The following is a 56708-nucleotide window of genomic DNA, read 5'->3' on the forward strand; positions in this document are numbered from 1 at the left end:
CATCACCAAATTGACGCCGATGCAGGGTTTTTGCGCCGAAACCGGTGGCGCCGCGACCCTGTTCATGGCGACCTATCTCGGGGTTCCCGTCTCGACCACGCACACGATCACCGGCGCCATCGTCGGCGTTGGCGCCGCCCGTCGCCTCTCGGCGGTGCGCTGGAACGTCGCCAGCTCGATCGTCTATGCCTGGGTCATCACGATGCCGGCGTCCGCGATCGTCGCGGCGCTGACCTGGTGGGCGGTCAAGATCTTCGTCAAGTAACCAGCTTCAGCCCGACGATCCCAGCGATGATCAGGGCGATGCTGGCAAGACGCAGGGCCGTGGCCGGCTCGCCGAACAGGACGATGCCCAGCGTCGCGGTGCCGACCGCGCCGATCCCGGTCCACACCGCATAGGCGGTTCCGACGGGCAGCGATTTGAGGGCGAGGCCGAGCAGGACGATGCTGCCGGCCATGGCCGCGAGCGTGACGACGGACGGAACAAGCCTGCTAAAACCCTCGGTGTATTTCAGGCCGATCGCCCAGGTGATCTCGAGAAGCCCGGCGACGAACAGGATGCTCCAGGCCATGACGACCCTCCATTCAAGGCAGGGTCGTCCCCGCGGCTGATATGCTGACGATCGGGAAGGCCGTCCTTCCCCATGATCGATCCGGTCAAGCCGATATGGGGCTGGCCGAAGGGCTCCGCAATCGCCAATTGAGGCTTGATCAGGCCCATTTTCCCTGCCAAACGCTGCCGCTATGTCCGACATCGCCACCACCACGGCCGAATCGCCGGCCCGTTCCCCGCTTGCCGCTGAAGTGGCGCGGCGGCGCACCTTTGCGATCATCTCGCATCCTGACGCCGGCAAGACCACGCTGACCGAGAAGCTGCTGCTGTTCGGCGGCGCCATCAACCTCGCCGGCCAGGTCAAGGCCAAGGGCGAGCGGCGCAACACGCGCTCGGACTGGATGAAGATCGAGCGCGAGCGCGGCATCTCGGTCGTAACTTCGGTGATGACCTTCGAGTTCGAGGGCCTCGTCTTCAACCTCCTGGACACGCCGGGCCACGAGGACTTTTCGGAAGACACCTATCGCACGCTCACCGCGGTCGATTCCGCAGTCATGGTGATCGACGCCGCCAAGGGCATCGAGGCGCGCACCCGCAAGCTGTTCGAGGTGTGCCGTCTTCGGGATATCCCGATCATCACCTTCATCAACAAGATGGACCGCGAGAGCCGCGACGTCTTCGAGCTGCTCGACGAGATCGAGAAGACGCTGGCGCTCGACACCACGCCCATGACCTGGCCGGTCGGCCGCGGCCGCGACTTTCTCGGCACCTACGACGTCGTCAATGGTGGCGTGCGCCTGCTCGAAGGCGGCGGCGCCAAGACCGGCGCGGCGCAGCAGATTGAGATCGAGGAACTGGCCAAGCTCAGCGCCAATCTCGACGTGTCTGCCGTAAAGGACGAGCTCGAACTCGTCACCGCGGCGTCCAAGCCGTTCGAACTCGCGGCGTTCCGCGAGGGCCATCTGACGCCGGTCTATTTCGGCAGCGCGCTGCGCAATTTCGGCGTCGGCGATCTCCTGGAAGGCCTCGGCAAGTTCGCACCCGAGCCGCGCGCGCAGGACAGTGACCAGCGCAAGGTCGAGGCCACTGATCCGCGCATGAGCGCCTTCGTGTTCAAGATCCAGGCCAACATGGATCCGAACCACCGCGACCGCATCGCGTTTGCGCGCCTCTGCTCGGGCAAGCTCAGTCGCGGCATGAAGGCAAAGCTGGTGCGCACCGGCAAGAGCATGCCGCTGTCGAGCCCGCAATTCTTCTTCGCGCAGGACCGCTCTGTCGCGGACGAAGCCTTCGCCGGCGACGTCGTCGGCATTCCCAATCACGGCACGCTGCGCATCGGCGATACGCTGACCGAAGGCGAGGATTTCAACTTCGTGGGCGTGCCGAGCTTCGCGCCGGAAATCGTCCGCCGCGTGCGGCTCACCGACGCAATGAAGGCGAAAAAGTTGAAGGAAGCGCTGCAGCAGATGTCCGAAGAGGGCGTGGTGCAGGTGTTCCGGCCGCGCGATGGCGCACCGGCGCTGGTCGGCGTCGTCGGCGCGCTGCAGCTCGACGTGCTGAAGGCGCGGCTCGATGCCGAATATTCGCTGCCGGTCGAGTTCGAGGTCAGCGAATTCCAGCTGGCGCGCTGGGTCTCCTCGGAGGACCGCAAGAAGCTCGACACCTTCATCGCCGCCAACACCTCCAGCATCGCCGACGACGTCGATGGCGATCCCGTGTATCTGGCGCGAAACGAGTTCTATCTCGGCTACACCAAGGAGCGCGCCGAGGGCATCGAGTTCACCAACGTCAAGGACGTGAAGAAGAAAGGGTAGGTGGCGACGTCCTCGACCAAGCGGATACGTTCTCCGCTCGCAGCCACCCCCACCGCTGTCATGCCCCGGCTTGTCCGGGGCATCCAGTACGCCGCGGCCCCTCGGCTCAATCACTGTCGTCTCTGGAATACTGGGTCGCCCGGTCAAGCCGGGCGACGACAGCGTGCCTGAACGCGGGCATGTGAACGCGCACGGAGTTGACGCGTTCAGGGATAATGCCACATCTCCCTGAGTGGCATCGCGAGCTCGCATCATGTGGCGCGGCATTTTCTTTTTCACGTTGTTGGCGCTATCAATCGTCGCCGCCGACGCGCGGCCACGCCAGATCAATCCGATCCCGTTTGCGCACGAGCCGTGCAGCGTGCTCGACTACAGGCCCTGCACGCCGTCCTATTGCAGCCCGCTCGAACCCGGCCCCTGCATTCCCGAGATCGACTACCCCTACGGCCAGAACCTCCAGCTCATCATCCAGAGCGTTCCATCAGAGGCCGACCGCGCCAAGTATCAAAAGCCCGATCACGATCTCGATACGATCGGCGACCTCTTCGCCGAGCTGCGCAGCTGCTGGTCGCCGCCATCGGACAATGCGCGCGCGGGCATGCAGATGTCGGTGCGCTTCAGCTTCAACAAGGCGGGCGGCCTGATCGGCCCGCCGCGCCTGACATATGCGACCACGGGCGTGCCCGCAGAGACCCGAACCAGCTATCTCAATGCGATCAATTCGTCGCTGAAAGCCTGCCTGCCGCTGAAATTCACTGGCGGTCTCGGCGGCGCGCTGGCCGGGCGGCCGATCGCGATCCGCTATGTCGACAATCGCGAGCTCGGTAAGTAGCTCTATCCCCTCATCCTGAGGAGCGTGTTCTTCACGCGCGTCTCGAAGGATGAAAGGCCCAAATGTCGCAACAGCCGGGCCTGCATGGTTCGCCCGGCGATGCGCAGCGCCGTCCGTTAGCGGCGCTTTCGCGCCTCCTCACCACGAGGAGGAAGAGTTGCGAGCTGCGGCCGATCGATGATACGCCATTGGGGCGGGGCTGCTTTGCGGGGAGGATGTCGTGGGTCTGTTGGTCATGATCCTGGGGCTGGTGCTGTTCTTCGCCACCCATGTTTTCACGACGAAACGTGAGGCGCGTGCGCAGGCAATCGCGAGGCTGGGCGAGGGGACCTACAAGATCCTCTATGCGCTGGTCTCGCTTGCGGGGCTCGCGCTGATCATCTGGGGCTTTGCCCATTACCGCAGCTCCGGCTGGATCGACGTCTGGTATCCGCCGAAGGCGATGAAGCACATCACGGTCGCGCTGATGCTGCCTGCGGTGATCCTGGTGGTCGCCTCCTATTTGCGCGGCCGCATCTACGCGACGCTGAAGCATCCGATGCTGGCCGGCGTCAAGCTGTGGGCGGCGGCGCATCTGTTGGCCAACGGCGATCTCGGCTCCATCATCCTGTTCGGCTCGTTCCTGGGCTGGGCGGTCTATGACCGCATTTCGCTTAAAGCTCGCACCGACGCCGGCGGCCCGCCTATCCCGGTCGGCGGCGTCACCAATGACCTGATCGCGGTCGCGGTCGGTGTCGTCGCCTATCTTGCTCTCGCGTTCGCGTTCCATCCGGTCGTGATCGGCGTGCCGGTCATAGGCGTGTAGCGCATGATCCGGAAAAGTGCGGGCGGTTTTCCGACAAGATCATGCGCCAAAATTAGCCAGCCGCTCAGCGCAAGACCGTTCCGCGCAGCCGTGCGCGGAAGGTGGCAAAGCAACAGGCCGAGGGTGTTCCGATGGATTGGTCGCAATCTCAGATCCCGCCGATGCGGCTCGAGGCGCGCTTTGGCGATCGCGTGGTGCCGGCCTTTTGCGACCGGCCGGCGAGCCTGTGGGCGATGGTCGCGGACGCCTGCGCGCGTCATCCGAATGGCGAGGCATTGATCGCAGGCAATGTCCGGCTGAGCTGGCGGCAGGCCGTGGAGCAGGCGACGCGGATCGCCGCGGGTTTTCGCAAGCTGGGCTTGCAGCGCGGCGATCGTGTCGCGATCCTGCTCGGCAACCGCATCGAATTTCCGCTGCTGCTGTTTGCCGCCGCGCATGAGGGGCTGGTGACGGTGCTGCTCAGCACGCGCCAGCAGAAGCCGGAGATCGCCTATGTGCTCGCCGATTGCGGCGCGAAGATTCTGATCCACGAAGCCTCGCTTGCCGAGCGGCTGCCCGACGCGCAGGATGTGCCCGATCTGATCCATCGCATCGCCATCGACGAGGATCCTGCCCGATCGCGCTTCGCCGCGCTCGCCGACAACGCCCCGGCGCCGGCGCCGGTCGAGGTGAGCGAGGAGGACACCGCGATGATCCTCTACACCTCGGGCACCACGGGCAAGCCGAAGGGCGCGATGCTGGCCCATTGCAACATCGTGCATTCCTCGATGGTGTTCGTGTCCTGCCTGCAATTGACGCAAGCCGATCGCTCGATCGCGGCGGTGCCGCTCGGCCATGTCACCGGCGTCGTCGCCAACATCACGACCATGATCCGCTGCGGCGGCGCGCTGATCATCATGCCCGAGTTCAAGGCTGCCGATTACCTCAAGCTCGCCGCGCGCGAGCGCGTCACCTACACGGTGATGGTGCCGGCGATGTATAATCTCTGCCTGCTGCAGCCCGATTTCGACGGTTACGATCTGTCGAGCTGGCGCATCGGCGGTTTTGGTGGCGCGCCGATGCCGGTCGCGACCATCGAGAAGCTCAAGGCGAAGATTCCGGGCCTGAAGCTGATGAACTGCTACGGCGCGACCGAGACGACGTCGCCTTCGACGATCATGCCGGGCGAGCTGACCGAGAGCCACATCGACAGCGTCGGCCTGCCGTGCCCCGGCGCGCGCATCGTGGCGATGGACCCAGATGGGCGCACATTGCCGCGCGGCGAGATCGGTGAGCTCTGGATCCAGAGCGCCTCCGTCATCAAGGGCTATTGGAATAACCCGAAAGCCACCGCCGAAAGCTTCACGGGCGGATTCTGGCACTCGGGCGATCTCGGCTCGGTCGACGCGGAAGGGTTCGTCCGCGTGTTCGACCGGCAAAAGGACATGATCAATCGCGGCGGCCTGAAGATCTATTCGGCCGAGGTCGAATCCGTGCTGGCCGGCCATCCCGCCGTGGTCGAGAGCGCGATCGTTGCCAGGGCCTGCCCGGTGCTGGGCGAGCGCGTCCACGCCGTGGTGGTGACGCGGGAGCCGGTCGCCGGCGAGGTCCTGCGGGCCTGGTGCGCCGAGCGGCTGTCTGACTACAAGGTTCCCGAGACCATGGCGATCACGGCGGAACCGCTGCCGCGCAATGCCAACGGCAAGGTGCTGAAGCGGCAGCTGCGGGAGCTGCTGGGAGCTTGAGCCGGGCGGCGGCATCCGGGCTCTCCCGGGTGGTTAACGCCTTGATCGGGCTCGCTTTGCCTTGCCACCGCCATAACGTTAGGGTACCTCGCCGCCACACGGGGGACGGGATTCCTGACGCGGACGCTTCGGCGCGCGCACCCGGATGGGCATGGGATTAGCATAAGTGTCTGAATTATTTGACGAAGTCGACGAGGAAGTACGTCGCGAACAGCTCAAGAAGCTGTGGGATAAATATTCGATCTACTTCATCGCCCTGATGGTCCTGATCGTGGCCGCCGTCGGCGGCTGGCGCGGCTACCAATATCTCGAAGCCAAGAAGGCCGCCGAGGCCGGCGCCGCCTTCGACAAGGCCGCCGAGCTGGCCGAGCAGGACAAACACGCTGAGGCGGAGACGGCCTTCACCGAACTCGCGGCCAAGGCGCCGTCGGGCTATCGCACCCTGGCGCGGCTGCGCGCCGCGGCCGAGGTTGCCGCACGCGATCCCAAGGCTGCCGCGAAGATGTATGATGAGCTTGCTGCGGATCGCGGCGTGGGTGGTGAGTGGCAGGATCTGGCGAAGATTCGCGCTGCCGGCCTGCTCCTCGACAGCGCCAGCTATGCCGACGTGCAGCAGCGGCTCGAGCCCTCTGCCGCCCCCAAGGCGACCTTCCGCCACAGCGCCCGCGAGATGCTGGCGCTGTCGGCTTGGCGCAATAACGACATGACCGCGGCCCGTAAATGGCTCGACGCGATCGCCGAGGACGGCGAAACGCCGCCCGGTCTGCGCTCGCGCGCCGAGGCGCTCCAGGCCCTGCTGCCGCCCGTCGCCAAGAGCTGACCAAGAGCTGACTGACGGGCCCTCTGACGTAAACGAGACACAAGATGCGCCGCACGCCACGCTTGATCGCAGCCGCCGTCCTGATCGCCTTCACCGGCGTCCTGGGCGGCTGCTCCAGCTTCGATCCAAGCGACATGCTCGACTTCCTCGACACCAAGAAGAAGCTGCCGGGCGACCGCAAGCCGGTCTTTCCGGAAGGTGTGCCGGGCCTCGAGCAGGGCGTGCCGAAGGAGTTGTACAAGGGCGCGCAGCAGCAACAGCCCGATCCGAACGCACCCGCAGTGGCGGCCTTGCCTGCGGAGCCGCCGCCCGAGCCGGCCAAGCCGGCGAAGGGCGCCAAGGCGAAGCACACGAGGCAGCCGGCCGCCGCAGCCGTCGCGCCGGCCGAGGCGCCTGCCGGCGAGGTTGACGGCGAGGCCCAGCCGGAGGCGGCGCCGTCCACGGCCGCTCCGCCGCCCAAGCACAAGATCGTACGCAAGCGCACCACCGCGCCGCCGCCGGATCAACCCGTCCAGCAGGCGCAACCCACCCAGACCACGCAGCAGCAATCGCAGGGGGCGTTTCCGGCGCCGCTGCCGAGCGGCAGCTTCTCGCGCTGATCATTCATTTCATTGACACGCGCAGCCCCGGCAGCGCACGAATGACCGATGCCCTTCACGATCGCCATCATCGGCCGGCCCAATGTCGGCAAATCGACGCTGTTCAACCGCCTGGTCGGACAGAAGCTCGCGCTCGTCGATGATTTGCCGGGCGTCACCCGCGACCGCCGCGAGGGCGAGGCCAGGCTCGGCGACCTCGAGTTCACCATCATCGATACCGCCGGCCTCGACGAGGGCGCCAAGGGCTCGCTGACCGCGCGCATGCAGGAGCAGACCGAGACCGCGATCGCGCAAGCCGACGCGCTGTTCTTCGTCATCGATGCCCGCATCGGCCTCACGCCCACCGATCGCGCCTTCGCCGACTTCGCCCGCAAGGCCAACAAGCCGGTGCTGCTGATCGCCAACAAGAGCGAGGGCAAGCACGGCGATGCCGGCGCGATGGAAGCCTTCGCGCTCGGCCTTGGCGATCCCATCCAGATCTCGGCCGAGCACGGCGAGGGCATGGGCGAGCTCTACGATGCGCTCGCCAAGCTGATGCCGGAGCCCGTCGACGAAGACGAGACCGAGGACGACGAGCCGCTCTCCGAGGAAGAGGCCGCGACCCGCCCGATCCGCGTCGCCATCGTGGGCCGGCCCAATGCCGGCAAGTCGACGCTGATCAACCACCTGCTCGGCGAGGAGCGCCTGCTGACCAGCCCGGAGGCCGGCACCACGCGGGATTCGATCGCGGTCGAGATCAACTGGAAGGGCCGCGAATTTCGCGTGTTCGACACCGCCGGCCTGCGCCGGCGTTCGCGCATCGAGGAGAAGCTGGAAAAGCTCTCGGTCGCCGACGCGCTGCGCGCGGTCCGCTTTGCCGAAGTCGTCGTGCTGATGATGGACACGCAGAACCGTTTCGAGGAGCAGGATTTGCGCATCGCCGATTTGGTCGAGCGCGAGGGCCGCGCCATCGTGCTCGCCGTCAACAAATGGGATCTGATGGAGACCAAGGGCGGCGGCGCGATCTCGACTCTGCGCCGTGATGCGGATCACTGGCTGCCGCAGGTCAAGGGCGTGCCAATCGTCGCCGTCTCCGGTCTGATGGGCGAAGGCATCGACCGCCTGATGCAGGCGGTCCAGGATGCCTATGCGGTCTGGAACAGGCGCGTGCCGACCTCGGCGCTCAATCGCTGGTTCGAGCAGGCGGTCCAGGCCAACCCGCCGCCGGCGGTGTCCGGCCGCAGGCTGAAGCTGAACTACATCACGCAGAACAAGGCGCGCCCGCCGAGCTTCGTGCTGTTCTGCTCGCGCGCCGACGCGGTGCCGCAGTCCTATTTGCGCTACCTCACCAATTCCATGCGCGAGACCTTCGATCTGCCGGGCACGCCGGTGCGCATCACCCTGCGCGAGAAGGCCAATCCCTTCGCGCACAAGCGCAAGCGCCCGTCGTGAGCCACAGTGCCGGCGAGGCGACGGCGCAGGGCGCTGTGCCGGCGAGGCGCGGGGCGGTCGCCTTCATCTTCGTCACCATCCTGCTCGACATGCTCGCGCTCGGCGTCATCATGCCGATCCTGCCGAAGCTGATCGAGAGCTTCGTCGACAACGACACCGCGCATGCGGCCCGCATCTTCGGCCTGTTCGGCACCGCCTGGGCGCTGATGCAATTCGTGTTCTCGCCGCTGTTAGGGGCGCTGTCGGATCGGTTCGGGCGACGGCCGGTGGTGCTGCTGTCGAATTTTGGCCTTGCCGCCGACTATGTGCTGATGGCGCTGGCGCCGTCGCTGGCCTGGCTGTTCGTCGGCCGCGTGATCTCCGGCATTACCTCGGCCAGCATCTCGACGGCCTTTGCCTATATCGCGGACATCACCCCGCCGGAGCGGCGTGCGGCGGTCTTTGGCCGGATCGGCGCAGCCTTCGGTGCCGGCTTCGTGCTCGGTCCGGCGCTGGGCGGCCTGCTCGGCGATATCGATCCGCGCCTGCCGTTCTGGGCCTCGGCGGGATTGAGCCTCGCCAACGCGCTCTATGGGCTGTTCGTCCTGCCGGAATCGCTGGCGGCCGACAAGCGCGCGCCGTTTCGCTGGCGAACGGCCAGTCCTCTCGGGGCGCTGCGCCTGCTGCGCTCCAATGCAACGCTTGCCGCGTTGTCGGTCGTCAATTTCATCGCGCAGGTCGCGCATGTCGTGCTGCCCTCGACCTTCGTGCTTTATGCGACCTATCGCTATGGCTGGGATTCCAAGACCGTGGGATTGACGCTGGCGATGGTCGGCATCTGCGCCATGGTGGTGCAGGGGCTCGCGATCGGCCCGATCGTGCGCATGCTCGGCGAACCCAGGGCCCTGTTGCTCGGGCTGTGCTGCGGCGCGGTCGGCTTCGTGGTCCTCGGCGCTGCACCGACGGGGCCGCTGTCCTGGATCGGAATTCCCATTCTGGCGCTGTGGGGCATCTCGGGCGCCGCGTCGCAAGCGTTGATGACGCGGCTCGTCGCGCCCGATCAGCAGGGCCAGCTGCAGGGCGCGACCGCGAGCGTGCAGAGCGTGTCGCAGCTGGTCGGCCCGTTCCTGTTCACGCTGACGTTCTCGTATTTCATCGGCAGCAGCGCGCCGTTGCATTTGCCCGGCGCGCCGTTCCTGCTGGCGGCGGCCTTGATCGTGCTGTCGCTCATGATCGCGGCTCGTGCGACGGCGATGGCCGCACCCATCCGCTGACGCGCGGTTGCGACTGTCGCCGATCTGCAACAGCGTGTGCGTTTCTTAGGAATTCTGTCCGATTGACCCGCGCAGAAGCTTCCGAACGTGGGTTTGGCGTGCAAAAAATGGATCTGTTGATTCGTTCTTTTCCGCATTGAAGGTCGGGCAATCTATTGTGCCCGAGGCAAAGCAGATTGCGATGGCGCGTGTGCCGGTCTGGACAGGGTATTTTCCCCGGTTGCGCTTGCCATCTTTGGGAGCTGTTGCTGCGATCGCTGGTTGCGTAACGCTCGCGCTGACGGATGGGGCGCTTGCGGCTTGTTCACCGGCGGCCGACAATAGTCCCAATCCCCCACCGGGTACGATCGTCGCATGCTCGGGGTCTACGACCGACCAAAATGGGACCAACGGCTACGGCACCGGCAATCAAGCCGGCATCGTCATCGATGTCGGCAGCGGCGCCTCGGTGACGGGAAGCGCTGGCAGCGGAATCAGGGTCGGGAGCGCGACGGTCAGTAACTCCGGAACCGTCACCGGGGCGACGAGCGGCGTTTTCGCACAGAACGACCTCACCGTCACAAATGGCCCCAGCGCCAGTATCACCGGGACTGCGTCATTCGGCGTTGGCTCGAACAATGGCAGCGTGATTGTCATCAACGCCGGCACCATCACGGCCAACGCGAACATTGGCGTATTCGCCTTTGTCAACGCCACGGTTACCAACAATGCGGGCGGTACAATCACAGGCGATCTGGGCATCAATTCCGGATATTCCGCTGCCGCCAATGTCACGAATTTCGGCAATATCGTCGGCACCTCATATGGCGTTCTTGCTTACGGTACAGCGACCGTCTCCAACATGGCAGGCGGCCTGATTTCCGGCGGCATAACCGGCGTTGCGGCCAATCAGGTACTGAACCTCACCAATGCCGGCACGATTACAGGTAGCACCAGCTACGGGCTCGATGCGACCGGCGACGTCGACGTTACCAACGCTGCCGCCGGGACCATTACCGGTGCCACGGACGGCGTCCACACCTCCAGTGGATCGATTACGATCAGGAATTTCGGAACCATCACAAGTAGCGCCGGATCGGCCGCCTCCGCGCACGCCAATCTGACGATAGCGAATGGCGCCGGTGGAAGCCTGAGCGGTGGCTTGGTCGCCAATGCGGGCTCTGCAAGCGTCACAAACCTCGGGACCATTGCCGGCCTGAACAACACCGCGATTCTTGCCTTCACCGACGTCAACGTGACCAATGGCGTCGGCGGGCAGATCACGAGCCTGATCAATAACGCGATCTATGCCAATCATGGGGTCGCCACCATCGCCAACTCCGGGACGATCAGCGCAGGCGGTTCTGGCTATGCCATTCGCGCTGAGACGAGCGCGGTTGTAACCAATTACATCGGTGCGCAGATCAGTGGCGGCGACACCGGCGTCCGCGCCAGCGCTGGATCTGTCTCGGTGATCAATTACGGCGCGATCTCGGGCCTCGCGGGCAACGGCATCTATGCAGGGACGGGCGGGTCGTCCGTCTTCAACGCGGGCACCATAAGCGGCGGGACGGCCGCCATACAATTTGCCGGCAGCGGCAACGTTCTCACGCTCGCGCCTGGATCGATCATCACCGGCAATGTGCTTGGCGGAGGCAGCGATACGTTCCAGCTCGGCGGCAGCGGTGCCGCGACCTTCGATGTCAGCGCGTTGGGTGCGGCTGCCCAGTACCAGGGATTCAGCAGCTTCAACAAGGTGAACGATTCAATCTGGACGCTGACCGGCACGGGCTCCTTTGCCGGTGACATTCATGTCGATGGCGGCGCGCTCATCGTGAACGGCAATATCGCGTCGGCAAACAATCTCGTGGTCAACGCCGGCGGGATTCTCGGTGGCATCGGCACCGTCGGTAACACCGTCGTAAGCGGCGGTATCCTCTCCCCGGGCAATTCGATCGGGACGATTGCGGTTCAGGGTAGCCTCGTGTTCACGGCGGCTTCGGCCTATCTGGTTCAGGTGTCGTCGTCCGCCTCCGACCTCACCAATGTGACGGGGGCGGCGACACTGGCCGGCACGGTCCGGGTTGCTCTCGCCGACGGTACCGTCCGATTCAATTCGCCCTACACCATCCTCAGTGCTGCGACGCTGAACGGCTCCCGGTTTGATTCCGTGGCGACGCCAACCGGAATTTCCGGCTCGCTGACATATTCGGGCAATACGGTACAACTCGTTCTAGGCTCGGGTCTTGCGCAAATCACCGGCCTCAATAAGAACCAGCGCGCGGTTGCCACCGTGCTGGATCATGCGTTCAATTCCTTCGGCAGCGTGCCCGCGGCATATGGCGGCATCTTCAGCGGGAACGTTCCGGCAAACCTGACCCAGGCGTCAGGCGAGGTAGCTACGGGTTCACAGCAGGCGACGTTCGACGTCATGAGCCTGTTCGTCAATTTGCTGACCGATCCGTTGGCTGCAGGACGGGACAGGATTGCGTCGACAGCGACTTCATTTCAGGACGAGGGGACGGTCGATAGCTATGCAAGCGGCGGTCGCCGCCGCTCCGGCTCCGAACGTGACGCCTACACCATGATCACCAAGGCAACGGCGGCTGCCGGTTTCGACCAGCGTTGGCAGGTGTGGGGCGCGGGCTTTGGCGGTTCGCAGACCACCGATGGCAATGCGGCACAGGGATCGAACGCGGCGACAAGCCGCATCGGCGGCGCGGCCGTCGGCGCCGCATACCGGATCTCGCCATTCACACAAATCGGTTTCGCGCTCGCAGGCGGTGGCACCAACTTCGTTGTCGCCAATGGTCTTGGTTCAGGCCGATCCGATCTGTTCCAGGCCGGTGCCAATGTGCTCCATACGGCCGGTGCTGCCTATGTCTCGGCCGCTTTGGCCTATGGCTGGCAGGATGTCACGACCAACCGGACGGTTGCGATTGCCGGCGCTGACCAATTGCGCGCGCAGTTCAACGCCAATGCGTGGGCCGGGCGTCTCGAAGGCGGCTATCGCTTCGTCAACCCCTGGGGCGGGGTGGGAGTCACACCCTATGCCGCCGCGCAATTTACAAGCTTCGAACTGCCGAATTACGCCGAGCAAGCCGTTGGCGGCACCAACACCTTTGCGCTGGCTTATGCCGCCAAGAACGTAACGTCGCCGCGCTCGGAGCTCGGCTTTCGTACCGACAGGTCGTTCGCATGGTCGAGCTCGATCCTGACCCTACGCAGCCGCTTCGGCTGGGCACACGACTACAACACCGATCGCAGCATTGCCGCGACCTTCCAGACGTTGCCAGGCGCATCCTTTGTTGTGGGTGGGGCAGCGCCAGCGCGGGATGCTGCGCTTACTTCCGCGACAGCCGAAATGAGATGGCTGAACGGGTTCTCGCTCGCGGCAACCTTCGAGGGCGAGTTCTCAAGCGTCACCTCGAGCTTCGCCGGAAAAGGCCTAGCGCGCTACACTTGGTGACAATGCGGGGATGCTGGTCCCGATGTATTTCCATTGCAGAGTGAACGCGGGCAAGACGCATGCGGCGCCTTGCCCGCCTTCTGCTTGATTTACTTCTTCACCAGCGGGCAATCGCTGTCCTTGAGCGGCTTGGCCGCGTCTTCCGCCGAGATCGTGGCGATCTGCTTGTAATAGTCCCACGGGCCCTTCGATTCCTCGGGCTTCTTCACCTCGAACAGATAGGCGGGGATGATACGGCGGCCGTCCTCGCGCAGCGGGCCCTTGCCGAACAGCGGGTCGTCGGTCGGCAGCTCCTTCATCTTGGCGACGACCTTGGCGCCGTCATGCGGATTGCCGCCGAGCGCTTCCATGGCCTTGAGATAGTGCAGGACCATCGCGTAATTGCCGGCCTGGGTCATCGAGGGCATCGCGTTCTTGCTGGCGGCAGCGGCGAACCGCTTGGACCATTCGCGGGTCTTGTCGTTCAGGTCCCAATAGAAGGATTCCGTGAACGTCAGGCCTTGCGCGGTCTTCAAACCGAGCGAGTGCACGTCGTTGATGAAGAGCAGGAGCGCGGCGAGCTTCTGGCCGCCTTGAACGATGCCGAACTCGGCGGCCTGCTTGATCGCGTTGGTGGTATCGCCGCCGGCATTGGCGAGCCCAATCACCTTGGCCTTGGAGGATTGCGCCTGCAGTAGGAAGGACGAAAAGTCCGCCGTGTTCAGTGGATGCTTGACGCCACCGAGCACCTTGCCCCCATTGGCCGTGACAACGGCGCTGGTGTCACGCTCGAGCGCATGACCAAAGGCATAATCGGCGGTCAGGAAGAACCAGCTGTCGCCGCCCGCTTTCGTGAGCGCCTTGCCGGTGCCGTTGGCGAGCATGTAGGTGTCGTAGGTGAACGAGATCGTGTTCGGGGTGCAAGCCTTGCCCGTCAGGTCGGCCGAGGCCGCTCCCGAATTGAGCAGCACGGCGTTCTTCTCCTTGACGACGTTGCTGACCGCGAGCGCCACACCGGAATTCGGCGTGTCGGCGATGGCGTCAACCTTCTCGGTGTCGATCCACTGCCGGGTGATGTTGACCCCGACGTCGGGCTTGTTCTGATGGTCGCCGCTGATGACGTCGATCTTCCAGCCCTTCTTGAGCAGGCCGGAATCCTCGACCGCCATCTTGATCGCGACCACCGAGTTCGGGCCGCCAATGTCGGCATAGAGGCTCGACATGTCGTTGAGCACGCCGATCTTGACGGTCTTGTCCTGCGCGAAAGCGGATGTTGCAAAACCGAAGGCGGCACAGGCGAGAAGGGCCGCGGAGCGGCGCGCGAACGTCGTCGTCATAAAAGGTTTCCTCCATTGTCAAATATGCGGACGGCTCTCTTTGCGGAGTCTTGGTCCTTCCGATGGCTCTAGCCTGTCCGAGGCCCGGCGGCAATGCGCCTAAAGCCGGATGACACGGCGCCGTAGCGTCATCCGTCGGTTAACTTTTGGACAAAATGCGTTGAGACGCTATTTCAGCGCATCCGATGTCAGCTTGAATTTCTGGATGCGCTTTCCGGTGTCGACCTCGGCGGTATAGACGTTACCCCTCCCGTCGATTGCCATGGCGTGCACCCAGTGGAGTTGACCGGCATTGCGGCCGCTGTGCCCGAAGCTGCCGACCACGCTGCCGTCCTCGCGCTTGATGATCCTGATTTCGTTGTTCTCGCCGTCGGCGTTGAGCAGATAGGTCTGCTTTGGATCGGGCCAGAGCGCGATGTCCCACACCGCGCCGTTGCCTAGCGTGTTCTTCTCGAAGAAGAACTCCTTCACGAAGCTGCCGTCCTTCCTGAACGCCTGGATGCGGTTGTTGATGCGGTCGCAGACATCGGCGAGGCCGTCATTGGCGAGCTTCACGCAATGGACCGGGTTGCCGAATTGCGACCTCCCATTTCTTGGCTCGCGGCTTGCTGCCGCTTGAGCAGCGGCAGTCAATCGCGGGGAGGTTAGCGAGTCAATCAGGCGGGCGAACGGAAGCTCATCAGCTTGCGGGTCTTGTAGTCGTAGAATTTGCCGGTCTCGGTCCAGTCGGGCGTGCATAGCGGCACGATGAATTCGGCGACCTGCTCGGGCGTGTCGAGCGTTGCCGGATCCTCGCCCGGCATCAGCGTGGCGCGCATGCGGGTGCGGACCGGGCCGGGGTTGAACAGATTGACGCGCAGCTTGGTGTTCGCGGTCTCCTGCGCCCAGGCGCGCGCCAATGTTTCCAGCGCGGCCTTGGATGCCGCGTAGGGGCTGACATAGGCGGTCGCCTTGGTGGCGGCGCCCGAGGTGATGAACACGGCGCGGCCGTGGTCGGACTGCTTCAGCAGCGGCTCCATGCAGCGGATCAGCTGGAAGTTCGCGGAGACGTTGACGGCCATCACGTCGTTGAATGTCTTGAGTTCGATATGGCCGATCGGCGAGGAGGGGCCGAGCACGCCGGCATTGCCGACGAGGATGTCGAGCTTGCCATAGCGTTCGTGCAGGCCGGCGCCGAGGCGTGCGATGCCGTCGGAATCGGTGAGGTTGAGCGGCACCAGGGTGGCGCTGCCGCCGAGTTTGCGGATCTCGTCGTCGAGCTCTTCCAGCCCGCCTTGCGTGCGCGCGGCGGCAACGATATGCGCGCCAGCCTTCGCCAGAGCGAGGGCCGTGGCATAGCCGATGCCGCGCGAGGCGCCGGTGACGAGAGCGATGCGATCGGTGAGGGGTTTTGTCATCGTCGAATACTTCCGTCATGCCTGGGCTTGTCCCGGGCATCCACGTTCTTTGTGGCGGGTATTACAGACGTGGATGGCCGGGACAAGCCCGGCCATGACGAAAAGGACCTCTGATGAGCCCCCGGGGGGCGCTCCGCCGTCAGCTCGCCTCCGCCAGCAGCGACAGCTGCCGCGGCTGCTGCTCGGTCTGGGTCTGGTCGGTGAGGTGGGTCGGATAGGCGCCGGTAAAGCAATGATCCGAGAATTTCGGATTGGCGGGGTCGCGGCCGGGCTCACCCATGGCGCGGTACATGCCGTCGATCGACAGGAAGGCGAGCGAGTCGGCGCCGATGATCTCGCGCATCTCCTCCAGCGAATGCGTCGCCGCCAGAAGGCCGCCGCGGTCGGGCAGGTCGATGCCGTAATAATCGGGATACAGGATCGGGGGCGAAGCGAGGCGGAAGTGCACTTCCTTGGCGCCGGCATCGCGCATCATGCGCACGATCTTCTTCGAGGTGGTGCCGCGCACCAGCGAGTCGTCGATCAGGATGATGCGCTTGCCCTCGATCGCGGCGCGGTTGGCGGAGTGCTTCATGCGCACGCCGGATTCGCGGATCGCCTGCGTCGGCTGGATGAAGGTGCGGCCGACATAATGGTTGCGGATGATGCCGAGCTCGAACGGTACGCCGGAATGCTGGCTGTAGCCGACCGCGGCGGGCACGCCGGAATCCGGCACCGGCACGACGACGTCGATCGGCACGTGGCTCTCGCGCGCAAGCTGTGCGCCGAAGGCCTTGCGGACCTCGTAGACCGAGCGGCCGTGGACGATCGAATCCGGACGGGAGAAGTAGATGTACTCGAAGATGCAGGGGCGGGGCGCCATCGGCGGGAACGGCTTGTGGATGTCCTGGCCGTTCTCGTCGAACACGATGACCTCACCTGGCTCGATGTCGCGGATGAAGCGCGCGCCGATGATGTCGAGTGCGCAGGTCTCCGAAGTCAGGATCGGGCAGCCTTCGAGCTCGCCGAGCACCAGCGGGCGGATGCCGCGCGGATCGCGCGCGCCGACCAGCTTCTTGTTGGTCAGCGAGACCAGCGCATAGGCGCCCTCGATCTCGCGCAGCGCGTCGATATAGCGCTCGATGAAGCGGCTGCGTCTGGAGCGCGCGACCAGGTGCAGGATCACCTCGGTGTCGGTGGTCGACTGCATCATCGCGCCGCTCTTCACGAGCTCGCGACGCAGCGTCAGGCCGTTGGTGAGGTTGCCATTGTGGGCCACCGCGAGGCCGCCGGCATTGAGCTCGGCGAACAGCGGCTGCACGTTGCGCAGGATGGTGGCGCCGGTGGTGGAATAGCGGACATGGCCGACGGCCATATTGCCGGGCAGGCGGTCGATCACCTCGCGGCGGGAGAAAGTATCGCCGACGAGGCCGAGCCGGCGTTCACTGTGAAAACGGCCGCCGTCGTAGGAGACGATGCCGGCGGCTTCCTGGCCGCGGTGCTGAAGGGCATGCAGGCCGAGCGCGGTGATGGCGGCGGCGTCGGGGTGACCGTAGATGCCGAATACGCCGCATTCCTCGCGCAGCGTATCGCCCTCCAGGTCGTCCTGAACCTCTAGCGCGGCCGGGCCCGGACCGGCGTTTGGATCGAGATCAAGTTGGGCGTCCTGGTCAGGGTGTCGCATCTCGTCCGCGCCTCTCATTTAGGGGCAATCAACGCGCCGCAGGTTTCTCGATCAGTTTCTTCAAACTGTCGCGAGCAGGTTTACTGTATCCGTCGCCACCGCCCGAAGGCTGCTGCTCGGAATCAGCTTGATCATCATCTGGTTTGTTTTTCTTGAATCTCTTCAAGATGGTGTTCTCGGGGTCGTCAGGCAAGAGGGCCATCAGCCAATCCCCGGTTCCCTGGAGCACCACGCGGGACTTGGCCCCCGTGACCCAGTCCGGGCGCTGCTTGTCCGGCACCAGCCAGGTGAAGAACAGGAAGGCGACCACGACGATCAAAAGCCCGCGAGCCAGGCCAAACAGGAAGCCGAGGGTGCGGTCCAGCGCGCCGATGCGCGAATCCAGGATCATGTCGGAGATTCGGACCGTGATCACGGAGACCACGACCAGGGTGCCGACGAACACGCCCGCGACGACGACCACGCTCGCGACGGTGTCGTTGTTGAAATAGGTCTTGGCGGTCGGCAGCAGCTTGGAGAAGGAGTAGAGCGTCACGATCGCGGCCGCGCCCCACGCTGCGATCGAGAGGATTTCGCGCATGAAGCCGCGGACCATGGCGAGCAGGCCCGAGATCAGCATCACACCGAGCAGGATCAGGTCGAGGAGTGTTACTGGCATCGGCTGGTCTGGTCCGCTCGTACTTCAAAGGTGCTCAGCGAATCGGTGCTTGGCCGCTGCCTTAAAAGAGGGGCAGACGGCGTTCCCGGCAAGGCCGCAACCACGCAATCCCATGCTGCTTTTGTGACGGCTGTATAGCGGCGGGGGCCTCCGGCGTCACCTCCACCTAACCCTCTCCGCGGCGGAATCTTGCTGGTGTGGCATTTTTCTCTGCCGGCGCGTTCGATTCGCCCCGGCGGGAGCCGCGGGCGGCGATCTCGGCCACCAAGGTCGTCAGGCTATTGACCGCATTCAGCGACAATCCGGCATCGCCGCCGCTCTCGCCGCGTGCCGATTCGGGCAGTACGGCGCGCTGAAAGCCGAGTTTGGCGGCTTCCTTCAGCCGGGCCGGCGTCTGCGCCACCGGGCGAACCACGCCGGACAGCGAGATCTCGCCGAAATAGACCGCATCGGTCGGCAATTGCGCGTTAACCAGGGATGACACCAGCGCCGCCGCCGCGGCGAGGTCCGCTGCCGGCTCCTGGATGCGCAGGCCGCCCGCCACGTTCAGATAGACGTCGTGGCCGGACAGCTTGACCCCGCAATGGGCCTCAAGCACCGCCAGCACCATCGACAGCCGGCTCGGATCCCAGCCGACCACCGCGCGCCGCGGCGTGCCGAGCGAGGTCGGCGCCACCAGCGCCTGCAATTCGACCAAAACGGGCCGCGTGCCCTCGATACCCGCGAAGACTGCGGTGCCGGGCGTGCCGAGATCGCGCTCGGACAGGAACAGCTCCGAGGGGTTGGTGACCTCGCGCAGGCCCAGCCCCGTCATCTCGAACACGCCGATCTCGTCGGTCGGGCCGAAACGGTTCTTCACGGCGCGCAGGATGCGGAATTGCTGCGAACCTTCGCCCTCGAACGACATCACGGCGTCGACCATGTGCTCGACCACGCGGGGACCGGCGATCTGGCCGTCCTTGGTGACATGGCCGACCAGGATGATGGCCGCGCCGCTTTTCTTGGCAAAACGGATCAGCGCCTGCGCCGAGGCGCGCACCTGCGTCACCGTGCCGGGCGCCGATTCCACCGTGTCGGTCCACATGGTCTGGATCGAGTCGATCACGATCAGCCGGGGCACCGCGCCCTCCGACAGGGTCGAGACGATGTCCTCGACAGACGTCTCGGCCGCGAGCTGCACCGGCGCATCCGACAGCCCGAGCCGCTCGGCGCGCAGGCGCACCTGCGCGACCGCCTCTTCGCCGGAGATGTAGACGACGCGGTGGCCGGCGCGCGCCAGCAGGCTGGTCGCCTGCGTCAGCAGCGTCGATTTGCCGATGCCGGGATCGCCGCCGACCAGCAGCACCGAGCCGCGGACGAAGCCGCCGCCGGTGACGCGGTCGAGCTCGGTCATGCCTGAGGACAGGCGCGGCGCGTCCGGGCTCTTGCCGGCGAGGCTCTCCAGCGCGAACGTCCGCCCTTTGCGCCTGGAGCGAATCGAGACGGGCACGCTGCCGCTGGTGTCCTCCTCGGCGAGCGTATTCCACTCGCCGCAGGACTCGCACTTGCCCTGCCAGCGGTTATAGGCCGCGCCGCAGTTCTGGCAGACGAAGGAAAGCGTGTTCTTGGCCATGGGGACGGATGAGTCGAGGTTTCAGCTTGCTGATAGCACGGAATGGCGGGGTGATCGCCGGCGCTTCGATTATCTCAATCCGGAACGGCAGATAAACCTTTCATTAGCTCTGTGCCGCTGTGGCCCGGTGGATTTTGCGAAATGTTAGCGGACGTGGGTCCAACCTCGGAACCATCAGGGGCGGGCGAAGCGAAATGACGGGATTCCTGCGAATATTGCTCGCTGCGGGCATGGCCTGCGGCGCTTTCGCGTCTGCCGGCCGTAGCCTTGCCAAGCCCCTTGCCAAGCCCCTCGACATCGTCTTCGTCAATCCCGGCAAGACCGGCGAGGTCTTCTGGGACATGGTCGCGCAGAGCATGCAGGCCGCCGGCCGCAAGCTCGACGCGCATGTCGAGGTGCTGACCAGCGAACGCAACTACCGCACCATGCAGGAGCTCGGCCTCGGCGTGGTGGCACGTCGCGACAAGCCCGATTTCCTCATCCTGTCGAACGAGGAATCCGCCGCCGTTCCGATCCTGGAGGCGGCCGAGGCTGCGGGCGTCAAGACGCTGCTGCTCTCGAACACGCTGATCGGCGAGGATGCGGCGCGTCTTGGACCGCCGCGGCAAAAGCTCAAGACCTGGCTCGGCGACATCACCACCGACCTTCAGACCGCGGGCGCACGGATGGCCAATGCCCTGATCGCGGCGGCGCGTACCGAGAAATGGCAGAGCGCGGACGGCAAGATCCATCTTCTCGGCATCGGCGGCGACGAGATCACGCCCGCCTCGATCGCGCGCAATGCCGGTCTCAAGCTCGCGGTGGATGCCGCGCCTGACGTCGTGGTGGACCGGTTGCTGTTCGCCAATTGGACGCAGTCGGAGGCCGAGCAGGTCACGACGAATTATCTGGGCTGGGCCTCGCGCAAGGAGATCCGGCCCGCCGGCATCTGGGCCGGAAACGATCCGATGGCGCTCGGCGCGCTGCGCGCCGTGGTCGCCGCCGGCCTCGTGCCCGGCCGCGACATCCAGCTGGTCGGCCTCAACTGGTCGGAGGATGCGCTACGCGAGATCAGGGCAGGCCGCCTGCTGCTGACCGACGGCGGGCATTTCCTGCTCGGCGGCTGGTCGATCGTCCTGCTGCGCGACTATGCCGACGGCTGCGATTTCGCGGCAGTTTCACCCCGCGTCGAGGTCAAGACCTCAGCAATCACGCGCGACAATCTCGCCTCGGTCGGCGATCTCATCAAGACGCGCGCGTTCGACCGGATCGACTTCGCGAAGTTCCGGGCGAAGGCCGGACGCTGCGGTCACTATGACTTTTCCCTCGACGCGCTCATTTCGTCCCTGCCGCTTCCCGAAGGCGCCGCAGACTGATGCGCAAGGACGAGGCGATGACCGATCCCGGACGCAACGACGAGGCCGCGCCGCCGCGCTTGCGCTCCGTCGTCCGCGCCATGATCTGGGCCACCGTCCCCGTTCTGCTGCTGGTGCAATTGCTCGCCTCGGCCGGCGTCGAGGCTTCGAGCTTCTGGTCGCAGATCAGGCAGCTCGACGCCCGCATGGCCCGCGTCGCCGAGAGCCGGGCCGAGTTGATCGCCGAGCCGCTCTGGAAGATGCGCTACGACCAGGTCACGGGCGTGCTCAACGAGATCATGCACGACGAGACCATCGCGGCGGCGACCGTCTATGACGATACGGGCGCGGCGATTGCCCGCGTGGTGGCGCACCCCGAAGGCCAGGCGGTCGCGGAGGTCTCGCGTCCGATCCACTACAGCAACGGCAACATGGCCGTTCAGGCCGGTCGCATCGCGATCGCCTATTCCCATGCGGCGCTTTCCGCCGACGCGGGCAGCCGGCTGGTGCTGCTGCTGGTCGTCGGCCTGCTCGCAACCTTCGCGACCCTGATCGCGATGCGGATTTCCGCCAACATCTTCATCGGCAGGCCGCTGGCGGCCATGATGTCGGCGATCCAGCGCAGCAAGCAGGATGGCCGGGCCTATCCGGCGGACGTCACATCCTCGAACGAATTCGGCCAGCTCGCGCGCGCCTTCAACGCCATGCAGCATACGACGTCAGGCGCGCTCGACCGGCTCGGACACATGGCCGCGCACGATCCGCTCACGGGGCTCCCCAACCGGCGCTCCCTGACCGAGCGTCTGGCCGTCGCGAGCCGCGATGGAGGCAGGCCGGACGCGCTGGTCGCGTTCTGCTTCATCGATCTCGACGACTTCAAGGGCATCAACGACACTTTCGGCCACGAGGCCGGCGACAAGTTCCTGGTTCAGATTTCCCAGCGTCTTCGTCGCGCGGTCGAAGCGGAAGATTGGGTCGCCCGGCTCGGCGGCGACGAATTCGTCGTCATTCGTCCCGAGGTGAGCAACGAAGCCTCGGCGCACGCATTCGCACAGCAGGTGCTGGACGCCATTTCCGATCCGATCCGGCTCCACGACAAGCAGGTGGTACCGCGCGCCAGCATCGGCCTTGCCGTGCGCCGCGCTGACGATCCGGAGCTGTCGCATCTGCCGACGCTGGCCGATATCGCGCTCTATCATGCCAAGAGCAAGGCGCCGGGCACGGTCGCGGTGCTGGATGAAGCGCTTCAGCGCGACTATCGCCGCCGCAGGGATCTCGAGCTCGCCATTCCCGCGGGCTTTGCCGAGGGACAGTTCGAGGTCTGGTACCAGAGTCAGGTCGACCTCGAAAGCCACGACGTGGTCGGCCTGGAAGCGTTGATCCGCTGGCGTCATCCCGAACACGGCGTGATCGGGCCGGCCGAATTCCTGCCGCTGATCGAGCGCAGCGGCAATAATGCACGACTGACCCGCTACGTGCTGACCGACGCCTGCTGGGCGCTGCAACGGCTTGCCGCCGCCGGCAGGCCGCAGATCCGGATCGCGATCAATCTGCCGCCGTCCGAGCTCGCCGACCATTCGCTCGCCGCCGAGCTGCGCGCGACCTGCGCGCGCTTCGATGTCGCGGCATCGCTGCTGGAGCTCGAGATCACCGAGGGCTCGCTGATCAACAATATCGCCAGCGCCGCCGAGACGCTGCATCGCCTGCGCCGCCTCGGTGCCACGATCGCGCTCGACGATTTCGGCACCGGCTACAGCTCGCTCGCTCATCTCAGGCGCTTCCCGCTCGACAAGGTCAAGATCGACAAGGCGTTCATCAGCGAGATTCCCGATAGCGCCGAAGACAAGGCGATCGTCGGCGTGATCGCATCGCTCGCCGGCACGCTGGGGCTCACTCTGGTCGCGGAGGGCATCGAGCGCGCCGAACAGGCCGCGGCCATGCGTGAGATGGGCGTGAGGTTCGGGCAGGGCTATTTCTATCAGCGGCCGCAGCCGCTCGACGCCGTGCTGCAATGGCTCGAGGGGCAGCCGGCGGCCAACAGCTGCGTCCTCGTCGACAGCCCCTCGATCGCGCCCGAATTCGCCTGAGCGCGATCAGGACTGCGTCGCGTTCCACAGCATCGAGAGCCCGGCTGCGATCATGATTGCGTCCATCAGCAGGCGGAACATGTCCGGCTTCAGGTGCAGCACGAAGCGCTTGGCGATGAAGGCGCCCGACATCAGCGAGGCGCCCGCGATCAGGCCCTTCATGAAGACATCGCCGGTCAGCGCGCCGAAACGTTCGAAGGTCACCGACTTCGCAAAGTAGAGACCGAGCGAGGAGGCGGCCTCGGTGGCAAGAAACGCCCCTTTGCTGAGGCCATAGAACAGGAACAGCGGCACGCTGAGCGGGCCGGTGGAGACGACGATGCCGGTGAGATAGCCGATGATCGCGCCGCCGATCGCAAGGTGCCGGAGATTGGCCTTCAAATCGTGCCGCGCCAGCCAGTGCCGGACCGGCACCATCGCGATCAGGAAGGCGCCGATGGCGAGGTCGACGGCATGCGAAGGCAGCGCCAGCAGCGTTCGCGCGCCGAGCACCGCGGCCGGAATGCCCGTGACCGAATAGGCCGCGCAAGCCCGCCAGTCGACCTCACGCCACCAGGCCAGGATGCGCGAGAAATTCGCCATCACGGAAGCCACCGCCATGATCGGCACGGCCTCCTTCGGCCCATAGGCATAGACCAGCACCGGCATCAGCATGATCGACGAGCCGGTGCCGACGATGCCTGATATGGTGCCGGCGATGAGGCCGACCGCGAGGACGAAGAGAAAGGCCACGAAGAACGCTCCGGGAATCGGGAGAGCTTAGCCGCTGGCAGCGGCGCGAGCGATCCGTCCCCGGCGAAGGAACCTATTTGCATGGCGCATGGGCCATGCCGGTCTCGGGACGGACTCGAGGCATTTCAGGCCGGGGCTGGGGACTTTCGGAATACCCGTAAGTCATTGAATCAACTGAGGCTGGCTACTTTGCATGGGGTTGTTTTCGTATTTCTTGTTCAGGCGTCGCGCTGCTGACAGCATGTTGGCAGCAGGGGCTGGCTACGACCATCCCCTGACAAAACGGGGAGCGGGTCATGCCGATCGAGGCAAGCTGTCATTGCGGGGAGACGGTGTTCGAGGTGACGGAGGCGCCCTCGAACGTCACGCGCTGCACGTGTTCGCTCTGCGCCAAGCGCGGCGCGTTGTGGGCCTATTACACGCCGGCGCAGTTTCGCCTGTTGTCACCGCTGGACAATGTCGCGACCTATCTCTGGGGCAGCCGCACGGTCAAACACCATTTCTGCGCGAATTGCGGCTGCGGCACCTATTCGGAGTCACCGGACTGGTCGACCGGCAAGCCCGACTTCGACAATCCCAAGGTCGCGGTGAATGCGCGGCTGTTCGACGATTTCGATCTCGAGGCGGTGCCGGTCAACGTGATCGACGGGAAGAATCTGTGGTGAGCATGCAAGGCGCATGTCCGCCGCGTGTTGGTGCTCTTGAGGCGATTTTGAAAAGCTGATTTGGTCCCGGCTCTGAAGAATAGGGAGGAAGCCATGCGTCTTTTTGCGCGAGTGATGCTCGCAATGTGTCTGGCCGTTGTAGCCGGATTCAACGCAGAGGCGCAGACCAAGCCGAAGGTGACATCGCTCGGACCTGACTTCCCAAAGGCCGTGCTGTTCGTCGGCAACAGCTTCTTCTACTACAACAACGGCATGCCCGGGCATCTCACCTTCATGGAGCGGGCTGCCGATCCCGCAAACAAGAGGGCGTACCGCAACACCATGGTGACCATCGGCGGCTCCGGCCTCGACTGGCACGACATGGACAATTTGCTGCGGCCGGCCGGCCTCGGCGCCTATTCCTTCGACGAGCAGAACAACGTCATCTTCAACAAGCCGGGCCGGCAGTACGACACCGTCGTGATGATGGATTGCAGCCAGTGCCCGATCCATCCGCAATTGAAGGATGCGTTCACGACCTTCGCGAAGAAAGACAGCGAGATCGTCCGCACCCACGGCATGCGGCCGGCGCTGTTCATGTCCTGGGCCTATGCCGACAAGCCCGAGATGACGGAGGCATTGGCCGAGGCTTATACGACCGCGGGCAATGCCAACGATGCACTGGTCATTCCCGCAGGTCTTGCCTTCGCGCGCGTGCGCAAGCTGCAGCCGGAACTCAATCTCTACGCGCCGGACAAGCGGCATCCGAGTCCGGCGGGCACGTACCTTGCGGCATGCGTGACGTTCGCGGCGGTGACGGGACGTTCGCCGGTCGACAATGCATACACGATCGTGGGGCTGGACGCCGGGACGAGGCAATTGCTGCAGAAGGCGGCGTGGGATACGGTTCAGGAATATTACGGACGGTGAACCACACTCTTTTGTAGGCTGGGTAAAGGCGCACTTGCGCCGCGCCCACCACCTGTCTCGGTAAGCGAATTATGGTGGGCACGCTCCGCTTTGCTCACCTACGGCACCGTCATCGTGGCTATTTCAAAACCACCCATGCCGGCGCGTGATCGCTCGCACCGTCCTCGCCGCGCACGTCTCTGTCGACACCAGCCTTCGCCAACCGTGAGGCAAGGGCAGGGCTGAGCAGGAGATGATCGAGCCTGAGGCCCGCATCGCGCGGCCAGCGGTTCCGCTTGTAGTCCCAGAACGTGTAGATGCGCCGCTCCGGATGCTGCTCGCGGATCGCATCGCACCAGCCCTGTGAGACCAGCGAGGCAAATGCCGCGCGGCTCTTGGGCTGGACCAGCGCATCCTTGTCCCATGAGCGCGTCGGATAGATGTCGATCTCCGTTGGCGCGACGTTGTAGTCGCCGGCAAGCACGACGGGCAGATCCTGCTTGATGAAAGTATTGGCGTGGCGCTTGAGGCGCGCGAACCAGTCCAGCTTGTAGTCGAATTTCGGACCCGGCTGCGGATTGCCGTTCGGCAGATAGATGCTGGTGACGATGATGCCGCGCACGGCGGCCTCGATGTAGCGGGCTTCGTGATCGCCAGGTCTTCCGGGCAAGCGGTCGCGGGTCAGGATCGGCGTAGCCTTGCGTGCGAGGATGGCGACCCCGTTCCAGGTCTTTTGTCCGCGCCACACCGCGCCATAGCCGGCCTTTTCGATCGCGGCCGCCGGAAATTCGCCATCACTTGCCTTCAATTCTTGAAGCGCGACGACATCGGGCTTCGCCGTGCGCAGCCACGCCAAGAGATTGGGCAGGCGGCGGTTGATGTTGTTGATGTTGAATGTCGCGATCTTCATGTAGAGCTACCGGCTCCTGCCTTCCGTACCCGGAGATACAATGTCCAAGTTGAACTTTGCCGTCATCGTCGTCGCCGTCGCGCTCTCCGGGCTCGCGTCGGCACAATCGTCCGACCCGCGCGGTGCCTGCAAGGCAGACTACGACAAATTCTGCGCCGGCATCGCGCCCGGTGGCGGCCGAGTCGTCGCCTGCCTCACCGACAAGCGCGATCAGCTCAGCGCGACCTGCAAAGAGGCGCTGGACAACAGGAAGAAGAAGTAAGCGATCCCTTCCGTGTCCCGGACTTAGTGCGAGCCGGGACCCAGAAGGGCAACACGGTCAGAATGTAGCGAGATGGGCCCCGGCTCTGCAGCGCACCGCGTGCTGGACGATGCTTCGCATCGCCAGGGGCGCACTGCGCTGCGTCCGGGGCACGTGCGCGACGTCTAGCCCGGCAGCGGCGGCGGGGCGGCGGGCTGCTCGAGTGGTGGCGGCGAGGGCGGCTGCGTGGCGTTCGACGCGGGCTCCGGCTTCGCCAGCGGCTCCTCCACATTGCCGCCCTTGTAGAGTCGCGCGTAGCGGTGGCCGAGGCTGGTCAGCACTTCATAGCCGATGGTGCCGAAATGATGTGCGAGCTCGTCGACGGTGATGCCCTCGCCGAGCAGCGTCACCATATGGCCACGCCGCGCCGCATTTGGCGGCAGATCGGTGATGTCGATCGCGATGAGGTCCATAGAGATGCGTCCCGCGACCGGACAGCGCTTGCCGGCGACGATGACTTCGGCGCCGCGGGTGCCGTCATTGGAGCTGGCGGCGCGGAAATAGCCGTCGGCATAACCGACCGCGATGATCGCGAGTTTCGTCGGCCGCCGTGCGGTCCAGGTGCCGCCATAACCGACGCTCTCGCCGCGCTCGATGGTGCGGGTCTGCACGATGCGCGCCTTGAGGTCGACCACCTGCTGCATCGGATTGTCGGCCTCCGGCGTCGGGTTGACGCCGTAGAGCGCAGCCCCCGGCCGCACCAGGTCGAACTGGAAGGGCGCGCCCAGGAAGATGCCGGAGGAATTGGCGAGCGCGGCCGGCACGCCGGAGAATTCGCTGGCGATGCTGCGGAAGGCGGCGAGCTGCCTGGCGTTCACCGGGCTGTTGAGCTGCTCGGCCGAGACCAGATGGCTCATCACCAGGGTGATGCCGTGATCGCCGGCGTTGATGCGGGGAATGATGGCCTGCGCTTCTGCAAGCGTGAGGCCAAGCCGGTTCATGCCGGTGTCGATGTGAACCGCCGCGCCGCCGGTCCAGCCGGTGCGACGGCAGAACACGTCCCATTCGGCAAGCTCGTTGAGGTCGCCGATCACCGGGCGGCAATTGATCTTGGCGTAGTGCTCGCCGGTGTTCTGGAAATAGCCGCCGAGCACGTAGATCGTGGGCTCCGGGACGGCCGCGCGCACCTTGCGCGCTTCCTCGATGGTGGCGACGAAAAAGGTCTGGCAGCCGGCCTTGTTCAGCGCACGCGCGATCTGCTCGGCACCGCAGCCATAGGCGTCGGCCTTGATCACCGCCGAGCATTCGGCCGGCACCGCCGTCTTCTCGAGCTTGCGCCAGTTGGCGATGATGGCGTCGAGATCGACGGTCAGCACGCCGCCATAAGCGGCGAGCGCGGCAGCCTGATTGGCCTCCGCGGAGAGAAGGCCGGATTGCGGGTTCATTTTCGGATCGGACGCCATTGTCATGGCGCCGTTTTACGCAAGAGGCAGATATTGTTCAAGGAACTCAGTAGTCGTTGCCACTGCGCGCGGGGAGCTGACTGTCAGGCGCGAGGTCGCCGAACCGCGTGACTGAGGCTTCGAACGCCAAATCGACGGTGCCGGTCGGGCCGTGGCGCTGCTTGCCGATGATGACCTCGGCCTTTCCATGCGCAAGACTCATGTCAAGCTGCCACTTCTCGTGTTCAGGCGTGCCTGGGCGCGGCTCCTTCATCGCGAGGTAATATTCCTCGCGGTAAACGAACAGCACGACGTCGGCGTCCTGCTCGATTGATCCGGATTCACGCAAGTCGGAGAGCTGCGGCCGCTTGTCGTCGCGCGATTCCACCTGGCGCGAGAGCTGCGACAGCGCGATCACGGGAACGTTGAGCTCCTTGGCCAGCGCCTTCAGGCTCGTCGTGATCTCAGTGATTTCCTGCACGCGATTGTCGCTTCGCTTGCCCGAGCCCGAGAGCAGCTGGATGTAGTCGATCACGAGGAGATCGAGGCCCTTCTGGCGCTTCAGCCGGCGCGCCCGCGCCATCAGCTGCGCGATCGACAGGCCGCCGGTGGCGTCGACGTAGAAGGGCAGCGACTGCAGCTCGATCGAGACCTCCCGGATCTTCTCGAAATCGGCTTCCGAGATGCCGCCGCGGCGGATTTGGGAGGAGGGGACGCCGGTGCGTTCGGCGACGATACGCGTGGCGAGCTGGTCGGCCGACATTTCGCAGGAGAAGAAGCCGATGACGCCGCCATTGGCGGCCTTCATGGTGCCGTCGGCCTGGAGCTCCGGCACATAGGCCTGGGCGACGTTGTAGGCGATGTTGGTCGCCAGCGAGGTCTTGCCCATGCCGGGACGGCCCGCGACGATGATGAGGTCGGAGTGCTGCAGGCCACCCATCTTGGTGTCGAGGTCGCGCATGCCCGTCGAGATGCCGGACAGCTTGCCGTCGCGCTGGAACGCCTTGGCCGCGAGATCGACCGCGACTGCCAGTGCCTGCGAGAATTTCTGGAAGCCGCCGTCATAGCGGCCGGATTCGGCGAGTTCGTAAAGCTTGCGCTCGGCGTCCTCGATCTGCGCCCGGGGCTGGAAGTCGACCGGAGCGTCATAGGCGACATTGACCATGTCTTCGCCGATGCCGATCAGGTCGCGCCTAAGCGACAGGTCGTAGACGGTGCGGCCGTAATCCTGAGCGTTGATGATGGTGGTCGCTTCGGCGGCGAGCCGCGCAAGATATTGCCCGATGGTCATGCCGCCGACATCGGTGTCGGCGGGCAGGAACGTCTTCAGCGTGACGGGCGTCGCGATCTTGCCCATCCGGATCAGGCTGCCGGCGGTCTCGAAGATGGTCTGGTGCAGCGGCTCGAAGAAATGCTTCGCCTCCAGGAAGTCGGAGACGCGGTAGAAGGCATCGTTGTTGACCAGGATCGCGCCCAGAAGGCTCTGTTCCGCCTCGATATTATGCGGAGCGCTCCGATAGGCGGGAGTTCCGGCGTCGGGTGCGAGTTTGAGAACGTTCGAATCAGTCAGGGCCATGGTCGGACGTGCTTAGCAATTTTCTTGGGCGGATGCGGGGCCGGGATAAAGCGCCGCCGCAGGTCAAAGCGGAAGCGAAAGCTGACCGCTATCAACCGCTCAGTTAAAATGGTGGATGATTAGCAGTCGCAGCACGCGCCGCGCTTGACGGATTTTCGCGGAACCCGCTCCGGCCCGGATGCGGCCGCGCCATGGAAAGATCCTGAAATCATGAACTTTATGGATTGGCGTGCAGACCTAATCAAGAAGCGCGCGAAAAGGCGCACGCCGGCGCGCTTCCGGCTCGGGTTCAGACCAGCAGGAGGTAGACCAGCGCAACCAGAGCCGCCCCGACGCCGGTAATGATCAGGGCGTAATCAGTGCGGAGGTCGTCCTGCACGTCGAATGAGGTTCGGGTCTCTTTGCTCATGGCGACGGTCTAAGCCAGGCCCGACCGGACTTATGTGAACTGGATCACATCCTCCCGGATTCTTTCGGGGCTATGAGCGGAACAGGCGGACGGGCAGGGAATTGTCTCCCACGGCCCGCCAACAGGGAACGAGGCAAGCGATGCGGCCAGAACGGCAGCACCAGATTTGGCGAAGCGAGGCAGGTAGCCGGCTTTGGCTGTCGGGACTGATTGCGGCCATGGAGCACGCTGAACGACCCGAAGTGCGTTGCCAGCCTGTCGCTCCCGAAATCCTACGTGAACTGCGGGCGCAACTGGCGTTAACGGCCCTCGTCCGGTGCCCCCCGATTTCGACCCTGCGTCACTAGAAGCTATTCACCAGCCAATTTGAGCCTCGGCCTGGCCACGCCTTCGTGAGCGCGCAGCCGGGCTTCTTCGCGCGGCAAGTAGTCGCGGGTCATCGGCACCTCGCCCTGGCGGCGCGTGAGCTGGATCTGGAAGTTCATCATGGCTTGCTTGCGGAACGTCATCTCGCAGGCCGCCAGATAGAATTCCCACATCAGCGCGAAGCGCTCGTCGTAGAGCTGTACGGCCTCCTCACGCCGCGCCATGAAACGTTCCCGCCAGGCTTTCAGCGTTTCCGCGTAGTGCAGGCGCAGGATCTCGATATCGCAGACCAGGAGGCCGGCGCGCTCGATCGCCGGCAGCACCTCCGACAAGGCCGGGATGTAGCCGCCGGGGAAGATGTATTTGGCGATCCAGGGGTTGGTCGAATCCGGGCCCTGCGAACGGCCGATCGAATGCAGCAGCATGATGCCGTTTTCGCTGAGCAGCTCGGCGCAGCGCTGGAAGTAGGTGTCGTAGAAGCGGGCGCCGACATGCTCGAACATGCCGACCGAGACGATGCGGTCGAACGGGCCGGCGACGTCGCGATAGTCCTGAAGCAGGAATCTGGCCGAGCCGGTCAGGCCCTTTTCGGCCGCGCGCGCATTGGCGATCTGCAACTGCTCGGTCGACAGCGTCACGCCCGTGACATCGGCGCCCGTGGTCTCGGCGAGATAGAGCCCGAGCCCGCCCCAGCCGGAGCCGATGTCGAGTACGCGCTGGCCGGGCTTGATGAGCAGTTTGGCGGCGATGTGCCGTTTCTTGGCAAGCTGCGCGTCGTCGAGCGTGCTTTCCGGCGTCTCGAAATAGGCGCAGCTGTATTGCTTGTCGGCGTCCAGGAAGAGCGAATAGAGCCGGGCGTCGAGATCATAATGATGCGCGACGTTCTGGCGGGAGCGCGAGCGCGGATTGAACTGTTTCAGGTGCCGCGTCAGATAGCGCAGATGCCACCAGGGTTTGGCCCATTGCGGCAATAGGTCGGGTTGATCGAGCAGGATCGCGAGGGCATCGGCGATGGTGCCGCGTTCGACGATGAACTCGCCATCCATATAGGCCTCACCAAGCCCGAGCTCGGGATTGACGAGGATCTTCCGCTCCGCCTCTGCGGTGCCGAAGCGCACCGCGACCGGCTCGCCGGTGCCGTCGCCGACGGTGAACTTCGATCCACTGGAGCCGGTCACCGTCATCGACCCGCGGCGGATGAATTGAGACAGGAATCTACGTAACAAACGGTCCATCGACATTTCCTCTCGAGCGAACCCGAAAGATGCGACTAACCCGGCCTTCACATCTGACGCCCAGGCGCCGCAGCGGTTCCTATGCGCTTGCATCTAAATCTAGGGTGCGGGGGCGGGTTGCGCTATTGCGCTGAGTTCACAGCCGATATTCGAAAAGCGCTTAATCACATCCTTGCGCTTGGAGGCTGCTTCCATTCGCGGCCCAATCGGATAAAAGGTGACCCGCCGCCGCGCCGGAGGCCGGCGGCACCCCTCGGAATTCAATGGAGATGATGGGAATGTCGAGCCGAGCGCTCAGCCTCGCGACGGTACTGCTTCTGATCGGCTTCGGCGCGACCGATACCGTCCTTGCGCAGGCGACGAACCTCGAGGCCGGCAAAACCCCGTCTCAGATTTTCGCGCAGACCTGCAACGCGTGCCACAAGAGCCCGCGCGGGCTTCTGAAGTCCGTCGCGCCGGGCTCGCTGCCGGGCTTCCTGCGCCAGCACTACACCACGAGCTCGGACATGGCGGGCATTCTCGCCTCCTATCTCGTCTCCAACGGCGCCACCGACGCCCGCTTCCAGGCCAAGGACGGCAAGGACAAGAAGGACGGCGCCAGGGACAAGGAAGCCAACACCGCTCCGGGGCAGGCGGGCGAGCATCAGGGCCGCCGCCCGCGCGCCCAGGACGCCGCCAGGCCGGAGGGCGAGGCTGCTGCTCCGGCGGCCGAGGGCGCCCGTCAGAAGCGTGCGGCGCGGCCGGCCGAGGACGGCGCGAAGCCCGAGGGGCAAGCCTCGCCCGAGGGACGCAAGGGCAAGCGCCGCGGCAAGCCCGCCGCCGGAGAGACGCCGAAGCTCGACGCCGCTGCGCCAGCCACTGAAGAGAAGAGCGAGCCCAAGCCCGAGACCAAGCCGGAGACCAGGCCCGACGCAGCCAAGGTCGAGCCCGGCCGCGACGAGGCCAAGCCCGACAGCAGCAAGGCGTCCGAGAAACCAGTCGAGATCAAGCCTGACAGCGCCAAGGTCGAATCCCGCGGCAGCGAGACTCCGGCTCTGCGGCCAGATCCGGTCCCGGCGGTGACGCCGGCTGCACCGGCCGCGAAGCCTGCCGAGCCCAAACCGGCGGAAGAGGCTGCTCCCAAGCCCGCCGCGCCGGCTGCCAGCTCTGAACCGGCGGCCAAGCCGCAGGAGCCGGCACCGCCCGCGACCGCCGCGGCCCCGCCAGCCGAGTCCTCCGGGCCTCCAGCGCCGCCGATCTCGCGCTAAGCCAGCTCGTTTTCGATCGAGATGCGGAGGCCGCGCTCGTCGCGGCCTCCGCACTGTATTGACCAGGATTGGAGCTTTACTCTAGAGTAATACTCTAGGAGGCGTCGATGACGACGAGCGTGCGAGACGACCTGTTGGCGGCCGGGCTGATCGTGTTCGACCGCGTCGGCTTCGAAGCTGCGACGGTGGCCGCGATCCGCAGCCGGGCGCGCGCCTCCAATGGCAGCTTCTTCCACGCCTTCGGCTCGAAGAAGGAGCTTGCCGGTGCGCTGTTCCTGGAGGTCTTGCGGCACTACCACGCCGCGGTGCTGGTCGCGCTCCATCCCGCCCCGGGTGCAGAGCATGGAATCGATCGCTTGATCAGGGCACATCTAGGCTGGGTCGTGACCAGCCGTCGCGAGGCGCGCTACCTCTTCGAGATTTCGCGCAGCGAGTGGGGCGAGGACGTTCGCGACGCCCAGCGCGCACAGAATGCGCGGCTCACTGAAGGCATCGAGCGCTGGCGCGCGCCGCTGGTTGCAAACGGCGAGCTCTTGGCGATGACGCCGGCGATGTTCGTCAGCCAGCTCATCGGTCCGGCGCAGATTTTCTGCCGCGCCTTCCTGTCGGGACGGGACCGCGCCGATCCGCGCGTCGAGGCCGACACGCTGATCGCCTGCGCCATCCGTGCGCTACGGCCGCCCGATCGCATCAACAAGCAATAAGGAGAGACTGCATGCGCGCCGAAGCAGATCCCGAATTCGCAGCCGTTGCCGAGCGCATTCATGCCAATGTCGGCCGGCAGGGCTTCATGAACCTGGTCGGTGCCGAGCTTTCGGAATTGTCGCGCGGGACCTGCACGATTGCCGTGGATCGCCGGCCGGAGCTGTTGCAGCAGCATGGCTTCTTCCACGGCGGCGTGACCGCCTTTCTGGTCGACAACGCCACGACGATCGCAGCCGCCACCTCGCGCGGCCAACCGGCGCTGACGGCGGAATACAAGCTCAACCTGTTGTCGCCCGCGGTCGGCGAGAAGCTGATCTGCCGCGCCCGGGTGATCAAGCCGGGCCGTCAGGTCTCGGTGGTTGCGGCCGACGTGTTCTGCGTCAGCGACGGTGTCGAGAAGCATACGGCAACGGCGCTGGCCTCGATCGCGATGTTGAGCGAGGACGTTGCCGCGAAAACGAAAAGCCCGGCCGCCTGAGGCGACCGAGCCTTTTTGTTGGTCATTCCGGGGCGATGCGAAGCATCGAACCCGGAATCTCGAGATTCCCCGGTGCACAATTGCGCACCTGTGGTCTGGTCCTTCGGACCATCCCGGAATGACAATGTTGGAGTTACTTCTCTTCCGCGGCCGCCGCCGGCTCGACCTCGTCGTGCTCGGCTTCCGGATCGAAGAACTCGCCGGCGGCGGCGATCGCCTCGGCGGCCGCGTCGCGGTCCTCGTTGCGGGTCGAGATGTCCTCGCCGCGGTTGATCCGCTCGGCCTCGTCCTGGCTGCGGGCGACCGTGACGGTGATCTCGACCTCGACCTCGGGGTGAACGGCAACGATGACCGTGTGCTTGCCGATGGTCTTGATCGGCGCGTCGAGCTGCACCTGCGGACGGTCGAGGTGGACGCCGTCGGCTTCGAACGCCATGACGATGTCGCGCACCGTGACCGAGCCGAACAGCTGGCCGGCTTCCGAGGCCTGGCGGATCACGATGATGTTCTTGTCCTTGATCTTCTCGGCGACCTTGGACGCCTCACCCTTGGCCTGGAGGTTGCGGGCCTCGAGCTCGGCCTTCATGCCGTCATACTTGGAACGGTTGTCGGCGGTGGCACGCAGCGCCTTGCCGCGCTTGAGCAGGAAATTGCGGGCGTAGCCGTCGCGAACCTTCACGACTTCGCCCATCTGGCCGAGCTTGTTGACGCGTTCCAGCAAAATGACTTCCATATTCGTTCTCCTTTTGAAGTGCTCTCTTGGTTTCGGTTTCGGGGTTGAACTCAAGGGGTCGGCAGCGGCGGCGGTTGCCGGCTGCGCAGGAAACGTTCGCGGAAGCCGAACACGGCGTCCGCAAGGCCGAGGATCACCATCGCGATCACGGGCCATCCGAACACGACCACGACGGCGTAGGTCGAGCCGAGCCAGAACGTGCGGCTCTTCATCGCCAGCGTGAGGGTGTGCAGCACGGCGAAGCCGGTCAGCGCATAGCCCATCATCAGCGCCGCCGCGGCGATCTGAGCGACGATCGCGAGCAGCCCGCCGGTGAAGCAGAAGGCGAGCGCGATGCAGAGCGCCACCAGCGTCATCGGCGGCAGCTCGGCCGTCATCATGTCCGGCCACGGGCGCCGCAGCCGGCCCGACGTCGCCGTGATCTTGGCGCTGAGCCAGAGGTTGAGGGTCAGCGTCATCATCGCGATGATGGTGGCCCCGGCCGGTGCGATGCGCACCAGCGCGTCGACGAACTGACCGGCTTCGCCGGAGCCTTGCGGGTCGGTGGCCCGGAGGAGGCGCATCAGGCCGCGCCGCAGCGTGCCGAGGATGGTGTCGGCGTCGGTCCCGAGCGTGAGCAGGGCGGCGATCGTGGTCAGCGCGGCGAAGCCGGCGAGCCACAGCAGGATGCGGCCGACCGGATACCATTCGAGCTCAGGCTCGGCGGGCGGTTCGGTGGCGTCGTCCAGCGCGCCAGGTCCGACGGGACGGCTGAGCAGCACGAGATGGCCGAGCCACCATGCGGGAAGGGCGACAGTGACGGCGAACGCGATGCAATAGGGCAGGCCGAACAGGGCGCCGAGGCCGATCGCAGCAGCGATGCCGCCGAGGCTGGCGCAAAGCGGTCCCCAGCCGATCGCGGCGACCATCAGCGGCAGCGGTGCGAGATAGAACAGGACGAGCGAGATCAGCGCGCCCGAAATGATCGAGGCGAACATCAGGGCCGACGCAGCGCCGGCGATCAGGGCGATCAGCACAAATGGCATCATCAGCTGTCCCGCTCCCTTCGAGCGGTTAGAGGCATTTCGCCCCAACCATCGGCGACCGGACGACCCGGAAGCCTTATGAGTTCGAAAAAGTTGCGACCGGCGGCTCGAGGCCGCCGGCCGAATTGGTCATCTTAGCGAATGACGTAGGGCAGCAGGCCCAGGAACCGCGCGCGCTTGATGGCGCGGGCGAGCTCACGCTGCTTCTTCGCGGACACCGCCGTGATGCGGCTCGGCACGATCTTGCCGCGCTCGGAGACGTAACGCATCAAGAGCTTGGAGTCCTTGTAGTCGATCTTCGGAGCGTTGGCGCCCGTGAACGGGCAGCTCTTGCGACGACGAAAAAACGGGCGGCGTGCACCAGCTTCAGCCATTGTTCTTACTCCCCATCCGTCGTCGTGGTTTCAGCTTCGTCGCGAGGACGGCGCGGGCCGCGATCACCGCGGAAGCCACCACCGTCGCGATCGCCACCACGGAAACCGCCTTCGCGGTCGCCACGGAAGCCGCCGCCTTCACGATCGCGGAAGCCGCCGCCACGGTCGTCACGCTCGCGGTCGCGGTCGGCCTTGCGCATCATCGCGGACGGGCCTTCCTCGAGTTCCTCGACGCGGACGCTGAGGTAGCGGATCACGTCTTCGCTGATGCGCTCCTGGCGCTCGATCTCGGCGATCGCCGCGGACGGCGCGTCGATGTTGAGCAGCACGAAGTGCGCCTTGCGGTTCTTGTTCATACGGTAGGTGAGGGAGCGCACGCCCCAATTCTCGGTCTTGGTGACCTTGCCGCCGAGACCCTCGACGATGCCGGTCATCTGCGCAGTCAGCTCTTCGACCTGCTGCGTGCTCGCGTCCTGACGCGCGAGAAAAACATGCTCATAAAGAGCCATGGTGGTCCTTTCCTCATGTTGGCGCATCGCCCGGCGTCAAGCCCTTAAGAGGCCTTCGGAAAGGACTCTGGGATTAAGCTCAGAAGGCGGAAACACGGGACGACGGGCCGACTGGCCCTGCCACACCAAAATCACGAAGGATTTGCTGAGACCGTCCGTTCAGCTCCCGGCCGGGGTCTGCGGATGCGCGCCTTATACGGATTTTGGCTGACTTGGCAAGGTTTGAACGCCTCGCTTCTGGCGAAACGGTGCTGGTCGGGTCGCCAAACCCACCCTCGCATACCGGCTTGATTTATTTGTTTGTATGCCATACAAATAACGGGTCGGGAGGTACTGATGACGGGTGAATCGATTCAGGCTCCGTTCGAGACTTCGACTGGCGACCCCAAGCACACCGCGCGCGCCACACGGTCGGCCGGCCGCAAGATGCGCTCCTTGCTGCTGGATGCGGCAAGTCCGCTGTTCCGGGAGCGGGGGCTGTCGGGCACGGCGATCACCGACATCGCGGCCGCAGCGGACGCATTCCCGAGCCAGATCACTTATTACTTCCGCACCAAGGAGGCGCTGTTCGTCGAATGCGCCTGCCGCGACCTCTTGTATCTGGCACGTGCGACCGAGCAGGCGGCGCTGAAGGCGCGGACGCCACGGGAATACACCCATGCGCTGGCGCAGACCGTGACGGCGAGCGATTCCGTCGCTTTCTTCGCCGAAGCGCTGACATTGACGCGGCGCCGGCAGGATCTGGCGCCGCTCGTCGAGCGCACGATCGAGCGTCTGCACGGCGAAGGCGCGCGCGCCTATGCGAGCCAGGTGGCGCGGCACGGCTGGCGCTCGCTGCGGGCGCCCGACGAAAGCTCGCGGCGGTTCTGGGCCGTCGCCATCGGTGTCATTCTCGAAGGCTACGCCATGGGCCGCTCGCCCGAGGCGCTTTGCGCCGAGATGCTGCGCGTGCTCGGCGAGCAGGCGAAATCCACCGACACGGCCCGGCTGCGCCTTGTCGAGGAGCATGACGCAACGACCACTCCGGATGAGGAGAGTTAGGCCATGACCGCGCTTCGCATGCGTGCCCGCGATTTCCTGACCGACGACCAGCTTGCCGACGTGCGCCAGCGTGTGACCTGGAAAGGCGTTGCGCTGATCGCGCACGCCTGGGCGCTGATCATCGGGGCGATCGCTCTGGTCGCATGGTGGCCCAATCCGGTCACCTATGTCCTCGCTGTCGCGATCATCGGCTCGCGCCAGCTGGGCCTTGCGATCCTGATGCATGACGGCGCGCATGGCTGCCTGTCCGCAGACGAGAAAATCAATCTGACCCTGAGCCAATGGTTCTGCGCCTATCCGTTGTTTGCGGAGACGCGCAGCTACCGGCGTTACCACCTGCAGCACCATGCGCGCACGCAGCAGGAGGATGATCCCGATCTCGTGCTGTCGGCGCCGTTTCCGATCACGAAGCTGAGCTATCGCCGCAAGTTCATTCGCGACATTACCGGACAGACCGGCTTCCAGCAGCGCAAGGCGCAACTGCTCAACGCGCTCGGCTCGAAGGACTGGCCATGGCGTCAGCGCCTGGCGCATTTCTGGGACAAGCTCGGTCCGCAATGCATCGTCAATGCCGTGATGTTCGCCGCGTGCGCGGCGGCCGGCGTATGGTGGGCCTATCCGCTGTTATGGCTGGTGCCGCTCCTGACTTGGATGATGGTCATCACCCGTATCCGTAATATCGCCGAACATGCCGTCGTCCCCGACAGCAGCGATCCCTTGCGCAATACCCGCACCACGCATGCCAATTTTCTCGAGCGCCTGTTCATCGCCCCGTACTACGTGAACTATCACCTCGAGCATCATCTGCTGTTCTACGTGCCCTGCTACAATTTGCCGAAGGTGCATCGGCTGCTGAGCGCAAGCCGGCATGCGGGCCGCATGGAAGTGCAGCCGGGCTATGCCGCGGTGCTGCGGCTGGCGACGGCGAAGCCCGACCGGGACGATCGGCCGGGTCGCTTGGTGAACAGCGCGCGCCGTGCGCAGGCCGGGGCGAAGGTCGATGGCAATCAGACCGCTGGCGGGTTTTGAAGCGGCGTATCCCCAATTGAATGCCGGCCGGGGTTCCCATCTCGGCTTGACAGTCCCGCCCCGGACAGTGTCTACGGCCCCCTTTGGAGCGTGATCCGGAACCATGGCCCAAGGCCGCGCGTAATCGGCTGCCGGTTCTTAAGAGGGATCGTGCCCGACAAGCAGGGAGCGCCGATGACGGCAGCATTCACATTTCCGGGGCAGGGGTCCCAGGCGGTTGGCATGGGCAAGGCTCTGGCCGACGCGTTTCCGGTGGCGCGCGCCGTGTTCGACGAGGTCGATGCCGCGCTTTCCGAGAAGCTGACGGCCATCATCTGGGATGGCCCGGCCGAAACCCTTCAGCTCACCGAAAACGCCCAGCCGGCGCTGATGGCGGTGTCTATCGCCACCCTGCGCGTGCTGGAGGCCGAGGCCGGTTTTTCCGTGGGACGAGACGCGGCCTTCGTCGCCGGCCACTCCCTCGGTGAATATTCGGCGCTGGCTGCGGCCGGCAGCCTGACGGTTTCGGATACCGCCCGTCTGCTTCGCACCCGCGGTCTCGCAATGCAAAAGGCCGTGCCGGTCGGCGCCGGCGCGATGGCCGCTCTGCTTGGTCTGGACTACGAGGCTGCCATGGCGGTCGCCAATGAAGCGGCGCAGGGGCAGGTCTGCCAGGCCGCCAACGACAATGGCGGCGGTCAGGTGGTTGTCTCAGGCGACAAGGCCGCCGTCGATCGCGCCGTCGAGATCGCCAAGACCAAGGGCGCCAAGCGCGCGATGCTGCTGCCGGTGTCCGCCCCGTTCCATTGCAAGCTGATGCAGCCCGCGGCCGACGCCATGGCGCAGGCGCTCTCGAAAGTCACGATCAAGGCGCCGGCCGCGCCGCTGGTGTCGAACGTGCTGGCGAGCGCCATCACCGACCCCGACGAGATTCGCCGCCGCCTGGTCGAGCAGGTCACGGGAACGGTGCGTTGGCGCGAGTCGGTTGCCTATATGGCAGGGCAGGGCGTCACCCGTTTCTTCGAGATCGGCGCCGGCAAGGTGCTGACCGGTCTCGTCAAGCGCATTGCGGACGGCGCCGTCGGCGTTGCGGTCGGCGGTCCCAATGACATTGCCGCCGCCAAGGATGCCTTGGCCGCCGCGAAGCAGGGTTGAGGAGTTATCGATGTTCGATCTGACTGGCAAAAAGGCGCTCGTCACCGGCGCCACCGGCGGCATCGGCGGCGCGATTGCGCAGGCGCTGCACGCGCAGGGCGCGACCGTTGCGATCTCCGGAACGCGCAAGGAGGTGCTGGACGAGCTTGCCGGCAAGCTTGGCGAACGCGTCTTTGTGTTGCCCTGCAATCTCTCCAAGGCCGACGAGGTCGAAGCGCTGGTGCCGGCTGCGGAAGCGGCAATGGGCCAGGTCGACATCCTCATCGCCAATGCCGGCATCACCCGCGACAATCTCTTCGTGCAGCTCCGTGACGAGGACTGGGAGGAGGTCATCAACGTCAATCTGACCGCGACCTTCCGCCTCGCGCGTGCCGCGACCAAGCTGATGATGCGCAAGCGCTTCGGCCGCATCATCGCCATCACCTCGGTGGTCGGCGTCACCGGCAATCCCGGACAAGGCAACTACACCGCCTCGAAGGCGGGCCTGATCGGCATGATCAAGACGCTAGGGGCCGAATACGCCAAGCGCGGCGTGACCGCGAACTGCATCGCGCCGGGCTTCATCAAGACGCCGATGACCGACGCGCTCAACGACAAGCAGCGCGAAACGATTCTGACCAAGGTTCCGGCTGCCCGTCTGGGGACGCCCGAGGACATCGCGGCGGCGGCCGTGTACCTGAGTTCGAACGAAGCAGCCTACGTCACCGGCCAGACCATCCACGTCAACGGCGGCATGGCCATGATCTGAGGCCTTCGTTCCGCACTGCCCACATCGGCGGCGCGGGATGCGGCAAACGGCCGTTTCCGGAGCGAAATGAGGCTTGTAGTCAAGGCAATTGAAGTGTGATAACCGGACCTTCAACGGATGGGCAAAGAACGCCATTGCAGGTTTTTGAAACCCTGTATATTGGCGATGCGGAGCCTTGGCCGTCGTTCGCCGGGCCCTGTATCGGTTAGATGGGGCCAAATCAAAGTTCGTAAGCGAAGGCAAGTAACACGACCACGACGGCTCGTATCGTCCCGGGGGGTCGGGTCTACAGGGAACAACACGAGGTTAAGCAATGAGTGACATTGGCGAGCGGGTTAAGAAGATCGTGGTCGAACACCTTGGTGTTGAACCCGAGAAGGTTGTCGACGCTGCGAGCTTCATCGACGACCTCGGCGCCGACAGTCTGGACACCGTCGAGCTGGTGATGGCGTTCGAAGAGGAATTCGGTTGCGAGATTCCGGACGACGCCGCGGAAACGATTCTCACCGTCGGCGATGCCACGAAGTTTCTCGAGAAGAACGCGAAGAGCTAAGGCTCTTCATTTTCGCGGGGACAACATTGAAACCGGACGGGCCGCTTCGCAGCGGTCAGCCGGTTTCTTGTTATTGGCCGTGAGTCTTTCGATGCGGAGTTTTCGGATATGAGGCGGGTTGTCGTCACTGGTCTCGGCATGGTGTCGCCGCTCGGCTGCGGCGTCGAACCGACCTGGAAACGCATCCTCAACGGCGAAAGCGGCGCGCGCCGGATCGAGAGCTTCGATGTCTCCGATCTTCAGACAAAATACGCCTGCACCGTCGTGCGCGGCGACGGCACGAACGACACCTTCAATCCCGACAAGTGGATGGAGCCGAAGGACCAGCGCAAGGTCGACGACTTCATCATCTTCGGCATGGCCGCGGCGGGCCAGGCGCTCGACGATGCCAACTGGCACCCCGAGTCCGAAGAGGACAAGTGCGCGACCGGAACCATGATCGGATCCGGCATCGGCGGCCTCAGCGGCATCGCCGACACCGCGATCCTCCTGAAGGAGCGCGGACCGCGCCGGGTGTCGCCGTTCTTCATTCCCGGCCGGCTGATCAATCTTGCCTCCGGCTATGTCTCGATCGCGCACGGCCTGAAGGGACCGAACCATTCGGTGGTCACGGCCTGCTCGACCGGCGCGCATGCGGTCGGCGATGCCGCCCGCCTGATCGCGCTGGGCGATGCTGACGTGATGGTCGCAGGCGGCGCCGAGTCGCCGATCAGCCGTATCGGTATCGCCGGCTTCAACGCCGCGCGCGCGCTCTCGACCGGCTTCAACGACACGCCCGAGAAGGCCTCGCGTCCCTACGACAAGGACCGCGACGGCTTCGTGATGGGCGAGGGCGCCGGCGTCCTCGTGCTGGAAGAGCTCGAGCACGCCAGGCGCCGCGGCGCGAAGATCTATGCCGAGGTGATCGGCTATGGTCTTTCGGGCGATGCCTATCACATTACCTCGCCCTCGCCCGATGGCGATGGCGGCTTCCGCAGCATGTCGGCGGCGCTCAAGCGCGCTGGCCTCACCGCGTCCGATCTCGACTACATCAACGCGCACGGCACCTCGACACCGCTCGGTGACGAGATCGAGCTCAGCGCCGTCGAGCGTCTGCTCGGCAATGCCGCCTCCAAGGTCGCGATGTCATCTACGAAATCGTCGACGGGTCATCTGCTCGGCGCGGCCGGTGCGATCGAAGCGATCTTCGCCATCCTCGCGATTCGGGATAATGTCGTGCCGCCGACCATCAACCTCGACAATCCGTCGGTGCAGACCGCGATCGACCTCGTGCCGCACATTGCCAAGAAGCGTGAGGTCAATGTCGCCTTGTCGAACTCGTTTGGTTTTGGCGGTACCAATGCGTCGGTGATCGTCCGGCGCTTGGCCAATTAGTTTGCGTTTGAAACGAATCCACCGTTTTGCCGTATTCGGCGATAGTCATGGAAGTGGGCGTGCATTTGGCTCGGCAAGCGATTGTCGGGCCGCTATTGAACCGGCAGGATTCAGGTTGCTTCTATGAGTGAAAGGCCGCCCATTTCGCCCCGGAGCCCACGGGCAGCACTCGAGCCCGAGCAGCTCCCGCCGCCGCCGAAGCGATCGGACCGTGCGCGCAATCCCTTCGTGGTCGTCGGCAACGCCATCATCACCCTTCTGCTGATCGCCATGCTCGGCGCCGGCGGCATCTATTATTACGGCCGGCAGGTGCTCGAGGCGCCCGGGCCGCTCAAGGACGACAAGATCGTCAACATCCCGCAGCGCGCGGGCAAGCGCGACATCGCCGAGACTCTGAATCGGGAAGGCGTGACCGACGTCAATCCCTGGGTGTTCATCGCCAGTGTCGCCGCGCTGAAGGCGAGTTCGGACCTCAAGCCGGGTGAATATGCGTTCCAGAAGAACGCTTCGCTCCGCGACGTCATCGCCACCATCGTCGAGGGCAAGGTGGTACAGCACGCCGTCACGATTCCGGAAGGCCTGACCTCCGAGCAGATCGTGGCGCGCCTGTCCGATAACGACATCTTCACCGGCAGCGTGCGCGAGCTGCCGCGTGAGGGCACGCTGCTGCCGGAGACCTACAAATTCCCGCGCGGTACGCCGCGCGAACAGGTGATCCAGCGCATGCAGCAGGCGCACAAGCGCGTGCTCGCCGAGATCTGGGAGCGCCGCAGTCAGGACATCCCGGTCAAGACGGCGGAGCAGCTGGTGACGCTGGCCTCGATCGTGGAAAAGGAGACCGGCAAGCCCGACGAGCGCAGCCGCGTCGCCGCGGTGTTCGTCAATCGCCTGAAGCAGCGGATCAAGCTGCAATCCGATCCGACCATCATCTATGGCCTCGTCGGCGGCAAGGGCACGCTGGGGCGCCCGATCAAGCGCAGCGAGATCACGCAGCCTTCGCCGTACAACACCTATGTGATCGAGGGCCTGCCGCCGGGCCCGATCTCCAACCCCGGCCGTGCCTCGCTGGAGGCCGCCGCCAATCCGGCCCGCACCCGCGACCTCTATTTCGTCGCCGACGGCACCGGCGGGCACGCCTTCACGGAAACCTACGACGCGCACCAGAAGAATGTCGCCAAGCTGCGCGCGATGGAAAAGCAGATCCAGAACGACACGGTCGAGCCGGCCGAGGATGCGCCGCCGCCGGCTGCCGCCGCGCCCGGGGCCGCCGATACGCCGACCGCGACCACGCCGGCGCGGCCCAACCAGCAGAAAAAGCCGCCGGCGGCACGCCCCGCAGCTCCGCCACCTGCGCGGCAGGGCGCGGTGCAGCCCTCGCCGCCGGTGGTCCAGCGCTAGTGCGTTGCAGACCTGCCTGCGGGACTTTGCGGATTCCACTTTCCTGCAAAATAGTCTTAAGATTCGCGTGGCTTGATGCCTCGCGAATCCCGTGTTTCTGGAGAACTTGACCTGATGGCGCTGTCGTCCATGACCGGCTTTGCTCGAAGCCACGGCGCAAGCGGGCCGTACACGTTCGAATGGGAATTGAAGTCGGTCAACGCCAAAGGCTTTGACCTCAGGGTGCGGCTGCCGCAGGGCTTCGACGAGCTCGAGGCGCACGCCAAGAAGCGCGCCGGGGAGCTTTTGTCGCGCGGGACGGTCTACGCCAATCTCACCGTCAAGCGCGCCAACGCCGCCGCAACGGTTCGCGTCAACGAGGACGTGCTCAACGCCGTCCTGAAGGCCGCCGCCATGATCGCCGGCAAGGTCGACGCGGTTGCCCCGAGCATCGACGGCCTGCTCGCGATCAAGGGTGTGGTCGAGGTCGCCGAGCCCGAGGGTGACGAGGAGGAGGACAAGGCGGCGCGCGCTGCTGCCGCCGCGGCCTTCGACAAGGCGCTCGACGAGCTCGTTGCGATGCGCAAGCGCGAGGGCACGTCGCTCGGGCAGATCCTGACGCAGCGCGTCGACGAGATCGAGCAGCTGGCCAGGAGGGCGGAAGCCGCGCCCGGCCGCAAGCCGGAGGCGATCAAGGCCCGGCTCGCCGAGCAGATCGCTGCATTGCTCGACACCTCCGACCGCTTCGATTCCGACCGCCTGATGCAGGAGGCGATCCTGATCGCGACCAAGGCCGACATCCGCGAGGAGCTCGACCGCATCGCATCCCACATCGCGCAGGCGCGTGAGCTGATCGGCAAGGGCGGCCCGATCGGCCGCAAGCTCGATTTCCTGGCGCAGGAGTTTCACCGCGAGGTCAACACCTGCTGCTCGAAGTCGAACGACATCGAGCTGACCAATACGGGGCTGGCCATGAAAAACGTGGTCGAGCAGTTCCGCGAGCAGGTCCAGAATCTGGAGTGATCGATGACGGCGGGCGGTCACGGAACTGACGGTGTCGAGCGGCGCGGACTGATGTTCGTGCTGTCCTCGCCCTCGGGCGCGGGCAAGACGACGCTGTCGCGTCTGTTGATCGAGCGGATGTCCGGCCTGAAAATGTCGGTCTCGGCGACCACGCGGCCGATGCGGCCGGGCGAGGTCAACGGCAAGGACTACACGTTCGTCGACAAGCTCACGTTCGACGCGATGGTGAAAGCCGACGAGCTGCTGGAATGGGCGACGGTGTTCGACAACAGCTACGGCACGCCGCGTGGCCCCGTCGAGGCGGCGCTGTCAGCGGGCCAGGATGTGCTGTTCGACATCGACTGGCAGGGCACGCAGCAATTGAAGCAGAAGGCGCGCGCCGACGTCGTCAGCGTCTTCATCCTGCCGCCCTCGGCGGCCGATCTCGAAAAGCGTCTGCATTCGCGCGCGCAGGATTCCGACGAGGTGATCCGCAAGCGGATGAGCCGCGCCAGCCACGAGATGAGCCACTGGGCCGAGTACGACTACATCGTCATCAACCACGATGTCGATGAGGCCTTCGCCGAGGTGCAGTCGATCCTGAAGGCCGAGCGCCTCAAGCGCGAGCGGCGGATTGGCCTCGTTGGTTTCGTGCGAGGTTTACAAGGGCAGCTTCAGGGCTAGGCTCTCGCAGCCGCGGCCCTTGCTTCGCCAGCCGTTCCAGCATGGCGGTGATCACGTCGACGTCGACGGCATCCTCGGTCTGCACATCTTCAGCGCGATCGATCTCGTCGCGAGCAGCGGGCTTTTTGTCATCGATCTCCTTGGCCGCGAGGCGTAGGGGCGATGGCCCGATCTCGAACTCGCCGTTGAATATGTCGGCCTTGTCGAGCTCTGCGGCCTTGTTGCGAATGGAGGAGGATTGGGCCGCGATAATGCCGATCTCCTTGGTGAATGCGGCGAGTTGCGCGGTCTGCGGCCGTGCCTCGTCGAAGTCGACCGGCCTCGGCTGCGGGCGCGGCGTGACGGCCGGCGTCGCACCGAGCCAGGGCGCGCGGCTTCCGGCATGGTCTTGCGGCGCCCAATCGTCCCAATGCCCGCGGCGGTCGGCGGCCTGGACGCGGACGCGTCCGCCGGCGAAGCGGTAGATGAGGCTGGCGAGGATCCCTGCGAGCGCCAGCGCGCCGCCGATCACGAGCAGCAGCATCTGCACCGAGCCGGCCGGCTTGTCGGTCGTGCCCTCTGCTGCGGCGGGCGGGAGTAGGGCAGGGGATTTCGACGGCTTTGCGTTCGGCTGCGCGGCTGCTGCGACCATGGTCGGCGCGGGCTGCGGCGCTTGCGCGGCAGATGCGGTGGAGACATCGGGCCACGCCGTGTCGGCGACAGGTTGCTGCGCGCTGCTACCAACCTGGTCCGCAGGTTGCTGTGCCGGCGTTGCTGCGGCCGGCGTTGCGTTCGGCTCCTTGGGAGTTGCTCCCCTGCGCGGACCCACATATTCGGCGCGCGCGTCCTGCACGGTCTGCTGCGGCGAAGCTGTTGAATCCGGTGGCGTGTCCGCCGTGGCCTGCACGGCCTTAGCGCTGTCTTTGTCTCCGGCGGCCCGGAGATACCAGCACTGCCGTTTGGTCGTGCGTTCGAGGCGATAGTGCCAGTGCTGCCCCTGCGGCGCGGCGCCCTTCGGCGAGGCCAGGCAGTCGGCGGCCGCGTTGGCGGTGCTCGATGCGCTCGGCGCGTTCTGCGACACGGCGGCCAGTGGCGCGCCGGCAATGATGCTGCCGACCAGCGCGGATACGAATTTTGCGGTGCGGTTGCCCATCCTGGTCTCCCGGTTACGCGTGACGCAACTCTAACCAGCCCTTTGTCATCAAAGACTTGGGTGGCAATGAGCCGCAAATCCGGAGAGGATGTGGCTTGAATCGGGCCTGCGGGATGTTTGTTCCGCAGTGAGGAGGGTGTTTTCGTGGCGCTCTGGCTAGGCGGAGAGTTGGGTTCCGAAGAAGCTTTCGCATGAGGGTTCCGACGTCCTCGCGCCGATGATCTGACCGGACAGCGGCCGCGGCCGTGCAGTCTCGCGGCGCGTTCCGCCCGAGCTTTGCAGTTTCGTTCGCACCCAATGAAAGCCAAAGGGCGCAGGGAAGGCCGGGTGCCGGCGGCACCCGCAAGTCCGTGCGCGACAGAAAATGCACACGGGGTGGACCACAGGTGATGCCGGCTCCCGGCCTTCCCTGCGCGGATGGTTTTAACGGTGTCCTTCGTGCTCTCCTCGGGGAGCGATGCACTATTGCCCCCGTCGCCTTTGCGGATGATCGATGCGCGCACCCGGTCGGGCCGCCGCATCACCGCTGAGACTTGACGCACAGACCCCGGGCGTCAGGACCACACGACTTCTCCGTCCGCGGACGATCCCGCCGAAACACCTGAAGGCTTGCGTGTGCTCGCTTCCAGGCATCAACGAAACCGCTGTGACCGCGCCGGGTCGTATCGCGCCGCCTGAAGACTCACGGTTGCCCGCCCTGTCGTCACGCATGCCGCGCCGGCGCTACCGCGTCCACCGCAACCCGGCCCGCATCTCGTGACGATCGCGAAGCGCCCCTTTGGCAGGGGCCGGGATAGGCGGCTGTATGCCACAAATCCGAAATTCGGGAAAGCGGAATATTTTTGAGGAGGTGACTTGACCAGCGTGTTTTGCCCGACGCCTCGCGAACGGCCGCCTCGATCTCCGCCCGTCATTCCGGGGCGCCCCGAAAGGGCGAACCCGGAATCCATCGTATGGCACGATGCGCGGCCCGATGGATTCCGGGCCTGCGTGCTTGCGTACGCATCCCGGAATGACGGTGGATGCGGTCACAGTTCATTTCAGCGGCAGGACAAATCCGCGGTCGCTTCGTGCTCGGCGACCTCAGGGACGAAGCTCAGCCGCTGGCAATAGATCGGGAAGTCGCGTGCTTCCTCGCCGCTGGCCGGAAGCCAGTCGCGATAAAGGTAGAGCGCGGCGGGCTCCAGATTGTCGGTGTTGCCGACGCCGCGCTCAGCTCAGATAGTCCGGCGCGAAATCCGCAAGCTTGCGCAGCTCATCGGGTTGCAGCAGCCCGATCTCGCTGCCCTCCCAGGCGATCAATCCACGATGTCTCAGCTCCTGGATGGTACGGTTGACGTGAACGATCGAGAGTCCGCAGGCATCTGCAACGTGCCGCTGCGTCATCGGCATCTGGAAGCAGCCATCCGTGACGAGGCCGACCACCTCCAGCCTTGCGGCGAGCTCGCAGATGAGGTGCGCGACCTTGGGCAAGGCCGTCTGCGCGCCGAGGCGGGCGATCCATTGTCGCGAGATCGCCGTATCGATCAGCGTCTCGCGCCAGAACGCGCGCGTCAAATGGATCGAGCCGCCGAGAAGCTGCCTGAGCTGGCTGTGCGCGACAGTGCCGACGATGGTCGGTCCGAGGCCGACGAGGTCGGCATCCATCGGCGAGACCAGCAGCGTGTGCAGGCAGGGCATGTCGCCGGGAACGTGGAACGCGAGGATCCGGCTGCGGTCGCCGACGATACGGGCCTGGTAGAGGAAGCCGTGCACGACGAAGACGCAGCGCGATACGGCCTCACCCTGGCGCAGCACGATCTCGCCGTCGGCGACCTGGCGCAGCGTGGAGGGCAGGGCGGCGATCTGTCGGCGTTCGTCCTCGGACAGGGCTTCGATGGTCTGCAGACGCGCGATGAACTTCGGATGCGGCATGAGCCTCGCGTGCTGCTTCAGTCGTCGCGCGGCACCGACGCCTCGACGAAGCGCCGCGAGAGTTTTGCGATTGTCCAGTCGGAGACCGGCGCAGAGCGGAACTCGCGAATGGCGCGGGCGAGCTCCTGATCGGACATCGGCCGGACCGGCTCCTTCAGCGTGCCCGCGCGCAAGGCATCGCTGATGCTGTCGAAGTGCTCGCTCGTATCCGGCCTGAACAGGCTGCGGATGCGGTCCAGGATCGTCGTAGGGCTCATGAAGGGACGGCTCGGCTCGTCGTCGAGGTGACGGGTTGGATGCGACCGGTACGATCGCAGATCGGTTAGCAACCTGTGCTATCGAGACGCGTTCTAGTCCGCTGAACCCAAGCCGGACGTATCATTTGATAGAACCGGCGCGATTTTTGGCGGCCTCATGGAAAGAGCCCACGACGTGCTGATCCGGAACTTGTGCGAGCACACCGCGCTCGCAGAGGAGGATCTTGCCGAGATCCGCGCGCTGACCTTCACGCTGCGCGATTTCGAGTCGAACGAGGATTTCATCCGGCAGGGCGACAAACCCGAACATTCGGCGCTGGTCGTCTCGGGCATGGTCGCGCGCTACCATCTGCTCGGCAGCGGCGGCCGACAATATCTCGCGTTCCACATCACCGGCGACCTGCCGGACGCGCAGGGCCTGTTCATCGACCAGATGGACCACGGATTGAGCGCGCTGGGGCCCGCCTCGGTCGCCTTCGTCCCGCATCGCGAATTGTTCATCGCGTTCCGGCGGCGGCCAAACTTTGGGATGGCCGTCTGGCGCGAGACGCTGCTCGATGCCGCGATCTTTCGCGAAGCCATCACCAACAACAGCGCCCGGCCGATGCAGGCGCGCATGGCGCACCTGTTCTGCGAGCTGTTCTACCGCGCCCGCGCCGCGCAGCTCGTCCGCGGCAATCGCTGCCCCTTGCCGATCAGCCTGGCGCAGCTCGGCGAGACGCTGGGCATGGCGATCGCGACCGTGAACCGGACGCTCGGCGAGCTCAGGCGCAGCGGAGCCATGGATCTGCGCGAGGGCGAACTGATCGTGCTGAAATGGCGCGACTTGCAACGGCTCGGCGATTTCAGCCCGGCCTATCTGCACCAGAAACGGCAGTCGCCGCCGCGTGCGTGAGACCGCCGGCGTGCTAGCCATCGGCGGGTGCCGCGCCCCGCACTTCGTCAAAATGCTTCTTCACCCAATCGTTGCAGCAGCAGGCTCTGGCATCGAGCGCCGCTGCGTCGAGGATCAGGATGGCGCCGCGGCGGGTGGCGAGGATGCGCCTCGCCTTGAACATCTGGATGACGCGGCTGGCATAGCTGCGAGAGACGCCCAGCATGCCCGCGAGTTGCTCGTGGGTGAGGGGAATCTCGGCTTGGCCGATATGTTCCTGCGCGGAGATGATCCACTTGGCGGCGCGCTGCTCGATCGAATGCGCGGCGTTGCAGGCCGCGGTCTGCAGCAATTGCGCAAACTGGCAGTCGGCATAGCGCGAAAACACCTCTTGCAGCGCGGCCGACCGCTGCTGCGCCTGCTCGAGCGCGCGCAGCGGCAGCCGAACGAGCGTGCCGCCCAGCTTCACGACGATGCGGGAATAGGCGAGTGAGGGATTGCGGCCGGCGGCGACGCCCACCGCACCCTCGCGTCCCACCAGCAGGCTTTCGACCTCGCGATCATCCTCGACCGGAACGGCGAACGACACGAGCGTGGGGCCGCAGGGGAAATGAACCGCCGCCACGGCGTCGCCGGCGTGATGCAGGATGTGGCTGGCCTCGACTTCGACCGGCTGGAGGTAGGGTGCGAGAAGTTCGAAATCTCGGGGAGTGAGCTGCCGGAGCAGATCGTTCTGGGGCCGACCGGTCACAGTTTCTTCTCTTGGCTGGCCGGGAATCGGCGCCGCTCAGAACCCTACGTTTCCGTGGCGGAACCAACGGTTCCAAAGTGCACACAAGGCCTCACTGAGGGCCGAAAAGTTCGCGCGCCGGCTTTCCGGAATCCGGAAATTGTGGGAGCAGGCCGCTTGCACGCCGGCCCGGCCGCGTGGGTCTTCGCGAGGTCTGTTCAGGAGTGAACATAGCGGGCATGCGGATTGGCGTAGCGTGTCGGCGCCAGGCGCCGCACCCCGTGCGTTTTGCCCGACGGACCGCCGGGATCCGCCCGAACGCCGCCGGGTCCGAGGGGTGGCGATGATCGTCACCCGACCCGTGCTTCGCGGTCCGCTGTGGATCGGCGTTCGGCCGCGTGCGCGCGATAGGCGTCGATCGCCCTGTTGGCGAGCATCAGCTGCCGGCGCTCGCCGGCCCTGAGCTGGGCTTCGATCGCGTCGAGAAGGAAGTTCGCGCTCTCGTCCGGCGGGCCGAGCTCGCCGCTCTGCTCCAGGCAGCTCCAGGCGATGAAGAATGCGCTTTCGACAGTGCAGCGAATGGACATGCGCTGCCAACGCGGCGGGGTCGAAGGCGTTCCGTGCGGCGGGCGCAACTTGCGTCGGGCCCGCAGCCAGCGATCGGTCAGTTCTTCAGCACGATGCGGCCGACGACCTTGCCGGCACGAAGCTCGTCGATCCATTTCTGGACGTCGCCCATCGGCTCCTCGCGCATCGGCGTCGGCTTGATCTTGCCGGCGCGCGCCAGCGCCATCAGCTCGTGGGCCTCAGCGAGCGTGCCGACCATGAAGCCCTCGATGGTCATGCGCTTATAGACCCACTGCACCATCGGCAGCGTGAACTGGCCGCCCATCAGGCCGGAGACCACGATCTTGCCGCCGCGCGCGGCGACTGCGACCGCAAAGGCCATCGACTTCTCGTTGCCGGCGAAATCGACGATCTCATCGAAGCCGCCTTCGGTCTCCTTCAGGATGCGCTTGATCACGTCGAGCTCGGACGGGTCGTAGGCGACTGCGGCACCGTTGTTTAGCGCGGTGTCGCGCGCGGCCGGCGAGAGGTCGGCGACCGTGATCGGTTGCTTGAACATCGCCTGGGCGAACGACAGTCCCATCATGCCGACGCCGCCGAGACCGATCAGCAAGAGGTTGCGCTGGCGCGGACGGTCGACCAGGCGCTTGAGCGCGCCATAGGCGGTGACGCCGGAGCACATCAGCGTCGCGGCCTGGTTGACGGGCAGGGGGTCGTAGTCGAGCAGATATTTCGCGTCGGGCACCAGCACGTGGGTGGCAAAGCCTCCGTCGATGGAGACGCCGAGGAACCGCTGCTTCACGCAGAGATTCTCGTCGCCATTGGCGCAATCGCGGCACTGGCCGCAGCCGATCCAGGGGAAGACGGCTTTCTTCGTGCCGACGAGGCTTGCCGGCACGTCGGGGCCGACCTCGTCGACCACGCCGGCGATCTCGTGGCCCAGCGTGAACGGCAGCGTCATGCCGCGCGTGGTGTCGAGCTTCCTGCCGCCGCCGAGATCGGCATAGCCGTCCTGGATGTGCAGGTCGGAATGGCAGAGGCCGCAGCGCTCGATGCGCACCAGCACCTCGCGTCCTTGCGGCTTCGGTGTGTCGACGATGGTCTCGCACAAGGGCGCGTCGAACTTGACCAGGGACTGCCTGCGCATCAGCGCCATTTTCTTTCCTCCGGAATTCTTGGTTACTCGGTTTCGCTGCGTATATCCGCCAATTCGCGCGCCATGGCAACAAAGCCCGATATCGGAATGGTCTCCGCGCGCCGCGTCGCATCGACGCCGGCGGCCTGCGCAAGCCGCGCCGGATCGACGCCGAGCGACTTCAGGCTCTGCCGCAGCATCTTGCGGCGCTGGCCGAAGGCGCTGGCTGCGACCTGTTCGAGCAGCTTGCGATCACACGGCAGCGGTTCTGCGCGCGGCTTGAGGCGCACGACGGAGGAGGTGACCTTCGGTGGCGGCACGAAGGCGGACGGCGCAATGTCGAACAGGATCTTGGTCTCACAGCGCCAATTGGCGAGCACGCCGAGCCGGCCATAGGCCTCCTCGTCCTCGTGCGCCACGATGCGCTCGCCGACCTCGCGCTGGAACATCAACACCATCATGTCGTACCAGGGCGGCCAGGGCTCGGTGGTAAGCCAGTTGATCAAGAGCTGGGTCGCGATGTTATAGGGCAGGTTGGCGACGATCTTTGCTCGTTCGCCAGCGAGCAGCGGGCGGGGATCGAATGTCATGGCGTCGCCATGCACGATCTCGAGCCTGTCAGGGTAGCGCGCGGAAATATCTTGCAAGGCTGGGATCGCGCGCTCGTCGTGCTCGATGGCGATGACGCGTTTGGCGCCGAGCGCGAGAAGCGCGCGCGTCAGCCCGCCCGGGCCGGGGCCGATCTCGACGATGGTGGAGTCCTCGAGGGGCGCTGCGGCGCGCGCGATGCGCGCAGTGAGATTGAGATCGAGCAGAAAATTCTGGCCGAGCGATTTGCGCGCCGACAGCGCGTGCCGGCGAATGACCTCGCGCAGCGGCGGGAGGTCGTCGATCGCGCTCATTTGTCTTGCGAAGCCGCCATGCGGCTGGCGAGCCGGAGCGCTGCGATCAGGCTCGCCGGATTGGCCTTGGCCGTGCCGGCGATGTCGAAGGCGGTGCCGTGATCGGGCGAGGTGCGGACGAAGGGCAGGCCGAGCGTGACGTTGACCGCGTTGTCGAAGGCGACCGTCTTGATCGGGATCAGCGCCTGGTCGTGATACATGCAGATGGCGCAGTCATAGGTGCTGCGCGCGGCCTCGTGGAACATGGTGTCGGCGGGCAGCGGGCCCCTGGTCTCGATGCCGTCGCCGCGTAGCGTCCTGAGCGCGGGGGCGATGATGGTCTGCTCCTCGTGGCCGAGCGAGCCGTCCTCGCCGGCATGCGGATTGAGGCCGGAGACCGCGATGCGCGGCCGCGCGATTCCGAAGCGGGATTTCAGTTCGGTTGCGACGATGCGCACGGTCGAGACGATCAGCTCGCTGGTGAGCTCTCCCAGCGCATCGCGGAGCGAGACGTGAATGGTCACGGGCACCACGGCGAGTTGCGGCGACCACAGCATCATCACCGGCTGCGGCACGCGCCCGTTCTCTGCGGCGAGCTCGGCGAGGAATTCGGTGTGGCCGGGATGACGGAAGCCTGAGCGGTAGAGCACGCTCTTGGCGATCGGATTGGTGACGATTGCGCCGGCGCGGCCCTCGCGAACATCGGTGACCGCCTGCCGGATCGAGGCGAGTGCGGCCGGCGCACTTGATGCGTCGGGCTTGCCGGGCTCGGCGGTCGCGCGCTCGCCGGTGGCGACCACGGGCAGGGCATCGATGAAGGCAGAAGCGGCTTCGCCGGGACTCACCGCCGCGGTCCTGATCTCGGCCCCCAGCGATGGAGCGAGCGCCTTGGCGCGGCGCGCGATCAACGCCTCGTCACCGAGCAGATAGAAGGCGGGCAGGTTCAGCTCGCGGCGTCGCAGCCAGGCTGCGATCGTGATGTCGGGGCCGATGCCGGCGGGCTCTCCCAGGGTCAGGGCAAGGGGAAGGGGAAGCGGCTTTGCTGCGCGATCGGCCATCAGCGGTGGTTGCGATATTCGATCATCGCCGCCTTGCGGAGCTCGTCGAGATAGGCCTTCTGGGTCTTCTCGTACTTCTCCTGATACATCTTCTCGCGGACCTCGCGCTTCTTCGGCGTGTCGATCATGGTCGGCTTGCGCGAGCACAGCACCACCATCTCGATGCCGTTCTTGGTCATCTCGGGCGCGGTCAGGTGGCCGATCGGGGTATCGTCGAGCACCTTGCGCAGCGCTTCCGGCAGTTCCGCGGTGGTCTTGGTGACGCTGTCGCGAATGGTGGCGTTCGGCGTCGAGCGGAACAGCGAATTGGCTTCCTCGCAGCTTCCGACGCGCGCACGGTAGCTCTCGGCTTCCTTCTTCCGGGTCTCCAGGAACGCCGCGGACGAGCCGCGCGGCACGATCAGCACGATCGGCTGCATCTTGTATTCGGTGCCTTCGATCTGAAGCTTGTCGCCGGTCTCGGCCTGCACGGCCTGCGCGACGTCGCGTTCGCCGACCAGCAGCTTCTCCTTGAAGCGGCCGCGCACGAGGCTGGTCCAGACCATCTCGGCCTTCATGCGGGCCTTCAGCGTTTCGGGGCGGACGCCTTTGGATTCGAGCGACTTGGTGAGCTGGTCCGGCGTGATGCGCATGCGTTGCGCCATGCCCTCGTAGGACTGGTTGAGGTCGGAGACGCCGGGATCGACCCCGTACTTCCTGCCCTCCTTGGTCTTCACCTTGTCGTCGATCAGCTCGTTGATGACGTCCTGCCGGCTCGGGGTCTTCTGCGTCGTCAGCTGGTCGAGCTTGGAGCGCTGCTCGATGTCGAAATCGGTGATCGGATCGCCGTTGACCATGACGACGATGTTCTGCGCTCGCGACGGCGAGGGCAGTCCGGTCAGGATCAGTCCGGCACTGATGGCGAGCAGGAGGCGGAAGACGGGCAATGGAGTCGTCATGATTGTCGCTCGCATGTCAGCCGCGTCGAGCCTGTGATGGGGGCAAGCGCGGCCGGCACTTCAAACCGTTCACTGGAGGCCGGAGGAACTGCTGGTCGTCGACGAGTTCGCCAGCGTGCGCAGGCCGATCTGGAACATGAACGCGTGGCTCAGCACGGGCGGCGTGGTGCCCGCAGAATAACTATACGAAGTTACGTAGTTCGCCGCCAGCACGAAGCAATCGTCGACATAGCCGGCACCGACCACATATTGGTTGATCTTGTTGGCCTCGAGATCCCACCGCGCCGAGCCCGACACCACCCAGTTGTTCGCGATTTTCAGCGATCCCGAGGTCAGGATGCCCTGACGGCGGGTCAGATAGCCGAGCTCCGGCTGCGCTGCGTAACTGCCGTACAGCATGCTGACCGACCAGCGATTGAAGTTGGCGCGGCCCTCCGCCTCGAAGCGTTGCACGTTCCAGGTCTGCTCGTCCATGCGGGAGCGGATGCTGAACGTGTAGGTGCTGTTGGGCGAATAGCTGGCGCTCGCGACGTAATCGGAACGCGGCTTGTCCAGGCCGGAATTGATGCCCGTATTGATGGTGTCCTGGACCGCGAAGGAATTCATGCCGAACAGCTGGTAGGACTGGCCGAACAGCACCTTGACGGCGCCGCCCTTGTCGAATTGCGTGGTGGACTGCACGCCGACATTGGCGCGGCCGCCGCCCTCGACGCGGTCGTAGCCGGAGAACTTGTCGACGCTGAAAAGGTTCGATGCGTCGAACACCATGCTCTGGGCGTCCTCGTTCGGGAGCTTGCCGGCATAGGTCTCGTTCGGCCGGATGATGATCTGCGCGATCGGCTCGACCGTGGTCGATCCCCAGGGCTGAATGTTGATGAAGGGGTAGCGATATTCGAGGCCCACGGTCGGCATCAGGCGGAAAGCCTGGGTGTCGCCGACGGGAAGATAGTTCGACACGCCCGGCTGGTTGGAGACCGAGGAGTTGATCGCGTCGGCGCGGAGGCTCGCGAACGGCGTCCAGATCTGGCCGAGCGGGTCGGTGAAGGACTTGCGCCATTGCGCTTCCGCCGTGAGGCGGGTGTAGGTGCCGGGGAAGCCGCGGAGCAGGCACTGCGAGGGCGTGCGGGCCAGCGGATCGGCCGATGCCGTCGTGCACAGGCTGTTGGTGTTGGCGATCGTCGTGATCGGATCGAACACCGCCTGATCGCGCGACAGGTTCACGAAATTGGTCTTGTAGCTGAACTCGCCGCCGAAGACCGGATAGTTGAGCACGTTGGAATAGTCGATCACCGGATAGACGATCGGCACCTGGCTCTGGTTGCCCGAATAGCTCAGCCAGTACATCGTGCGCGCGTCGAAGAAGCTGCGGTTGCCGACACCGGTCAGATAGAGCTGCGAC

General features: G+C 65.4%; 53 protein-coding genes and 2 pseudogenes (2 of these 55 only partly in view). 28 read left to right on the forward strand and 27 right to left on the reverse strand.

All coding sequences use genetic code 11. The features are described from left to right. On the forward strand, nt 1-265 hold the final stretch of the coding sequence (locus tag XH84_RS02495; protein ID WP_128917586.1) for an inorganic phosphate transporter. It extends 743 nt beyond the left edge of the window; 265 of the gene's 1008 nt are visible here — the last part of the coding sequence; its start codon lies beyond the left edge, outside the window; it ends in the stop codon at nt 263-265. Here XH84_RS02495 and sugE read toward each other — a convergent pair. Further along, entirely contained in the window at nt 258-572 is a 315-nt protein-coding gene (gene sugE, locus XH84_RS02500; RefSeq protein ID WP_128917585.1) for a quaternary ammonium compound efflux SMR transporter SugE, read from the reverse strand. The genes XH84_RS02495 and sugE overlap by 8 nt on opposite strands. Nucleotides 573-744: 172 nt before the next feature. Here sugE and XH84_RS02505 point away from each other — a divergent pair, with 172 nt between their 5' ends. The 9 genes from XH84_RS02505 (at nt 745) to XH84_RS02545 (ending at nt 13279) form a co-directional block, all read left to right on the forward strand. Beyond that, nucleotides 745-2367: a peptide chain release factor 3 gene (locus XH84_RS02505; RefSeq protein WP_128917584.1), complete on the forward strand. Its 1623-nt coding sequence runs from the start codon at nt 745-747 to the stop codon at nt 2365-2367. A gap of 253 nt (nt 2368-2620) precedes the next feature. Next, a complete protein-coding gene (locus XH84_RS02510) occupies nt 2621-3199 on the forward strand; it encodes a hypothetical protein (RefSeq protein WP_128917583.1) in 579 nt (192 codons plus the stop codon). A gap of 220 nt (nt 3200-3419) precedes the next feature. Beyond that, on the forward strand, nt 3420-4004 hold the full coding sequence (locus XH84_RS02515) for an NnrU family protein (RefSeq protein ID WP_128917582.1): 585 nt from the start codon (nt 3420-3422) through the stop codon (nt 4002-4004). Between the two features lie 131 nt (nt 4005-4135). Next, a complete protein-coding gene (locus XH84_RS02520) occupies nt 4136-5728 on the forward strand; it encodes a class I adenylate-forming enzyme family protein (RefSeq protein WP_128917581.1) in 1593 nt (530 codons plus the stop codon). A 166-nt stretch (nt 5729-5894) separates the two neighbouring features. Further along, the gene (locus XH84_RS02525) at nt 5895-6548 is read left to right on the forward strand and encodes a tetratricopeptide repeat protein (protein WP_128917580.1); all 654 of its coding nucleotides are present in this window, start codon (nt 5895-5897) and stop codon (nt 6546-6548) included. A 44-nt stretch (nt 6549-6592) separates the two neighbouring features. Then, the gene (locus XH84_RS02530; RefSeq protein WP_128917579.1) at nt 6593-7147 is read left to right on the forward strand and encodes a hypothetical protein; all 555 of its coding nucleotides are present in this window, start codon (nt 6593-6595) and stop codon (nt 7145-7147) included. A 48-nt stretch (nt 7148-7195) separates the two neighbouring features. Next, complete coding sequence (gene der / locus XH84_RS02535; protein WP_128917578.1) at nt 7196-8578, forward strand: ribosome biogenesis GTPase Der; 1383 nt, start codon at nt 7196-7198, stop codon at nt 8576-8578. Continuing rightward, nucleotides 8575-9831, forward strand: a complete 1257-nt coding sequence (locus XH84_RS02540; RefSeq protein WP_128917577.1) for a TCR/Tet family MFS transporter — start codon at nt 8575-8577, stop codon at nt 9829-9831. Before der ends, XH84_RS02540 begins: the two co-directional genes overlap by 4 nt. Nucleotides 9832-10012: 181 nt before the next feature. Further along, on the forward strand, nt 10013-13279 hold the full coding sequence (locus tag XH84_RS02545; protein ID WP_245471587.1) for an autotransporter outer membrane beta-barrel domain-containing protein: 3267 nt from the start codon (nt 10013-10015) through the stop codon (nt 13277-13279). An 89-nt stretch (nt 13280-13368) separates the two neighbouring features. Here XH84_RS02545 and XH84_RS02550 read toward each other — a convergent pair whose 3' ends face one another. The 6 genes and pseudogenes from XH84_RS02550 to radA all read right to left on the reverse strand — a co-directional run bounded on the left by XH84_RS02550 (nt 13369) and on the right by radA (nt 19925). After that, on the reverse strand, nt 13369-14595 hold the full coding sequence (locus XH84_RS02550) for an ABC transporter substrate-binding protein (RefSeq protein WP_128917576.1): 1227 nt from the start codon (nt 14593-14595) through the stop codon (nt 13369-13371). Nucleotides 14596-14763: 168 nt separating this feature from the next. Then, nucleotides 14764-15174 (reverse strand): annotated as a pseudogene (locus XH84_RS02555) (NHL repeat-containing protein); the annotation flags it as partial. Nucleotides 15175-15251: 77 nt separating this feature from the next. Then, nucleotides 15252-15992: an SDR family NAD(P)-dependent oxidoreductase gene (locus XH84_RS02560; protein ID WP_128917575.1), complete on the reverse strand. Its 741-nt coding sequence runs from the start codon at nt 15990-15992 to the stop codon at nt 15252-15254. Between the two features lie 139 nt (nt 15993-16131). Then, the gene (gene purF / locus XH84_RS02565) at nt 16132-17655 is read right to left on the reverse strand and encodes an amidophosphoribosyltransferase (protein WP_128917574.1); all 1524 of its coding nucleotides are present in this window, start codon (nt 17653-17655) and stop codon (nt 16132-16134) included. Nucleotides 17656-17683: 28 nt separating this feature from the next. Further along, nucleotides 17684-18313: a CvpA family protein gene (locus XH84_RS02570; RefSeq protein WP_018646074.1), complete on the reverse strand. Its 630-nt coding sequence runs from the start codon at nt 18311-18313 to the stop codon at nt 17684-17686. A gap of 166 nt (nt 18314-18479) precedes the next feature. Continuing rightward, entirely contained in the window at nt 18480-19925 is a 1446-nt protein-coding gene (gene radA / locus XH84_RS02575) for a DNA repair protein RadA (RefSeq protein ID WP_128917573.1), read from the reverse strand. Between the two features lie 194 nt (nt 19926-20119). Here radA and XH84_RS02580 point away from each other — a divergent pair, with 194 nt between their 5' ends. Both XH84_RS02580 and XH84_RS02585 read left to right on the forward strand, forming a co-directional pair. Then, complete coding sequence (locus XH84_RS02580) at nt 20120-21280, forward strand: ABC transporter substrate-binding protein (protein ID WP_128917572.1); 1161 nt, start codon at nt 20120-20122, stop codon at nt 21278-21280. Beyond that, the gene (locus tag XH84_RS02585) at nt 21280-23346 is read left to right on the forward strand and encodes a putative bifunctional diguanylate cyclase/phosphodiesterase (protein WP_128917571.1); all 2067 of its coding nucleotides are present in this window, start codon (nt 21280-21282) and stop codon (nt 23344-23346) included. Before XH84_RS02580 ends, XH84_RS02585 begins: the two co-directional genes overlap by 1 nt. A gap of 6 nt (nt 23347-23352) precedes the next feature. Here XH84_RS02585 and XH84_RS02590 read toward each other — a convergent pair whose 3' ends face one another. Further along, nucleotides 23353-24078 carry a sulfite exporter TauE/SafE family protein gene (locus XH84_RS02590; RefSeq protein ID WP_128917570.1) on the reverse strand — a complete coding sequence of 242 codons (726 nt, stop codon included), beginning with the start codon at nt 24076-24078 and terminating at the stop codon, nt 23353-23355. A 296-nt stretch (nt 24079-24374) separates the two neighbouring features. Here XH84_RS02590 and XH84_RS02595 point away from each other — a divergent pair, with 296 nt between their 5' ends. Both XH84_RS02595 and XH84_RS02600 read left to right on the forward strand, forming a co-directional pair. After that, entirely contained in the window at nt 24375-24743 is a 369-nt protein-coding gene (locus XH84_RS02595) for a GFA family protein (RefSeq protein ID WP_128917569.1), read from the forward strand. A 93-nt stretch (nt 24744-24836) separates the two neighbouring features. Continuing rightward, nucleotides 24837-25652 (forward strand): SGNH/GDSL hydrolase family protein, encoded by an 816-nt coding sequence (locus XH84_RS02600; protein WP_128917568.1) that lies wholly within the window; start codon nt 24837-24839, stop codon nt 25650-25652. Between the two features lie 118 nt (nt 25653-25770). Here XH84_RS02600 and XH84_RS02605 read toward each other — a convergent pair whose 3' ends face one another. After that, nucleotides 25771-26541 (reverse strand): exodeoxyribonuclease III, encoded by a 771-nt coding sequence (locus XH84_RS02605; RefSeq protein ID WP_128917567.1) that lies wholly within the window; start codon nt 26539-26541, stop codon nt 25771-25773. A 40-nt stretch (nt 26542-26581) separates the two neighbouring features. On the opposite strand from XH84_RS02605, the gene XH84_RS02610 reads away from it, so the two are divergent. Further along, a complete protein-coding gene (locus tag XH84_RS02610; RefSeq protein WP_128917566.1) occupies nt 26582-26803 on the forward strand; it encodes a cysteine rich repeat-containing protein in 222 nt (73 codons plus the stop codon). Between the two features lie 164 nt (nt 26804-26967). Here the strand turns inward: XH84_RS02610 and alr are convergent, their stop codons facing one another. From alr to XH84_RS02630, 3 genes are all read right to left on the reverse strand, one after another. Beyond that, on the reverse strand, nt 26968-28245 hold the full coding sequence (gene alr / locus XH84_RS02615) for an alanine racemase (protein WP_164936019.1): 1278 nt from the start codon (nt 28243-28245) through the stop codon (nt 26968-26970). A gap of 46 nt (nt 28246-28291) precedes the next feature. Continuing rightward, nucleotides 28292-29800: a replicative DNA helicase gene (locus XH84_RS02620; RefSeq protein WP_128917564.1), complete on the reverse strand. Its 1509-nt coding sequence runs from the start codon at nt 29798-29800 to the stop codon at nt 28292-28294. A 759-nt stretch (nt 29801-30559) separates the two neighbouring features. Next, nucleotides 30560-31810: a cyclopropane fatty acid synthase gene (locus tag XH84_RS02630; protein WP_164935996.1), complete on the reverse strand. Its 1251-nt coding sequence runs from the start codon at nt 31808-31810 to the stop codon at nt 30560-30562. Nucleotides 31811-32088: 278 nt separating this feature from the next. On the opposite strand from XH84_RS02630, the gene XH84_RS02635 reads away from it, so the two are divergent. The 3 genes from XH84_RS02635 (at nt 32089) to XH84_RS02645 (ending at nt 34240) form a co-directional block, all read left to right on the forward strand. Then, nucleotides 32089-33057 carry a hypothetical protein gene (locus XH84_RS02635; RefSeq protein ID WP_164935995.1) on the forward strand — a complete coding sequence of 323 codons (969 nt, stop codon included), beginning with the start codon at nt 32089-32091 and terminating at the stop codon, nt 33055-33057. A 107-nt stretch (nt 33058-33164) separates the two neighbouring features. Further along, the gene (locus XH84_RS02640) at nt 33165-33761 is read left to right on the forward strand and encodes a TetR/AcrR family transcriptional regulator (protein ID WP_128917560.1); all 597 of its coding nucleotides are present in this window, start codon (nt 33165-33167) and stop codon (nt 33759-33761) included. An 11-nt stretch (nt 33762-33772) separates the two neighbouring features. After that, a complete protein-coding gene (locus XH84_RS02645; protein WP_128948008.1) occupies nt 33773-34240 on the forward strand; it encodes a PaaI family thioesterase in 468 nt (155 codons plus the stop codon). 133 nt (nt 34241-34373) lie between these two features. Here the strand turns inward: XH84_RS02645 and rplI are convergent, their stop codons facing one another. From rplI to rpsF, 4 genes are all read right to left on the reverse strand, one after another. Continuing rightward, on the reverse strand, nt 34374-34973 hold the full coding sequence (gene rplI, locus XH84_RS02655; RefSeq protein ID WP_128917558.1) for a 50S ribosomal protein L9: 600 nt from the start codon (nt 34971-34973) through the stop codon (nt 34374-34376). A 50-nt stretch (nt 34974-35023) separates the two neighbouring features. Continuing rightward, entirely contained in the window at nt 35024-36001 is a 978-nt protein-coding gene (locus XH84_RS02660; RefSeq protein WP_128917557.1) for a hypothetical protein, read from the reverse strand. Between the two features lie 131 nt (nt 36002-36132). Then, on the reverse strand, nt 36133-36372 hold the full coding sequence (gene rpsR, locus XH84_RS02665; protein ID WP_007592020.1) for a 30S ribosomal protein S18: 240 nt from the start codon (nt 36370-36372) through the stop codon (nt 36133-36135). 5 nt (nt 36373-36377) lie between these two features. Next, nucleotides 36378-36881, reverse strand: coding sequence for a 30S ribosomal protein S6 (gene rpsF / locus XH84_RS02670; RefSeq protein ID WP_128917556.1), 504 nt, complete (start codon nt 36879-36881; stop codon nt 36378-36380). A 336-nt stretch (nt 36882-37217) separates the two neighbouring features. On the opposite strand from rpsF, the gene XH84_RS02675 reads away from it, so the two are divergent. The 9 genes from XH84_RS02675 (at nt 37218) to gmk (ending at nt 45823) form a co-directional block, all read left to right on the forward strand. Further along, nucleotides 37218-37922: a TetR/AcrR family transcriptional regulator C-terminal domain-containing protein gene (locus tag XH84_RS02675; protein WP_128917555.1), complete on the forward strand. Its 705-nt coding sequence runs from the start codon at nt 37218-37220 to the stop codon at nt 37920-37922. A gap of 3 nt (nt 37923-37925) precedes the next feature. Further along, nucleotides 37926-38951 (forward strand): fatty acid desaturase family protein, encoded by a 1026-nt coding sequence (locus XH84_RS02680; RefSeq protein ID WP_128917554.1) that lies wholly within the window; start codon nt 37926-37928, stop codon nt 38949-38951. Between the two features lie 174 nt (nt 38952-39125). Further along, entirely contained in the window at nt 39126-40085 is a 960-nt protein-coding gene (gene fabD / locus XH84_RS02685) for an ACP S-malonyltransferase (RefSeq protein ID WP_128917553.1), read from the forward strand. Nucleotides 40086-40095: 10 nt separating this feature from the next. Continuing rightward, a complete protein-coding gene (fabG, locus tag XH84_RS02690; RefSeq protein WP_126258275.1) occupies nt 40096-40833 on the forward strand; it encodes a 3-oxoacyl-[acyl-carrier-protein] reductase in 738 nt (245 codons plus the stop codon). A 313-nt stretch (nt 40834-41146) separates the two neighbouring features. Continuing rightward, complete coding sequence (locus XH84_RS02695) at nt 41147-41386, forward strand: acyl carrier protein (protein WP_008130699.1); 240 nt, start codon at nt 41147-41149, stop codon at nt 41384-41386. 108 nt (nt 41387-41494) lie between these two features. Then, a complete protein-coding gene (fabF, locus tag XH84_RS02700; protein WP_128917552.1) occupies nt 41495-42760 on the forward strand; it encodes a beta-ketoacyl-ACP synthase II in 1266 nt (421 codons plus the stop codon). A 123-nt stretch (nt 42761-42883) separates the two neighbouring features. Then, nucleotides 42884-44158 (forward strand): endolytic transglycosylase MltG, encoded by a 1275-nt coding sequence (gene mltG, locus XH84_RS02705; RefSeq protein WP_128917551.1) that lies wholly within the window; start codon nt 42884-42886, stop codon nt 44156-44158. A 114-nt stretch (nt 44159-44272) separates the two neighbouring features. Then, nucleotides 44273-45160, forward strand: coding sequence for a YicC/YloC family endoribonuclease (locus XH84_RS02710; protein ID WP_128917550.1), 888 nt, complete (start codon nt 44273-44275; stop codon nt 45158-45160). 3 nt (nt 45161-45163) lie between these two features. Further along, entirely contained in the window at nt 45164-45823 is a 660-nt protein-coding gene (gmk, locus tag XH84_RS02715; RefSeq protein ID WP_128917549.1) for a guanylate kinase, read from the forward strand. Here gmk and XH84_RS02720 read toward each other — a convergent pair. The 4 genes and pseudogenes from XH84_RS02720 to XH84_RS02740 all read right to left on the reverse strand — a co-directional run bounded on the left by XH84_RS02720 (nt 45756) and on the right by XH84_RS02740 (nt 49126). Next, the gene (locus XH84_RS02720; protein WP_128917548.1) at nt 45756-46955 is read right to left on the reverse strand and encodes a hypothetical protein; all 1200 of its coding nucleotides are present in this window, start codon (nt 46953-46955) and stop codon (nt 45756-45758) included. The genes gmk and XH84_RS02720 overlap by 68 nt on opposite strands. 1035 nt (nt 46956-47990) lie before the next feature. After that, nucleotides 47991-48166, reverse strand: a pseudogene (locus XH84_RS02730) (GyrI-like domain-containing protein); the annotation flags it as partial. Nucleotide 48167: 1 nt separating this feature from the next. Then, a complete protein-coding gene (locus XH84_RS02735; protein ID WP_128917547.1) occupies nt 48168-48869 on the reverse strand; it encodes a Crp/Fnr family transcriptional regulator in 702 nt (233 codons plus the stop codon). Nucleotides 48870-48886: 17 nt separating this feature from the next. Continuing rightward, nucleotides 48887-49126, reverse strand: a complete 240-nt coding sequence (locus tag XH84_RS02740; protein ID WP_128917546.1) for a hypothetical protein — start codon at nt 49124-49126, stop codon at nt 48887-48889. 157 nt (nt 49127-49283) lie between these two features. On the opposite strand from XH84_RS02740, the gene XH84_RS02745 reads away from it, so the two are divergent. Next, on the forward strand, nt 49284-50021 hold the full coding sequence (locus XH84_RS02745) for a Crp/Fnr family transcriptional regulator (protein ID WP_128917545.1): 738 nt from the start codon (nt 49284-49286) through the stop codon (nt 50019-50021). Nucleotides 50022-50034: 13 nt separating this feature from the next. Here the strand turns inward: XH84_RS02745 and XH84_RS02750 are convergent, their stop codons facing one another. The 7 genes from XH84_RS02750 to XH84_RS02780 form a co-directional block, all read right to left on the reverse strand. Continuing rightward, nucleotides 50035-50751, reverse strand: coding sequence for a Crp/Fnr family transcriptional regulator (locus XH84_RS02750; protein WP_128917544.1), 717 nt, complete (start codon nt 50749-50751; stop codon nt 50035-50037). Between the two features lie 329 nt (nt 50752-51080). Further along, nucleotides 51081-51317, reverse strand: coding sequence for a hypothetical protein (locus XH84_RS02755; RefSeq protein WP_128917543.1), 237 nt, complete (start codon nt 51315-51317; stop codon nt 51081-51083). Nucleotides 51318-51394: 77 nt separating this feature from the next. Beyond that, nucleotides 51395-52453 carry an alcohol dehydrogenase gene (locus XH84_RS02760; protein ID WP_128917542.1) on the reverse strand — a complete coding sequence of 353 codons (1059 nt, stop codon included), beginning with the start codon at nt 52451-52453 and terminating at the stop codon, nt 51395-51397. Nucleotides 52454-52476: 23 nt separating this feature from the next. Then, nucleotides 52477-53334 carry a 16S rRNA (adenine(1518)-N(6)/adenine(1519)-N(6))-dimethyltransferase RsmA gene (gene rsmA / locus XH84_RS02765; protein ID WP_128917541.1) on the reverse strand — a complete coding sequence of 286 codons (858 nt, stop codon included), beginning with the start codon at nt 53332-53334 and terminating at the stop codon, nt 52477-52479. After that, a complete protein-coding gene (pdxA, locus tag XH84_RS02770) occupies nt 53331-54371 on the reverse strand; it encodes a 4-hydroxythreonine-4-phosphate dehydrogenase PdxA (protein WP_128917540.1) in 1041 nt (346 codons plus the stop codon). The genes rsmA and pdxA overlap by 4 nt, the downstream gene beginning before the upstream one ends. After that, complete coding sequence (locus tag XH84_RS02775; RefSeq protein ID WP_164935994.1) at nt 54371-55309, reverse strand: SurA N-terminal domain-containing protein; 939 nt, start codon at nt 55307-55309, stop codon at nt 54371-54373. The genes pdxA and XH84_RS02775 overlap by 1 nt, the downstream gene beginning before the upstream one ends. Before the next feature lie 69 nt (nt 55310-55378). Then, nucleotides 55379-56708 carry the 3' portion of an LPS-assembly protein LptD gene (locus XH84_RS02780; protein ID WP_245471588.1) on the reverse strand. The gene runs 1064 nt beyond the window's last position, so 1330 of the gene's 2394 nt are visible here — the last part of the coding sequence; the start codon falls outside the window, past its right edge; the stop codon is at nt 55379-55381.

The sequence above is a fragment of the Bradyrhizobium nanningense genome (genome assembly GCF_004114535.1).
In the GTDB taxonomy this organism is placed as follows: domain Bacteria; phylum Pseudomonadota; class Alphaproteobacteria; order Rhizobiales; family Xanthobacteraceae; genus Bradyrhizobium; species Bradyrhizobium nanningense.

Excerpts from the sequence above, each read along its gene's own strand:
- XH84_RS02595 (WP_128917569.1), top strand. The coding sequence starts at position 24,375 with ATGCCGATCGAGGCAAGCTGTCATTGCGGGGAGACGGTGTTCGAGGTG.
- rsmA (WP_128917541.1), bottom strand. The coding sequence starts at position 53,334 with ATGAGCGCGATCGACGACCTCCCGCCGCTGCGCGAGGTCATTCGCCGG.
- XH84_RS02600 (WP_128917568.1), top strand. The coding sequence starts at position 24,837 with ATGCGTCTTTTTGCGCGAGTGATGCTCGCAATGTGTCTGGCCGTTGTA.
- XH84_RS02620 (WP_128917564.1), bottom strand. The coding sequence starts at position 29,800 with ATGGCCCTGACTGATTCGAACGTTCTCAAACTCGCACCCGACGCCGGA.
- XH84_RS02735 (WP_128917547.1), bottom strand. The coding sequence starts at position 48,869 with ATGCCGCATCCGAAGTTCATCGCGCGTCTGCAGACCATCGAAGCCCTG.
- XH84_RS02530 (WP_128917579.1), top strand. The coding sequence starts at position 6,593 with ATGCGCCGCACGCCACGCTTGATCGCAGCCGCCGTCCTGATCGCCTTC.
- XH84_RS02585 (WP_128917571.1), top strand. The coding sequence starts at position 21,280 with ATGCGCAAGGACGAGGCGATGACCGATCCCGGACGCAACGACGAGGCC.
- gmk (WP_128917549.1), top strand. The coding sequence starts at position 45,164 with ATGACGGCGGGCGGTCACGGAACTGACGGTGTCGAGCGGCGCGGACTG.
- purF (WP_128917574.1), bottom strand. The coding sequence starts at position 17,655 with ATGCGACACCCTGACCAGGACGCCCAACTTGATCTCGATCCAAACGCC.
- XH84_RS02630 (WP_164935996.1), bottom strand. The coding sequence starts at position 31,810 with ATGGACCGTTTGTTACGTAGATTCCTGTCTCAATTCATCCGCCGCGGG.
- XH84_RS02680 (WP_128917554.1), top strand. The coding sequence starts at position 37,926 with ATGACCGCGCTTCGCATGCGTGCCCGCGATTTCCTGACCGACGACCAG.
- XH84_RS02775 (WP_164935994.1), bottom strand. The coding sequence starts at position 55,309 with ATGACGACTCCATTGCCCGTCTTCCGCCTCCTGCTCGCCATCAGTGCC.
- der (WP_128917578.1), top strand. The coding sequence starts at position 7,196 with ATGCCCTTCACGATCGCCATCATCGGCCGGCCCAATGTCGGCAAATCG.
- XH84_RS02520 (WP_128917581.1), top strand. The coding sequence starts at position 4,136 with ATGGATTGGTCGCAATCTCAGATCCCGCCGATGCGGCTCGAGGCGCGC.
- fabD (WP_128917553.1), top strand. The coding sequence starts at position 39,126 with ATGACGGCAGCATTCACATTTCCGGGGCAGGGGTCCCAGGCGGTTGGC.
- XH84_RS02570 (WP_018646074.1), bottom strand. The coding sequence starts at position 18,313 with ATGCCAGTAACACTCCTCGACCTGATCCTGCTCGGTGTGATGCTGATC.
- XH84_RS02505 (WP_128917584.1), top strand. The coding sequence starts at position 745 with ATGTCCGACATCGCCACCACCACGGCCGAATCGCCGGCCCGTTCCCCG.
- rpsF (WP_128917556.1), bottom strand. The coding sequence starts at position 36,881 with ATGGCTCTTTATGAGCATGTTTTTCTCGCGCGTCAGGACGCGAGCACG.
- XH84_RS02550 (WP_128917576.1), bottom strand. The coding sequence starts at position 14,595 with ATGACGACGACGTTCGCGCGCCGCTCCGCGGCCCTTCTCGCCTGTGCC.
- sugE (WP_128917585.1), bottom strand. The coding sequence starts at position 572 with ATGGCCTGGAGCATCCTGTTCGTCGCCGGGCTTCTCGAGATCACCTGG.
- XH84_RS02510 (WP_128917583.1), top strand. The coding sequence starts at position 2,621 with ATGTGGCGCGGCATTTTCTTTTTCACGTTGTTGGCGCTATCAATCGTC.
- XH84_RS02635 (WP_164935995.1), top strand. The coding sequence starts at position 32,089 with ATGTCGAGCCGAGCGCTCAGCCTCGCGACGGTACTGCTTCTGATCGGC.
- XH84_RS02710 (WP_128917550.1), top strand. The coding sequence starts at position 44,273 with ATGGCGCTGTCGTCCATGACCGGCTTTGCTCGAAGCCACGGCGCAAGC.
- XH84_RS02605 (WP_128917567.1), bottom strand. The coding sequence starts at position 26,541 with ATGAAGATCGCGACATTCAACATCAACAACATCAACCGCCGCCTGCCC.
- XH84_RS02720 (WP_128917548.1), bottom strand. The coding sequence starts at position 46,955 with ATGGGCAACCGCACCGCAAAATTCGTATCCGCGCTGGTCGGCAGCATC.
- alr (WP_164936019.1), bottom strand. The coding sequence starts at position 28,245 with ATGGCGTCCGATCCGAAAATGAACCCGCAATCCGGCCTTCTCTCCGCG.
- radA (WP_128917573.1), bottom strand. The coding sequence starts at position 19,925 with ATGGCCAAGAACACGCTTTCCTTCGTCTGCCAGAACTGCGGCGCGGCC.
- XH84_RS02645 (WP_128948008.1), top strand. The coding sequence starts at position 33,773 with ATGCGCGCCGAAGCAGATCCCGAATTCGCAGCCGTTGCCGAGCGCATT.
- XH84_RS02740 (WP_128917546.1), bottom strand. The coding sequence starts at position 49,126 with ATGAGCCCTACGACGATCCTGGACCGCATCCGCAGCCTGTTCAGGCCG.
- XH84_RS02695 (WP_008130699.1), top strand. The coding sequence starts at position 41,147 with ATGAGTGACATTGGCGAGCGGGTTAAGAAGATCGTGGTCGAACACCTT.
- pdxA (WP_128917540.1), bottom strand. The coding sequence starts at position 54,371 with ATGGCCGATCGCGCAGCAAAGCCGCTTCCCCTTCCCCTTGCCCTGACC.
- mltG (WP_128917551.1), top strand. The coding sequence starts at position 42,884 with ATGAGTGAAAGGCCGCCCATTTCGCCCCGGAGCCCACGGGCAGCACTC.
- XH84_RS02675 (WP_128917555.1), top strand. The coding sequence starts at position 37,218 with ATGACGGGTGAATCGATTCAGGCTCCGTTCGAGACTTCGACTGGCGAC.
- fabG (WP_126258275.1), top strand. The coding sequence starts at position 40,096 with ATGTTCGATCTGACTGGCAAAAAGGCGCTCGTCACCGGCGCCACCGGC.
- XH84_RS02610 (WP_128917566.1), top strand. The coding sequence starts at position 26,582 with ATGTCCAAGTTGAACTTTGCCGTCATCGTCGTCGCCGTCGCGCTCTCC.
- XH84_RS02760 (WP_128917542.1), bottom strand. The coding sequence starts at position 52,453 with ATGGCGCTGATGCGCAGGCAGTCCCTGGTCAAGTTCGACGCGCCCTTG.
- XH84_RS02560 (WP_128917575.1), bottom strand. The coding sequence starts at position 15,992 with ATGACAAAACCCCTCACCGATCGCATCGCTCTCGTCACCGGCGCCTCG.
- XH84_RS02745 (WP_128917545.1), top strand. The coding sequence starts at position 49,284 with ATGGAAAGAGCCCACGACGTGCTGATCCGGAACTTGTGCGAGCACACC.
- fabF (WP_128917552.1), top strand. The coding sequence starts at position 41,495 with ATGAGGCGGGTTGTCGTCACTGGTCTCGGCATGGTGTCGCCGCTCGGC.
- XH84_RS02660 (WP_128917557.1), bottom strand. The coding sequence starts at position 36,001 with ATGATGCCATTTGTGCTGATCGCCCTGATCGCCGGCGCTGCGTCGGCC.
- rpsR (WP_007592020.1), bottom strand. The coding sequence starts at position 36,372 with ATGGCTGAAGCTGGTGCACGCCGCCCGTTTTTTCGTCGTCGCAAGAGC.
- XH84_RS02580 (WP_128917572.1), top strand. The coding sequence starts at position 20,120 with ATGACGGGATTCCTGCGAATATTGCTCGCTGCGGGCATGGCCTGCGGC.
- XH84_RS02755 (WP_128917543.1), bottom strand. The coding sequence starts at position 51,317 with ATGTCCATTCGCTGCACTGTCGAAAGCGCATTCTTCATCGCCTGGAGC.
- XH84_RS02640 (WP_128917560.1), top strand. The coding sequence starts at position 33,165 with ATGACGACGAGCGTGCGAGACGACCTGTTGGCGGCCGGGCTGATCGTG.
- XH84_RS02545 (WP_245471587.1), top strand. The coding sequence starts at position 10,013 with ATGGCGCGTGTGCCGGTCTGGACAGGGTATTTTCCCCGGTTGCGCTTG.
- rplI (WP_128917558.1), bottom strand. The coding sequence starts at position 34,973 with ATGGAAGTCATTTTGCTGGAACGCGTCAACAAGCTCGGCCAGATGGGC.